We start from the raw sequence: 57,671 nt of genomic DNA, 5'->3' as shown, positions 1-57,671 counted from the left end.
TGAGCTTTTTGTTTCGCTACCGCATTGACGAACATCTCGAGGCCAGGACTACTCCGGGATTGGTTTTTGCAGACAGGTCAGCTTATTATACTTTTACGGATGCATCTCAGGATGTGACCAAGCCCGTTCAGGCGACAATGGTGGAGTTCCCGGTGTCGATTAAATTAAAATCAGACAGGGTTGACAATTACCGGGCTTATATCATGGCCGGAGTAAAGTATTCGGAAGGTATTGGTGTTAAAAGAAATCAACCTAATATCGATCCTGTTTCTGCCTTGCTGACCAACAAAAGCGGCTTCGGATCATACGAAGTAGGTCTTGGAATGGATATTTATTTCGAATATTTTAAAATGACACCTGAGATAAAACTATCCAACTCAATGGGTAATTTGCTGAACCGTGAAAACACCCCTTACGCTAACCCGATCGACAAACTTTCGCTACACATCGTGACTTTTAGTTTGTGTTTTGAATAATCTGATAATCAGGTGTTAGTATCTCTAAATTAATCCAAATTTTAACAATTTTCCGACGTTTCCGTCAGCCTGATTTTCCCACTTTTTAAAATATTTAGCTACCTTAGTCAACGATTTACTTACCTATGTCAAAAATCACATTAATAACCGGTGCCACCGCAGGGATCGGTGAGGCCTGTGCTCATGTTTTTGCCCGCGAACGATACGATGTAATCATTACCGGCCGTCGTGCGGACCGTCTTGAAAAGTTAGCCCAGCAGCTTAAAAAGGAATACAATGTGAAAGTATTTACATTGGAATTTGATGTGCGCGACCGCGAAGAAGTGATCACTAAACTGGAAGCCTTGCCGGAAGAATGGAAAAAGATAAACGTGCTGGTGAACAATGCAGGTTTGAGCCAGGGACTTGATCCGATACAGGACGGCAGTTACGAGGATTGGGAAACCATGATCGATACCAATATCAAAGGATTGTTGTATGTAACCAAAGTCGTATCAAACTGGATGATCAGCAATGCCTTTGGACACATTGTTAATCTTGGGTCGATAGCGGGTAAGGAAGTTTATCCAAACGGAAACGTGTATTGCGCCAGCAAGCACGCTGTTGATGCTTTAAATAAAGGTATGCGGATTGATCTTTTACCTTACGGAATAAAAGTTACCGCGGTGCACCCGGGCGCTGTAGAAACAGAATTTTCAGAAGTCCGCTTTAAAGGCGATAAAGCCAGAGCGAAAAAGGTATATGATGGTTTTGAACCACTCGTAGCAAAAGACATTGCCGAAACGATCTGGTTTGTGGTATCACGCCCGCCACATGTCAATATCAACGAACTGACCATTATGCCTACTGCCCAGGCAAATGCGGTGAATATTTACAGGAAGTAGTGGATGTGCAGATGAGTGGATGTGCGAATGTGCAAATGAGTAGATGTGCAAATGTGCCGATAGTAAAAACATATCACGCCAAGTTTGGAACACGTATATACAAAATCAAAAATCATCTGCACATCTACTCATTTGCACATCTGCACATTGTTAGCTGCCTGTAAAAATATCTTAAAAAGATTTAACCAATCTTAAAAATCAAGTGTCATAAACGCCCTGTTATTACATTTGCTGCGTGTATTTTAATTAAAAATACTAAAATCAATTTTGGTTTTTGGGCTAATCCTAACACGCAACTATTGGAAAATAAGTTTTTTATTTACTAATATTGGGGGAATTCAATAGTGGTTGGAAAGGTTGTAGCAGTTGTATTGGTTAGAATGGGGAAAGTTAACCAGGCCAATCAACAATTTAACAACTCACTCAATCACTAATTCACTCATTCACTAATTATAAACAGAGATGTCGCTTACAACTCAAATAGACCAGGAAATAAAGCAGGCCATGCTGGGCAAACAGGAAGCCAGGCTGCGTGGATTACGTGCTATTAAATCAGCATTGCTGCTGGCGCGTACAGAAAAAGGAGCTTCTGAGGAGATATCGCAGGAAACTGAGATCAAAGTGTTGCAAAAGCTGATCAAGCAACGTAAAGAATCAGCAGATATCTATAAGGCGCAGAACCGCGAAGATCTTTATAAAATAGAGGCTGAAGAGATGGAAGTGATCGAGGGATTTTTGCCTAAACAAATGGATCGTGGCGAGATAGAAACTTATTTGAGGGATCTGATCAACCGTGTAGGTGCTACGTCCGTAAAAGATATGGGTAAAGTGATGGGCACGGCCAATAAGGAATTGGCAGGAAAGGCGGATGGCAAAACGATATCGGAAGTTGTAAAACAATTATTGGGATAATTTAATCTGTATAATTGTTGCAACTCAATTTCAATAAGCTATTTTTATAGCGAATAAAAGCCCTGATGATTTAGGGTATTGTTTAAAAACTAACTTTTATACACATATATGGATTTCGTGCTTAAAGAGGAACATGGCTTTAGTTACATCGATGAGGGCGAAGGGGAAGTATTGCTGTTGCTGCACGGCCTGATGGGGGCATTGAGCAACTGGGATGCTGTGATAAGAGATTTTAGCAAGGAATACCGTGTTGTAATACCTATACTGCCAATTTACGATCTGCCGTTGCTTACCACAGGGGTAAAAACACTGGCCAAGCATGTGCACCGTTTTGTCACGCACATGGGCCTTACCGATGTTACTTTGCTGGGCAACTCGCTGGGCGGCCACGTTGGACTGATCTATTGTATCAATCATCCGGAAGTGGTGAAAGCACTGGTGCTTACCGGTAGCTCGGGCTTATATGAGAATGCTTTCGGGGGATCTTTTCCACGCCGCGAGAGCTATGACTTTGTAAAAGAAAAAGTAGAGTACACTTTTTATGACCCCAAGGTAGCAACCAAAGAACTGGTCGACGACGTATTTCAAACAATCAATGACCGCAACCGTGTGATCAGGATTTTGGCGATGGCGAAATCGGCCATCCGTCATAATATGGCAAAAGATTTGCACAAGATTAATATCCCTGTAGCGCTGATATGGGGTAAAAATGATAAAATAACACCTCCGGAAGTAGCAACAGAGTTTAATCAGCTGTTGCCAAATTCGGAGCTGTACTGGATAGACCACTGCGGGCACGCACCAATGATGGAGCACCCCGAAGAGTTTAACAGGCTGTTAAAAACGTTTTTAGAGAAACATAAAATAAAGGTTTAACCATTATGCTTGCAATTGAGCTGATATCCGATAGCATTCCGCCGGCGCATACTTCTGATCCCATTCAGAAGGTGATGGAACGGATGCTGGAATTCCGCATCAGGCATCTGCCGATTGTAAATGAGCAGCAGTTTCTCGGTCTTATTTCCGATTCTGATCTGATAGAAGAAGGCGATTACCAGGCATCGATAGGTTCGCTGGCATTATCGCTGATTAACCCTTACGTGCTGGAAGATCAGCACATTTACGATGTGATCCGCCTGTTTTATGAGCAGCAATTAACGATTGTGCCGGTACTGGATGCCAAAAAGAATTACCTGGGACTAATCTCTATCAACACCCTGACAGAATATTTTGCCAAGCTGACTTCTGTTTCAGACCCCGGTGGTATCATCGTGCTCGAGATCAGCAATAAAAATAACTCGCTGGCCCATATGGCGCAGATCGTTGAGTCGGACAATGCACAGATCCTGAGTTCTTATGTGCGTACATTCCCCGATTCGACCCGCATGGAGGTAACGCTCAAAGTAAATAAAGTGGATATTTCGGCAATTGTTGCCACATTTATGCGCTACGAATACGAGATCAAAGCCACCTTCAACCACATCGACGATAACGATAATTCAAAAGATCGCTACGATTCATTGATGAATTACCTTAATTTGTAAATTATTAGATAATGGTTCATAGATCATGGATCATAGTAATACTATAAATCGTTGCTATGAACAATGAACCATCAACTATGAACAAAAATGAAAATAGCAATCTACGGCAGGCCATTTAATGATATTTCGGTACTACCTTACATTCAGCAGGTATTTGATGTGCTTAATCAATACCAGGTTGAAATCTACCTTCATAAACAGCTTGCCGATTTCCTGGAGGGAAAAATAAAAGAAGTCAAATATGAGGTTTTAAAGGATCAGAAGTTTTTACGCAAGAACATCGACGTGCTCATCACTTTGGGCGGTGATGGTACCTTGCTGGATATGGTAACCCTGATACACGATTCAGGTACGCCGGTTATCGGTATCAACTTCGGGCGTTTGGGCTTCCTGGCCAGTGTCAATAAAAATGATATTGCTGCCGCTATTTATGCCGTAGTAAATAAAGACTTTACCCTGGATAGCCGCGAACTGCTCGAGATCGACTGCGAAGGAAAGGAAAATATATTCGGCTGCGACAATTTTGCGTTGAATGATATCACCATTCACAAACGTGACGATTCGGCGATGATCACTACGCACGCTTTCCTGGATGATGAGTTCCTGAACACTTACTGGGGCGATGGTATTATCATATCAACTTCAACCGGGTCGACAGCTTATTCGCTGAGCTGTGGCGGCCCTATCATTTTCCCGCAATCCAATAGTATTGTTGTAACTCCTATATCACCTCATAACCTAAATGTAAGGCCCATCGTATTACCCGACAGCAGCGTACTTGCGTTTGATGTAGAGTGCCGCAGCGCCAATTATTTGGTATCATGCGACTCGAGAACTATCATCATTGATAAATCAATGAAGTTCTATCTCCGCAAGGCTGGTTTTAAATTAAATCTGATCAGGCTAAGTAATGAAAGTTATTTATCCACGTTAAGGAACAAATTGTTGTGGGGATTGGATGCCCGCAATTATTAATTTTGATGGATGCCCAAATTTGTAAGCTTTTTACTCCTTTTATTTATATCCATTAATCTCAGCGCCCAGCAAACCTGGGAGGTGGGCATTTTTGGTGGAGGTGCAGCTTATATGGGCGACCTTAACCCAAATAATCCTTTAAAAATAAGTGGCGGTTCCATAGGTGTTTTTGTGCAACGAAATTTTGACGGTTATTTATCTGCCAAGTTAAATTATACTTTTGGTCAGATCAGCGGAGCCGATAGTGAATCACCTAACGCACAGCAGCGATTGCGCAATCTTAGCTTCACAACCCAATTAAATGAACTGAGCCTGATGGGGGAGTTCAATTTCTTCAAGTATGTCCCCGAAGTTGGACAAAACCGGTGGACGCCTTTTGTTTTCCTGGGTGTTGGGGTAGTGGGCTACAATCCGCAGGCAGTATACCAGGGGGAAAAATATGACCTGCGCCCGCTGAGAACGGAAGGCGAATCAAAACCTTATCCAAATTTAGCGCCCACATTCCCTTATGGAGTAGGATTTAAATACAATTTCTCCGGTAAACTGAACCTGATTCTCGATCTAGGCTACCGCAATCCATCTACCGACTATCTGGACGATGTTTCCGGAAATTATCCCAATCCGGCCAATTTGCCAAACAATACATCAAGAGCCCTTTCTGACCGTTCAGGAGAAGTAAACGGAGGTGTCAACATCGGTACGCCCGGCACCCAGCGTGGCGACCTGCGCCCTAAGGATACCTATATGTTCTTTGGAATAGGTATTTCTTATACGTTTATTTCTTCTAAGTGCTATTATTAGGAAGTACCCTTCTGAATTTACAAATTTTGTCATTTCGAACGAACAGGCAGGACAAGAGCGGTCGTGTGAGGAGAAATCTTATACAAGCGGCTCTCAGACTTTGCAAGGTGTATAAGATTTCTTACCCGTACCCATCAATGGCCTATCCAGCGGGGTCGAAATGACATTTGGATTTTTTGGATTATTTTAAATTTTTAGATAATTATTCCTTTAAATTTCTTTTTAACAAAATTATATTTTGTATATTTGATTATATCAAAACAAAATATTTTGATATACCAATTAACCGAATATTTACCTACAAACTTAAAGTAATGGCCGAATTAACCACCTCCGGAAAATCGGGCAGAAGAGGAAGCAGCCGCATGCCGGCTCCCCGCATCGATCTTACTGCCATGGTTGATCTTGCATTCCTGCTGATCACCTTTTTTATCATGACCACCACGCTGGCCAAACCCAAGGCTATGGATTTAGCCATGCCTGTGAAGGGCGGCCCTCCTGGTGCAGTATCTGAGCTAAATACAATGAGTGTTTGTCTTGGAAAAGACAACAAAGTGATGTGGTATATAGGCATGCCTGAAAAACCAATAACTGCTCCGCAATTAGTCAATTTTAGTAAAACAGGACTGCGTGCAGCCCTTATTGCCAAAAGCAAGGAAATAATGCAAACAATACATAAACCAATATTCGTGATTTTAAAACCAAGTGATCACTCCGATTATGCAAACTTCATTGCAGCCTTAGATGAGTTCAATATCACAGGTGTCCAATCATACGCTGTTGCAGATATCACCCCTAAAGATATAGATATGCTCAAACAGCAAGGGGCTTTCTAACCTGACCTTGTCGCAACCGCACTGCCGCCGGCTTTCTATCTGATTGTCCGGCGGTTTGCTTTTATAAAGTACGTTTCCAGGTTCATTAAGCGTAATTTTTCTGTCAATTTTTCTTTTTTGAGGGATACTAAAAAAGTACAAAGTAAGTTTTACCTTTGTACCCTGAAAAAAATGGCATAAGTTGTTGAAAGCTTGCTGAAACACGGATTAAATGGGATATAAGGATCAGATTGATTTATTAAGATTACCTCAGCATATAGCTATCATTATGGATGGCAATGGGCGTTGGGCTAAAGGGAAAGGCAAACTAAGGGTATTTGGCCACCGCAACGGCGTGCAGTCTGTTCGCGATGTGGTTGAAGGCGCTGCTGAGTTGGGTATCAAATACATCACCTTATATACTTTCTCTTCTGAGAACTGGAACCGTCCCAAACTCGAGGTTTCGGCTATCATGGAGTTGATGATCGCCACCATTCATAAAGAGATCAACAACTTTATGAAGAATGGCATCCGCTTAAATGCTATCGGTGATCTGAAGATGCTTCCTGAAAAAGCGTATGCTGAGCTTACCGGTGCCATTAAAAAGACATCTGAAAATACCGGTATCACATTAACACTGGCATTGAGCTATAGTTCGCGCCGGGAGATTGTACAGGCAGCAAAGAATATTGCAGAGAAGGTGCAGAGGGGTGAGTTGAACGTAGCCGACATTGACGAAGAAACATTTGAGAATAATTTATATACTAAGGATATGCCCGACCCTGAACTGATGATCAGGACAAGCGGGGAATACCGGATAAGTAACTATTTATTATGGCAAATAGCATATGCTGAACTGTATTTTACACCAAAACTGTGGCCTGATTTCAGGCGCGAAGACCTGTTTGAGGCCATTATTGATTTTCAAAAACGGGAGCGCCGTTTTGGTATGATCAGCGAGCAGCTTAACTAAATTTTTACTTTTAACACTTTTTAACAACTGTATAAATTATTTTTAGCCCACTAAAATATTCGGATGAATAAACTTCTTTTTACTATTCTTTTTGCCATAATAAGCACTGTTACACTTGCCCAGGTTAACCAACAACGACCGTCTCTGCAAAAGTCAATACCCGCAGACAGTTTGAGTTACCTGAACCCAAGAGATTATATAATAGGGGGCATCACGGTTAGCGGTACCAAATACCTGGATAAGGATGTATTGGTGCAGATATCAAAATTAAGCAAAGGCGACAGGATCAATTTACCGGGCGAGCAAAATGCTGCCGTGGTTAAAAGAATGTATGACCAGGGGCTTTTTGACGACGTACAGTTATACATCACTAAAATCAATCTCGATACTGTTTACCTTGAGATAGCAGTTACCGAGCGTCCGCGTTTATCACGTTTGCATATTACCGGTATCCGGAAAGGTGAGGTTGAGGACCTGCAAAAGAAATTAAGCGATAAGAACTCGAAGATCGTAAACGAAAACCTGTTAAGTACCACAACTGCTATCATTAAAAAACACTTTAATGAGAAAGGCTTTCTGAATACTACTGTTACTATTAAACAGCGTAAAGACCCGGGAGATGCCAATAGTGTGATATTGGATGTTGCCGTGGATAAGAAGCAAAAGGTCAGGATCAACAAAGTAACATTTGAAGGAAACACTGCCTTCTCAAGCAAAAAACTGAGAAAATACCTGAAGAAAACCCGCGAACGCAGATGGTATAACCTGTTTGGTTCGAGGAAATTCCTGCAGGAAAAATACGATGACGATAAGCAGAACCTGATAGAAAAAATGCAGGACAAAGGCTATCGTGATGCGGAGATAGTAAAGGACTCTGTGTGGAAGAATGATGACAAAACAGTAAACGTTAAAATAAAGGTATTTGAAGGTCACAAATATTACTTCGGTAATATTAAATGGTCAGGCAATGCGCGTTATCCGGATGAATTGCTGAATAAGTTGCTCCGTATTAAAAAGGGTGATGTATTTAGCGAAGAAGAACTGAATAAGCGTTTGCAGGGCCCTACACCTAATAATGATGACGTTTCTACACTGTATCTTGACGGTGGCTACCTTACTTATAACGCTGACCCGGTTCAGACAAAAATCTATAATGATACTGTCGATCTGGATATCAGGATATATGAAGGCCCGCAATATACCATCAACCGTGTAGATGTAAAGGGTAACGATGTAACCAACGATAAAGTGGTTCGACGTGAGATCAGGGTGAAACCGGGTCAGAAGTTCAATAAAGAGTTGTTGATCCGCAGTACACGTGAAATTGGTCAGCTGGGTAACTTTGATGAGCAAAAGACCGAACCGAAGCCGACAAACATTAATCCGGCTGACGGAACAGTGGATATTATCTTCAACGTGGTTGAAAAACCATCAGACCAGATAGAATTATCAGGTGGTTTTGGTGGCGGACAAATAGTAGGTACGCTGGGTTTGACCTTCAACAACTTCTCGCTTAAAAATATTTTCCACTTTAAAGATTATAAACCTCTTCCAAAAGGCGATGGCCAGAAGTTGAGTATCCGTGGCCAGTCGAGTGGTCGTACCTATCAGAACTATTCGTTCACCTTCTCTGAGCCATGGCTGGGTGGTAAAAAACCAATATTCTTTGCATTATCGGCTTATACCCAGTTAAGCTCAACAGGGCAATATTATGCAAAAACCGACCCGAATTATAACAATCTGCGCATTAATGGTATTGGTGTAACGTTGGGTAAAAGGTTGAATTGGCCGGATAACTATTTCCAGATCAACTACTCGTTGAACTTTGACCACTATAACCTGGATAACTATCCCGGCTATATATTTACTAACGGTACTTCCTATAACATTAAATTGACGCAGGAAATTACCCGTAATTCATTGGATGCGCCGATATTCCCGACACAAGGGTCGAATATTAAGTTTACCGTTCAAGGCACGCCACCATATTCATTATGGAACGGTGTAAACTATAAAATAGCTACTCCTGAAGAGATGTACCATTTTGTGGAGTACTACAAAGTAAAATGGGATGCACAATGGTTTCAGAAAATCATTGGTAAACTGGTGCTGATGTCGCAGGTAAGATTTGGTTTCCTGGGCGAATACAATTCATTCGTACCGGCTTCTCCTTTTGAACGTTTCAAATTGGGCGGCGATGGTATGCAGAGCTACCAGTTTTTGCAGGGTAGCGATATCATCGGGTTAAGAGGATATCAAAATTTCTCTATTGTTCCGATAGGCTCCGATATAAAGCAGTATAACGAAAATACCAACCCGGGTAGTACCATTTACAATAAGTATACATTCGAGTTACGTCATCCGGTTATTGCCAGCCAGTCGGCAACTATATTCGTATTGGCATTTGCTGAAGGCGGTAACGTATGGAATAACTTTGATCAATTTAATCCGTTTAACGTAAGACGCTCAGTAGGTATTGGAGCGAGAATATTTTTGCCTATTTTTGGTTTGCTTGGCCTGGATTATGGATATGGATTCGACAAGATCCCCGGGATACCGGATGCAAACAGAGGACAATTCCATTTCTCGATCTCTCAGAGCCTGAGCGGAGGATTTAATTAAAATTATATGAAGAAAATAATTTTATTATTAGTTCTTACGTTTACAGCGTTTACAAGTACATTTGCGCAGCGTTTTGCGTTTGTTGATTCAGATTATATTCTGAAACATGTACCTGAATATGCCGCTGCACAGAAGCAATTGGCTGCATTGTCAGAACAATGGCAAAAGGACGTAGATACACGGTCGCAGGAGATTGATCGTTTATACAAAGCATATGAGGCCGACCAGGTTTTGCTGACGGCTGATATGAAAAAGCGGCGCGAGGCTGAGATATCTGATAAAGAAAAGTCGGTTAAAGAGTTTCAACGTCAGAAATTTGGCCCGGATGGTGAGTTGGCAAAAAAGAGCACTGCCCTGATAAAACCCATCCAGGACAGGATAACAAAAGCCATACAGGAAGTAGCTGAAGGAGAGGATTTGGATATGATATTTGACAAAAACAGCGAAGTGATTATGCTATATGCTAATCCGAGGTATGATAAGAGCGCAGACGTGATAACAAAACTGGGATTAAAGCCCGGTGTGTTTGCGCGATAAATGAATTTTAGAAGATAAAATAAACTATTATTAAACACAGAACAGTAAAAATGAAAAAACTATTAAAGGTTGCTTTAATCGCGGTATGTATTGTATTTGCCGGAAACCTGGCTAAAGCACAAAGTAAAATTGGCTATGTAGCGGTGGACCAGATTGTTGATCAGATGCCAGAAACTAAAGCTGCGATTACAACTATTACAGCATACAATAAGCAGTTTATCGATCAATTGACTACGATGAATAACGAGTTGCAGTCAAAAGGCCAGGCTTACCAGGCACAACGCGCTACCATGACTGATGCTATCCGTACTGCAAAAGAAAGTGAGCTGAACGATTTGCAAAAACGTTTCCAGGATTACCAAAATACAGCACAACAGCAGGTACAAGCTAAACAGGCTGAATTGGGTAAACCGATCATTGAAAAAGTAAGAGCTGCGGTTGCACAGGTAGCTAAAGAAAAAGGCTATACTTATGTTATCAACTCATCACAAACTGACCTGGTTGTATCGCCTCCGGGTGATGACCTGGCTGCAGAAGTGAAAGCTAAATTAGGTTTAAAATAAATTAATTTATAGGTCATTTTACAGAAGCGTCCCGAATTTTCGGGACGCTTTTTTTATTTTAGCGCTGTGTTAAACAAGCAACCTATAGGCATTTTTGATTCCGGGTATGGCGGTCTTACCGTTTTCCGTTCAATTGCCGATCAGCTTCCTGATTATGATTACATCTATTTAGGCGACAATGCGCGCGCGCCATATGGCAATCGGTCATTCAATACCATTCATGAATATACCTGGGAGTGTGTGCAAATGCTGTTTAACATGGGATGCCCGCTGATCATACTCGCTTGCAATACTGCCTCAGCAAAGGCGCTGCGCACTATTCAGCAACGTGACCTGATTAATGAAGATCCTGCTAAAAGGGTTCTTGGCGTTATCCGCCCTACTGCCGAAGTGATCGGAAATTATACTCAAACCAAACAAATTGGAGTATTAGGAACAAAAGGTACCATACAATCAGAGTCCTACCTGATCGAGATTAATAACTTTTTCTCTGATGTAAAAGTGCACCAGCAAGCCTGCCCGCTTTGGGTACCACTAGTTGAGAATGGTGAGCACAATCAGCCAGGCGCAGATTACTTCGTAAAAAAATACCTCGACCAGGTGCTGGCAAAATCAGATCAGATAGATACGCTATTATTGGCCTGTACGCATTACCCTTTGTTACAGGAAAAGATAAGCGCCTATTTGCCTGAACATATCAAAGTAGTTCCCCAAGGTGATATTGTAGCGGCAAGTTTAAAGGATTACCTGAACCGTCATCCCGAAATGGAGCAAAAGTTAACCAAAGGCGGCACAAGACAATTTTTCACTACTTCAGATGACACCGATGATTTTGATCACCATGCTTCCATGTTCTTTTCTGAGCAGGTAAAATCAAAATATATACCATTGAAATAGGTTAGAACGTGTGTGTTCACGCGCACCGTGAACGCTCGTGAACAGTGATTTGATCTTTGGTGACAAATCTGTGTCACCTCCTTTACTTTATATTTTCAATATCTTTAGATATAAATTCTATCAACTTAATAGAACTTATCAAACTTAGTGGACTAAAAATTGCATAGCATTTAGTAAGTTTGCAACCGAAGCCACAGATCATTGAACTTTTATATTAAATACCTTATTATCGCTGTCGGCCTGTTCGCTTTCTCAGGCTTCTTTGCACTTTTCGGCGTTTATGCCGAAAGGAAGGTATCAGCGTTCATACAGGACCGGCTGGGCCCTACCGAAACAGGAAAATTCGGAGTACTCCAAACCGTTGCCGACGTAATTAAGCTATTGATTAAGGAATCCATCATTCCTGCTGCTGCCGATAAGCTATTATTCATGCTGGCCCCGGCAATCATATTTATAGCGGTATACCTGGGTTTTGCCGCTATTCCATGGGCGCCAGGCATTGCGCCATCCAACCTTAATCTTGGCTTATATTATATTTTTGCCATACTTTCCATCGAGACATTAGGTATCCTGATGGCAGGTTGGGGATCAAATAATAAATATTCCATTTTAGGAGCCATGCGCTCAGCAGCGCAGATCATCTCTTACGAGATACCTGCAGGCTTTGCCATCATTGCCGTGATTATGATCGCGCAAACCATGAACCTGCAAACGATATCCGTTCAGCAGGGAATACTGTCATCAGAAAAAGCAACCTTTTTAGGTATCTGGGATGTATCGCATAATGGCGGTATACTGGCCTGGAATATTTTCAGGGCGCCGCATTTGATCATAGCATTTGTGATCTATTTCATCGCCTCATTGGCTGAAAGTAACCGCGCACCTTTTGATATTCCGGAGGCAGAATCGGAACTGGTCGCCGGTTTCCATACCGAATTTACCGGGATGCGTTTTGCTTTTGTTTTTTTGGCAGAGTATTCGATGATGTTCCTGGTATCAATGGTAGCAGTGATCCTGTTTCTCGGAGCCTGGAATACACCTTTGCCAAACATAGGCAGCGTACGCTTAGCCGATTGGACAACAGGAGCAGCCTGGGGGATATTCTGGACGGTACTGAAAGTATTAGCATTAGTCGGCGTACAAATGTGGATACGTTGGACATTACCCAGATTGCGCGTCGATCAGCTGATGAACCTATGCTGGAAGGTATTAACACCCCTTGCATTTGTATGCATGCTGGTATCAGGCATATGGCGCTTGTGGGTAATGTGAGGGTTAGTTAAGTGGTTGGATTAAGTTGATTGAGTTGAATGGTTAAAGAATTAAATCATGATAATCCTTTAATCAAGAGAATCATGGTTCAAACAATTAGAGTTTAAAATTTAGAACTTAGGATTTAAGATTTAGTGTTTAGAAATTTCATCAACGGTTTTAAAACAGCATGGAAAGGTTTAACCCTTACCATCAGGCACCTTTTTGCGTCAAACGCGAAGAGGAAAATAACACCGGTGAGCAATGATAACTATTTCAAAAGCCTTGAAGGAACTAACACCATACAATACCCAAAACAGCAATTACCGGTACCCGAAGTGGGACGTTATCAATTGGAAGTAGAGATTGATGACTGTATCGTATGCGACCTTTGCGCTAAAATATGCCCGGTTGATTGCATCGACATCGAATCGATAAAGGCCACTGAAGCTTACGGACAGACATCCGATGGATCACCCAAACGTATTTACGCAGCTAAGTTCGATATCGACATGGCCAAATGCATGTATTGCGGCTTGTGTACCATTGTATGCCCTACAGAATGCATCATCATGACCAATCAGTACGACAGAACTGTATTTGAACTGAAAGATCTAACCTACGAGTTCTCCGACATGACTCCCGAAGACGCAGCCGAAAAACGCCTGTTACTGGATAAACAAATAGCCGAACGCCAGGCTGCCAAATTGGCCGCCATGAACAAAAAGGAGGGCGAAGCATGACGATGGTAAAAACGCTCTTCTACCTGATGGGCTTTATTACTTTAGCTTCGGCATTGTTTGTCGCGGCAAGTAAGAACCTGGTTCGCAGTGTATTTATGTTTTTCGTTACGCTTTTATCACTGGCAGGTTTATATGTACTGGCATTGGCAGATTTCGTTGCAATAACCCAAATTGTGATCTACGTAGGTGGTATCCTTGTGCTGATCCTGTTTGCCTTTATGTTATCCGGCAAAGAAACATTAGCCAATTTGCAGCAACAGAATGACCGTTTTATCAGTATAAGCAAGCTGTCCGCGCTATTGCTGGCAGTATTGTTCTTTATTGTGCTGATCAATATCCTGTTCAAAACGGATATCAATAATTTACAATGGGTAAATAGGGCCGTGTCCTACAAAATAGATATTAAACCCGATAGCCCGATGACCAGCAATATCGGCATCAACCTGATGACCACCTACCTGCTGCCTTTTGAAGCTATATCCATTTTGTTGATGATGGCTTTGGTAGGCGCGGCACATTTATCGCGAAAGGAGAAAAACGCATGATCGGTTTATCAGATTTTCTCATAGTAAGTGCCGGGTTGTTTTGTGTGGGATTATATATCATACTCACCAAACGTAATGCGATACAGGTGCTCATCGGCATAGAAATGATGCTTAACGCCGCCATATTAAACCTGGTAGCCTTCGGTAAATACGACCGCTTAAACAATGGCGGACAAATGTTTGCCCTGTTTGCAATCGTACTTGCCGCCGCCACAACCGCGGTTGCATTGGCCATTATATTAAACGTTTATAAAAAATATAAAACCATCGATCCGAACGAAATACACGAATTAAAGGACTAAAAATGCGCTCTGATCTAAAATATAAAATGATAGAACTACCCTCATGTCATTGCGAGGCGCAAGGCGGACGGTGCGTGCCGCGCAACGAAGCAATCGCATGCTATACAGAGAGAACATGCATAGTTTGCGATTGCTTCTTCACCCCACAGGCCGTTCATCGCAATGACATGAATTTATTGATATAGATACTAAAAACTAACATTGGAAAACTTTTTACAGTCAATAGATACATTAACCATACGATTTGCACTTGCCGCAGTATTGCTGCCATTGCTTGCCTTTGTGGTGAATATTTGTTTGCCAGGTAAAAAGAATAAAGCAGCAGGTTGGATATCCACGCTGGCTATCCTGATAAGTGCTATACTATCAGTATTTGTATTCTTAAAAGTCTGGAACCAGCACCAGGTACATCAGCAACAACTATGGTTTACAATTGGTGAGACTAAACTATATGCAGGCGTTCTGCTGAACAATCTCTCGGTTTTAATGCTGTTACTGGTTTCGCTCATTGCCTTGCCGGTGCATATCTACTCAACAGCTTACATGAAGCACGATGAGAACGGCAAACGCTACTTTGCTTACCTCAGCTTCTTTTGTTTCAGCATGCTGGCGCTTGTGGTGATCGATAGCCTGATCCTTTTTTATATTTTCTGGGAACTGGTCGGGTTTTCATCTTATCTGCTCATTGGCTTCTGGTATACACGCTCTAAAGCTGTTTTGGCTAACAAAAAGGCTTTTATTATGAACAGGATAGGGGACATCGGGCTGCTGGCTGCCATAGCCATCCTGTTTACCGTTTATCATACTTTTGATATCGATCAACTATTTGGCACTAACGCTTTGGTACGATCGACAGTATTTGAATTGCCAGGAGGATGGCAATACGTAGCTTTCGGAGGGATTGCGTTAGCAGTTGCGGCTAAATCAGCACAATTTCCATTACATACCTGGCTGCCTGACGCGATGGAAGGACCGACGTCGGTATCTGCACTCATTCACGCAGCAACCATGGTGGCTGCAGGGGTATTTTTATTGGGCCGTGTTTATCCGGTATTTACAGAGTTAGAGTTAAACATCCTTGCCATAATCGGTGCATTTACTGCTTTTATGGCAGCAACCATCGCGCTCACTCAAAACGACTTGAAACGGATCCTTGCTTATTCAACCATATCGCAATTGGGTTTTATGGTGATGGCTATGGGTATAGGTGCTTACTCGTCATCGCTGTTTCATTTGGCAACACATGCATTCTTTAAGTGCCTGTTATTCCTGGTAGCAGGTATTGTTATACACGAAATGCAGCATGTAAAAGATGAATATAAGCTCGATATCGATCCGCAAAATATATTGTACATGGGCGGCCTGCGAAAGAAAATGCCGCTTACTTTCATCGCCGCATTGGTAGGAGGACTGGCCCTGATCGGGTTTGTTTTCACATCAGGGTATCTGTCTAAAGATGGTATTTTGATCCAGTCCTTCGAGTGGGCCGAAAGAAAGCCATTGTTATTCCAGTTAATACCCATAAGTGCGATCATCGCCAGCTTCATGACGGCCTTTTATGTAACCCGACTTATCGTAAAAGTATTCTTTGGAGAATTTAAACTGGCAGAGATCAACCCGCACATCAAATTACACGTAAGTGATGGTGGATGGCAGTATAAACTGCCGTTGGTATTTCTGTCGATCTGCTGTTTGTTTCCTGTGTTCTCGTTAAATCCGGTTTTATACGAACATGCCTGGCTGCTCAACGGGTTCCCTAAAATAACCGGGCTCGACAGGGTAAATATTTATCATACCATTATCCCTGTCGGGGTGAATATCCTGAGCTTATTTATCATTTACTGGGCTTATGCAGTATATATAATGGAGAAAGCTTTGCCGTTCCCCGAAGGCGGCTGGCTTTTCAGGTTGTCCTATCGCGAATGGTATATCGATAAGATTTACAGTAAGATAATTGTTGGTCCGGTACTCGCTTTAGGCAATTTAGCACGCTGGTTCGACATCAATATTATCGACGGTTTTATACATTTGCTGGAACGAATTGGCATCGGCTTTTCAAAAATTGCAGACTGGATCGATCGCAATATTATCGATGGCTTTTTGCACCTGGTAGCTTCCATCGTGCTGGGCATCGGCAATTTTGCACGAAGTTTCCAGGGAGGAAGAGTGCAATACTATCTGTTCAGTATGCTGGCAATCATACTGGCTATATTTTTATTTAAAACGCTTTTTTAGAATAGATATGAGACTTGAGATATGAGATGTGAGATTTTAGATATGAGATTCATTGAGAGCTTAAGGCATAAAGCTGAAAGCAAAAAGATATCTATGGAGGTGAAAAACTCACTATTCACTATTCACCATTCACCACTCACTACTCACCACTCACCACTCAACTGATGAACATATTATCACTACTGATCTTTACCCCGCTGCTGTTTGGCCTCATTATCATTCTGATGCCGTCAGACTGGCGTTTCAGTTTTAAATATATCACGCTGCTGGCTACTTTGATTCAGTTAGGTCTAAGCATTGCTATGTACCTGCAATTTAAATCAGGACCAGAACATGCAGGTGTTAACGCTGAGGGTAGTTTCCAGTTTGTTCAAAAAGTACATTGGATCAGCCTCAACCTGGGCTCCTTAGGCAAAATGCAAATCGATTATTTTGTTGGTATCGATGGTATTTCCATTGCTATGGTGGTGATGAGTTCGGTTGTGATGGTAATTGCCGCTTTAGCTTCCTGGGAGATACAAAGTAACCTGAAAGGCTTCTTTAGTTTATTCCTGTTGCTTAATACTGCCGTTATCGGCGTGTTCTGCGCGCTTGATTTCTTCCTGTTCTACATATTTTATGAACTGATGTTGTTGCCGCTTTACTTCCTGATAGGCATGTGGGGCGGCGCACGGCGCGAGTATGCAGCTATCAAATTCTTCTTGTATACGCTCTTCGGTTCGGTGTTTATGCTGCTGGTAATGATCGGGCTTTACTTATCTGTAAAAGATCCGGTAACAGGAGACCATACTTTTAACATCATCCAGATGATGAACCCGGCCAACTACGATTCTGGTTCTGTATTCTCAGTCCTTGCTCACAAAACCCTATTAGGAATGCCTGCGCGCACTGTAGGTTTTGTAGTGCTGTTCGTAGCCTTTGCAATTAAAGTACCGGTGGTGCCATTGCATACCTGGTTGCCCGATGCACACGTAGAAGCGCCTACGCCTGTTTCTATTATACTGGCGGGTATCCTGTTAAAGATCGGCGGATATGGTATCATTCGTATTTGTGTCGGCATTTTTCCTGAGATCGCGGTATCCGGAGCCTATTGGCTTGGGTTGTTAGGCGTGATCTCCATACTTTACGGTGCATTAAACGCTCTTGCTCAACGTGACTTAAAACGACTGATCGCTTATTCTTCAGTCTCCCACATGGGTTTTGTGTTATTGGGTATTGCTTCATTAACATCAGAGGGAATCAGCGGGGCAGTGATGCAGATGGTAAGCCACGGCTTTTTATCAACCATGCTGTTCTTCCTTGTTGGTGTGGTATACAATCGTGTTCACGATAGGGATATTTATCATTTCCGGGGCTTAGGTTCCTTAATGCCGCGATATACGACTTTCGTTATGATTGCCTTCTTTGCGTCATTGGGTCTGCCGGGATTTTCTGCTTTCGTAGGTGAGGCATTCTCACTGATCGGCGCATTTAAGTCGCCATCAGTAAATGGAGCTTTGCCTTACTGGATGGCTGTGTGCGGTTCAGTAGGTATACTATTGGGAGCAGCCTATTTTCTATGGACGCTTCAGCGAATGTTCTTCGGATCGTTAACCCTAAAAGGTGGCGAGATTTGGAAAAGTGCATTGAATGATCTGAATACCCGGGAAATATTTTCACTATTTCCATTAGCACTGCTGGCATTGGTTTTAGGTGTGATGCCTTCACTGGTGTTCGATAAAGTAAATGATTCGGTATTAGCTTTGGTGCACTTTATAGGAATGAAATAAAATGAACGACCTGTTACCATTTTTACCGGGGCTGCTGAAACAAGTTTTTGAAGGCGTCCCTCTTTTCATGCCCGAAATCTACTTGTCGGCCCTGTTCGTGGTACTACTGGTAACAGACCTTATTTTCGGAAAGAATTCTGCATGGATATGCAAAATCATCGCCTGCGGCGGACTGATCATCGTAGCGTTGAAAGACGTAGAGCAATTGAAATTTGTTGTTGATGAAAACCAATTGTTTTTCTATGGTATGCTTTTTTTACACCAAAAGACTGTTGCATTTAAGCTGATGATCGATGTGTTGTCTGCTATATTATTGCTTTATTTTAATTGGGACAACCAACTCGCATCTCACAAAAAAGGATTAACCGACCTGTATTCTATCGTCATAGCTACTGTATTCGGAATGCACTTAATGATAATGGCAACCAACTTGTTGTCTATTTATTTATCAGTCGAAATGGTTTCCATTGCATCCTACCTGATGGTAGCTTACCGTGCCGAAAATGGCATCAGCAGCGAGGCCGGGCTAAAATATGTGCTGTTTGGTGCCACGTCATCTGCCATTATGCTGTACGGCATATCCCTATTGTATGGTTTCGGCGGATCGCTTAATTTTTTTAGAGGTAACTTACTGCCGGGACTAATGCAGGTTAATCCACTAGCGGTTTCGCTGGCTTTATTGTTATTCCTTGTTGGGATAGGATTCAAACTCTCATTTGTACCCGTGCATTTTTGGGTGCCCGATATTTATCAGGGAGCTCCTGCGCCGATCTCGGCATTTTTATCTACTGTAACCAAAATAGCTGCATTCGGACTATTGATCAATTTCCTGACCCCTTTTGTTTTCTTTCCCGGGTTTTCTAAAATTTTTGATTTTGGATTGTTCCTATCGGTAGTCGGTATTCTAACTATGATCGCCGGCAATTTCGCAGCGACATTGCAAAAGAACTTAAAACGCATGCTGGCTTACTCGAGCATTGGGCATACAGGCTTTGCTCTAATGGCACTTGTCAATTTCAATGCCGACAAACAGGGCATCACCGCACTTACTTTCTATTTATTTGCCTATTCATTAGCTAATATTGGTGCATGGATGCTGGCAACTTACTTTTCCAACACAGCAAATGCCGAAAATATGGACGATTTTAAAGGATTAGGCTTTAAATATCCCCTCGCAAGCGTCGCTTTTGTTATTATTTTGATCTCTCTCACCGGAATTCCGGTTACTGCAGGCTTTTATGGTAAGTTTTTGGTGTTTTCTTCGGTATATACCGTCTACCAGGCATCACATAATGTATGGTTTTTGCTATTAATGATCACCGGAGCCGTCACAACTGTCGTTTCTTTGTTCTATTATATCAAAATCCCACTGAATTTATTCCTTAGAAAGACAGAAAGAACCACTGGTTTTGCCTCAACAAGCAATTATTTATTAATATCAATTGCAATTATTTCATTATTGGTAGTTTGTTTGGGTCTTTTCCCGGATTTTTTAGTTAAATAATTGCAATTTTTAAAAATATTAGCTATTTATTGAAATAATTTAAACGATTTCAGAATTTTTTAGAAAAATTAGTAATTTGCGCTCCGCAAAGTGAACCGATTTTTCTAAATTATGAAGCGTTATTTTCCATTTGCCTTAATTGTAGGCATCCTGATCCTGACTTTTATTTTCCCATCAGTTGAACTTCACAATAAAGCGGGCAATCCAAATTTTAACACCGGTGATATCGCCTGGATGCTGATGTCAACTGCCTTGGTTCTTATTATGACACCGGGCCTGGCATTTTTCTACGGCGGTATGGTGAATAAAAAGAATGTGATCTCTACCATGCTGCAAAGCGTTATTTGTATGGTGATCATTACCGTAATGTGGGGAATATTCGGGTTCAGCCTTGCCTTTGGCGATACGCTGGGAGGTGTGATCGGTAACCCATCAACCTATTTTATGATGAGAGGCATGCTGGGTAATGCAACATGGAAACTGGCGCCAACTATTCCTTTGTTGCTGTTTGCTATGTACCAGTTAAAGTTTGCCATCATCACCCCGGCGCTCATCACCGGTGCATTTGCTGAACGTATCCGCTTTAATAGCTATATCATTTTTCTTTGCTTATTTTCTATCTTCATATTTTCACCATTAGCACACGCTACCTGGCATCCGGACGGTATTTTGTATAAACTTGGTGTACTCGATTTTGCAGGAGGAACAGTAGTTCACATGTCGGCCGGATGGGCTGCTTTGGCATCAGCCTTATATTTGAAGCGCCGTAATGAAGCGAACCACGCGCCGGCCCGCGTTACCTACGTGATCATCGGTACAGGACTTTTATGGTTTGGCTGGTTTGGCTTCAACGCAGGTTCAGCTTTTGGAGCAAATCATTTAGCCGTAAATGCGCTGGCTACCAGTACAACCGCGTCTGCAGCAGCAGGCTTAACATGGATATTTTTTGATATGCTGCTTGGTCGTAAGCCATCGGCAATGGGCACTTGTATCGGTGCCGTTGTGGGTTTGGTTGCTATTACCCCCGCAGCAGGTTATGTTTCAGTGCCTCACTCCCTTGCGATAGGTATTATTTCGGCAGTGGTGAGTAACCTGGTAGTTGAATGGCGCACCCGCACTTCAATTGATGATACACTTGACGTATTCCCATGTCATGGTGTAGGCGGTATGGTAGGTATGCTGCTCACCGGCGTATTTGCCCACCAAAATGTTAATTCTGGAAACACTACCGGCGACGGTTTATTCTTCGGGCATACCCATTTGTTTTTTGTGCAATGTATTGCTTTGGTAGCAGCATCAGTATTTTCGTTCTTCGGATCACTGCTGTTATTAAAGATCACTGATATGATATCACCGCTGCGTGTGTCTAAAGAAGAAGAAACCATCGGCCTGGATATCAGCCAGCACGGCGAGAAATTGTAATCACCTATAAATACAGTCCGTAGAGACCCCCGATTGTCGGGGCGTTTTTTTTTATAGCTATTTTATCTCCTTCCTGTCACCTGATTTATCATAAGAAATAATAATATCTTTATGGTATCTTATTAAACCTCGTCTTATGAAAAAATATTTATTAACAGCCATCTTCTCAGGGTTTATTTTCAGCTCATTTGCCCAAAATATTTCACCGGATAGCGGAACATTTTTGCTGCACAAGTTTGCCCAGCATATTGGTAAAGAAACTTACCATATCATCAATAATAAGGACTCAAAAGATTATATATCCGATTTTAAGTTCGTCGACCGCGGATCACCGGTGCCTTTAAAAACAGAGTTGAGGGTAAACCCCGTACTGGAGCCGCTTGGACTTAAAATCAAAGGCAATGTTGCACGCGGCGCGACGATAAATGATACCATCACCATAAAAGGAAATACAGCTCATGTTAAGGTAGATAACGATGTTTCGGACAAAACAGTAAAACCGCTTACTTTTCCTATTGCAGGGTATGCGCCGGTGATTGTGCAACAGGTTTTAATACAATACTGGAAAAAGCATAAGGAACCGGGTAATATCAATACGCTACCGAATGGCTCGGTACAAATTCACCGTGATGGCGCAGATACACTCACTTTTGAAGGAAAACCTTTGATACTGGAAAGATATGCCATAGGTGGATTGATCTGGGGGAATGAATTTGTATGGACCGATCGCCAGGGTCAATTAATAGGCGTAATCACTAACGACGCCGAGTTCGATAAGTTTGAGGCGATGCGCGAAAAATACGAGTCGTTATTACCAATCCTGATAGGTAAAACGGCTACTTATAGCATGCGTTTGTTTACCAAATCAGCATCAATAAAAACAGCTCCTGATAAAGTGATTGCTATTAAGGGCGGTACCGTGCTGGATGTGGTGAATGAAAAGACTATGCCGGATGCAGTAGTTCTGATTGAGAACGGCATCATCAAAAAGATTGGAAAAGCGGGTGAAATAAATATCCCTTCCAATGCAAAAGTGATCGATGCAAAAGGTAAAATGCTGCTGCCCGGCTTATGGGATATGCATGCCCACTTTGAACAAGCCGAATGGGGGCCGGCTTACCTCGCAGCCGGAGTAACGACGGTGCGTGATTGTGGCAACGAGTTTGATTTTATTAATGCGATAAAAGATGCTATAGATAAAGGCAAAGGCGTTGGTCCCGAGATATTGAAAGCCGGTATTATTGATGGCAAAGGCCAATACGCATTAGGCGTAATACAGGCCGATACCAAAGAAGAGGCCATAAAAGAGGTTGATCGTTACAAAAACAACGGCTTTGTGCAGATCAAAATATACAGCTCGGTAAAGCCCGCTATTGTAAAAGCCATCTGCGATGAAGCACATAAACAAGGATTGACTGTTACCGGGCATATTCCGATTGGAATGACCTTACAGCAAGGCGTTGATTCAGGTATGAACATGGTGAACCACGTGCAGTATGTGTATTCCATCATGAAACGGAATAAAGACCGCTCAATTGATTTTAACGATTCGACCAGCGTAGCTGCCATTAAGTTTATTAAAGACCATAATGTGGTGATCGACCCAACCGTAGGCGTTTTTGAAATGAGCTTCCGGAATATAAATGATGATATTACTGTATTAGAGCCGGCGTTTTATACTTTGCCATTGCCACTACAGGCTATGCTGAAAAACACAGGGCAGGATTCTGCCGGCGCCAAAAAATTCAAACCGCTTTATGAAAGCATGGTGAAGATCGTTAAGGTGATGCATGATGCCGGGATAACCATAGTCGCCGGTACGGATCAGGGTTTCCCGGGATTTAGTGTTCCCCGCGAATTGGAGCTGTATGTACAAGCGGGTTTAACCCCGGCTGATGCGATCCAGACGGCTACCATCACACCAGCCAAAGTAATGAACATGGATAAGCGCACCGGCTCAATTGATGAAGGCAAAAAAGCAAACATTATCATTGTAGATGGCGATCCGCTAAAAAATATCCGTGAGATACGCAATGTGACCACTGTTATCCAGGGCGAACATGTTTATGATCCTGGCGCGTTACATAGGCTAGTGGGGTTTAGCAAATAAAAACATCACCATGTCATGCTGAATTTATTTCAGCACCCCATCATAAAGGTATGCGACAGAAAAGTATGCAGTTAGAGACTAGGCGTAGACTAAGCATGCGTAAATGTCCTGTGGGGTGCTGAAATAAATTCAGCATGACGAGTTTAATTTTAATAGCGATGGGTTTCAAACCCATCGCTATTTTTTGAACCCTCTCCTTTGGAGAGGGCAGGGTGAGGCTAAACCCGCCATTCCTTCCTCATCTCCCGGCTTGTCAATTTATTAGCCTCCGCATCATCAAATTCCTCTTTTAAGGGATCCCATTTTAACGGGCGTTTCAATTCGTAAGCAATATTACCCATGTTGCAAACCGTAGCCGTACGGTGACCGATCTCCACATCACAAATCGGCTTGGTGCGGTTGCGCATTGCCTGCAAAAAGTCTTTATAATGATTCTCGCTGTGATAAACATGCTTTTCGTTAGCACCGATCACCTGGTCTTTTAATTCAGGCGGAGTAGTTTCCAGCTTGCCGCGTACTACGTGTACTTCGCCCTTGGTGCCGACAAAGTGTACACCATTATCACCTTGTATTGGTTCATGGGTCATCGTAATTCCGTTCGCATATTCATAAGTCAAAAACTGGTGATCTTTATCAGGTGGTGTTACTTTAATTGGTCCGCTGCCATCCATATCCAATCCCCATTGGGCAATGTCAAACATGTGTGCGCCCCAGTCGGTCACATAGCCGCCTCCGAATTCTTTATAGTCACGCCAATGGGCCCAGAAATCGTCGGTCAGGCTTGGCGCCAGGTTGTGATTATATACCTGCGGTGCATTCGGCCCCAGCCAGAATTCCCAGTTCAAATCAACAGGAATAGGTTCTGCAGGAAGGTTATAAGGCACGGGCGGTCCGCCAACATTTACTTTGATTGTCTTGATGTCACCAATATACCCATTCCGCACCAGCTCCACCGCCTGCCTGAACTCCGGCCACGAGCGTTGCATACTTCCTGTCTGGAATACGCGTTTATGTTTTCTCGATTCATTCACCATCGAACGCCCTTCCTTAATGGTAAGAGACAGCGGCTTCTCACAATAAATATCCTTTCCGGCTCTCGCTGCCAAAATAGCGATCACTGAGTGCCAGTGATCGGGCACAGCAATCACTACCGCATCAATATCTTTTCGCACAAGCAAATCGCGAAAGTCACTATAAGTGGCGCAGCCATCTTGGGTCCCATAAAATTGATTCACTTCACTGGCAAATTGCTTTAGCTTACTGCCATAAACATCTGCTGCGGCAATGATCTTCACCTCTTTTGTATCCTGGAATGATTGTTTGAGGCCAAACGCCTGCTTGCCTGTCCCGATATGGCCTATACTGATTAGGTCACTGGGTGGGATAAAACCTTTTCCACCTAAAACAAAGCGCGGAACGATCATAAAGGAGGAAATAACGGACGCCTGCTTTATAAACGACCGCCTGTTGATGGCATTTTTGCCGTCTTGCTCATTTTTCATAATTGGTTTGATATAAGTTGGTAGGATGGCTAAATATAATTGAAAATAAGGAACATGTGAGTAATAATTTGGAGACAGATATTGTAAATTAGACAACACCAAATAGCCCGTTATGAAACGTTTATTGCCGATGCTTGCCGCTGTACTATGCTGCTTTAATTGTTTTGCTCAAAACAAGGACGCCGAAACACTCAAAAAACTAAATGCTGACTGGATAGCATCCTACGTAACCCGCGATACTGCTAAAATGAGCAGCATATTTGGCAATGACCTGGTGCTTATAAATCCATCCGGAAAGAAATATCATAAGAAAGACATCCTGAAAGGGGTGATGAACCCCGGCAAGAAATTTTTATCTACCCATGTAGACTCTGTCGACGTCCGGTTGTTCGGGAACATCGGGATTATCAACGCAAAAACTTCGGCTACCGTTAAGGCAGAAGGTAAGACAAGCACTTCAAAAGTCTGCTACATGGATGTGTATGAGAAACGCAAGGGCCGGTGGTATGCTGTAGCAGCTCATGTTACTTTATTGAACTGAATCACGAACATAGATCATGCTGGAATAAGTAAATGCCAGCCTCTTTAAAATTTATCGGGCATCAAATCGTTTTTGAAGTATAGGCTGCAATGTTGACGATCCTGTGCAAATATTAATGCAATTTGATGACATTGTTAATTTAAAGTTCCAACATTAAAATTGTACTTTTGCAGCCTCATAACAAATCATGAGCGATCAGATTAAACATGAATGCGGTGTGGCATTTATCCGCTTACTAAAGCCACTCTCTTATTACCAAAAAAAGTACGGCACTGCGCTGTATGGTTTAAACAAGCTTTACCTCTTAATGGAAAAACAGCACAACCGCGGCCAGGATGGCGCAGGTGTTGCTACTATTAAGCTGGATGTTGAGCCCGGCAAACGCTATATCAGCAGGCACAGGTCGATGGCCTCAAATGCTGTAGCCGACATTTTTGAGTATATCCAGAAGAAATTTGCCGATATACAAAAAGAGCAGCCCGAAAAGCTGGCCGATGCAGAATGGCTGAAGGATAATGTGAGCTTTACCGGCGAGGTTTTATTGGGCCACCTGCGTTATGGCACACATGGTAAAAACAGTATCGAAAACTGTCACCCGTTTTTACGTCAGAATAACTGGCAAACCCGTAACCTGGTCATAGCAGGTAACTTCAACATGACCAATGTTGATGAGTTGCTGCAGCAGTTGTACGATCTGGGCCAGCATCCGAAAGAAAAGGCAGATACGATTACCGTATTAGAGAAAATCGGCCACTTTCTGGATACTGAGAATCAGGGTTTGTTCGATCAATATAAAAGAGAAGGATTAAATGATAATGTTGAGATCAGTAAGTTGATAGCTAACGATCTTGATGTTACAAAAATATTGCGCAGATCGGCCAGGAACTGGGACGGTGGTTATACCATTGCCGGTATATTCGGTCATGGTGATGCCTTTGTAATGCGCGACCCGTCGGGTATCCGCCCGGCATTTTACTTCCAGAATGATGAGATCGTTGTAGCTGCTTCGGAGCGTCCCGCTTTGCAAACTGCTTTCAATGTTTCAATAGAAGATATCAAAGAGATTCAGCCAGGTCATGCCCTGGTTGTTAAGAAAAGCGGAAAGGTTAGCGAAGAAATGTTCAGCGAACCGCTGGAGAAAAAATCCTGCTCCTTTGAGCGTATCTACTTCTCTCGCGGCAGCGACTCTTCCATTTATCGCGAACGTAAACAATTGGGCCGTTTACTTTGTCCGCAAATATTGGATGCGGTTAATAACGATATTCAGAATACCGTATTTTCCTACATTCCAAATACTGCCGAAGTAGCTTTCTATGGTATGGTAGAAGGTGTGCACAAGTACATCAAAAACTATCAGAAAGAACGCCTGTTGAACCGCGAGGATAAGATCACTGATGAAGAGCTGAATGAAGTATTATGCCTTGCGCCACGCGTAGAGAAGATCGCCATTAAAGATGTGAAGCTTCGCACCTTTATTACCCAGGATGCCGACCGCAGCGAAATGGTGGCACATGTATATGATACTACTTACGGACTCATTAAAGAAAATGATGATACGCTGGTTGTGCTTGACGACTCTATCGTCCGCGGTACGACTTTGAAACAAAGTATTCTGAAAATATTAGACCGTCTTGGTCCTAAGAAGATCGTGGTGGTTTCATCTGCACCGCAAATTCGTTACCCCGATTGCTATGGTATCGATATGTCGCGCATGGGCGAATTTGTTGCTTTTGAAGCGGCGATCAGTTTACTGAAAGAACAAGGTAAGGACGATATTATCCTTGATGTTTACCAAAAATGCAAGGATAGCGCCTCGTTACCAAAGGAACAAGTGGAAAACTATGTAAAGGCTATTTATGAGCCATTTACAGACCAGGAAATATCCGACCGTATCGCGAAGATCATCACACCAAAAGAGATCAGCGCCGAAGTAAAAGTGATCTATCAGACCTTAGAAAATCTGCATAAAGCATGCCCTGAACATACCGGCGACTGGTATTTCTCAGGTAATTTCCCAACCCCGGGCGGTAACAAAGTAGTGAACCGCGCCTTCGTAAACTGGATGGAAGGAAAGAACCAGAGAGGATATATGTGATTTGGTGAGTAGTGAGTAGTGAGTGGTGAATGGTTAATAGTCAATAGAGGCCTAAAAGCTACCAAATAAAAAATTATGTCATTTCGAACCCGCTGATGGGATGTGTAGTGGCTGCGGGTGAGAAAACTTATACGCCATGCATTGTTCGCCATACATATCGCAGAAGATTTCTCTTCACCCCTTTCGCACTAACCCTTCCCGGCTCATCATCGACATGGATTTTTTTGGAAATGATCGGGTGGCGACTCACCATTCACTACTCACTATTCACCCCTAAGAGGCGAACGGCGCAAACACCCAATGCGTATAAAGCTTATCGAATAAGATCAGCGAAGCGATAATCAAAGCGATCCCGGCAACTTCATTAAGCCGGTGAACAAATTTTACGGATATTCTGTCCCTTAACTTATTGGCGTAAAACGCTTTGGTAGTATCCAGGCCAAATTGAACGATCAGTATCGTTAAAAACATCACCGCAATTTTTAATGACCTGTTGGGGACAGAATTGACGTATAATGTACTGGCTGTACCTACTACAACGGTCCAGTGAAACAATAGAGTAGGGTTGAGGATGCACATCAGGAAACCTTTAAGAAAATAACCTGTTTGTTTTAACTTTGACGGAACGGTGTTGTTATAATTTACTTCTGATTTCTTAAAGATATAATAAATGCCCAGGACAAAGAGAATAGCGCAGCCTATCATGCCTGCGTTCTGCTTGTCATTATTGGAAATATCAAAATACTGTGATCCAAACAGAATAGCGCCAACAAATACCACATCGCTGGTTACTACACCCAATGCCAGGGCGACACCGGCATGGAAGCCTTTTTCGATGCTCGTTTTTATTAATGCAAAAAAGACAGGACCTGTCAAAAACGTAAGCACTAATCCAATCCCAATCCCCCTGATTATAGCTTCTATCATTAATTATTTTAGGCTTTGGAAATGTTGGTTGCCATTAGCCGGGAACGAATATGCAACTTTTAGCAGTAAACAACCAAACCTAAAATTCGGATTTTATTATTAAAAAAACTATGTGTCGATTTCTAAAAAATAATCTTTATGTTAGTGCTTTTATAATAAAATCTAAATTCAACCTAAGATAGTAATGGAACAAAACAAACCTAAAGGTAACTCGTCAGCCTTTTTTACACTCACAATTGTCTTTTTCTTTTGGGGGTTTGTTGCAGCAAGTAACGACATCCTGATCCCGGTATTTAAGGAGAAACTTCATTTGCAGCAATGGCAGTCGCAGATGATTTCGTTTGCCTTCTACGTAGCTTATACAGTAGGTGCAATCATTTATTCATTTGTGTCTAAGTTGATCGGTGGCGACATCTTGAATAAACTCGGATATAAAAACGGTATCGTATTAGGATTGATCATTTCAACCATCGGCGCTTTAATGTTTTATCCGGCTGCACAAAGCGCATCGTTCGCATTGCTTATTACAGGTTTGTTTATAATTGGTTTGGGTTATTCGCTTCAGCAAACTGCCGCAAACCCATTGGCTATTATCATGGGTAATCCTAAAACGGGTTCGCAAAGGCTGAATTTGGCAGGCGGGGTTAATAACTTCGGTACTACTATCGGTCCGGTATTGGTTAGTTTGGCAATCTTTGGTTCAGTAGCAGCTAAAACACAAGTGGCAAGTATCGAATCTGTTAAATATCCATACTTGGTATTAGGTGCACTGTTTATAGTTGTAGCACTGATCTTTAAATTCTCATCAGTACCTAACAAAATAGATCACATTACAGAAGAAGATGCAACGACTACTCCTGAAGCAACAGTTGCAGTACCAGTTGCTGCGCCTCGTAAGAGCGCACTTAAATATCCGCAGTTGGCTTTAGGTATGATCGCCATATTCGTTTATGTGGGTGTGGAAGTTTCTACCGCCAGCAACCTGCCTGAGTTTATGAAAGAAAAACTACACACCGCCACCGGCGATATCGCTCCTTTCGTATCACTTTATTGGGCAAGCTTAATGATCGGTCGCTGGACTGCATCAGTAGGTGCATTCAATTTATCGGGAGGTATGAAAAAGGTATTGAACATCGTGATGCCTTATATCGCATTTATCGTTTTCCTGCTCATCAATTTGTTAGCTCAGCATGATGTCAGGCCATTTTATATTTACCCTGCTATAATTGTTGTAATGATCATTGGTGATATGATGAGTAAAGGCAACCCTGCACGTCAGTTATTGATATCATCTACACTTGCTATTGTATCATTAGCTATTGGCATATTAACAGGAGGCATGATCAGCGTATACGCTTTTATAAGCGTAGGATTATTCTGTTCAACTCTTTGGCCAAGCATTTACGCTTTGGCAATAGCAGGTTTGGGAACACATACCAACGAGGGATCTGGTTACCTGATCATGATGATCATGGGCGGTGGTATCATCAGCTTACTGCAAGGTTATTTGGCGTCTCCAAGTTTATTGGGTATCCAATTGTCATACATTGTAGGTATCGGGTGTTTTGCATACCTGGCATTCTATGCTGTAAGAACCAAAGCCGTTTTGATCAAACAAGGCATCGATTTTGATGCCATAGAAACAGGAGCAGGGCACTAATAAGTTAGAGATTAGAGATTGGTTAATTAGTGATTAGTTAGTATATCCCGAATTAACTAATCTCTAATCACTGATCTCTAATCACTATGAAATTAACTTTCGATCATATCTTCATGAATTTGGCGACCGACCTGGCCCAGCGCTCACACTGCGTTAAGGCACAGGTCGGTGCTGTTTTAGCTAAAGACACAAGGATTATTTCTATAGGCTATAATGGCCCGCCAGCAGGAACTCACAATTGCGACGAGGAATGGCCGGAAACCGGTTGTCCTCGTGATGCCCGCGGAAGCTGCTCACTTGCCCTGCATGCCGAAGAAAATGCCATACTATACGCTGTAAAAAACGGCGCCAACCTGGAAGGCTCGACCTTATATACTACGCTCTCTCCATGCCTGCCTTGTGCAAGATTAATATTCTCAGCCGGAATAAAACATGTTTTCTTCATGAAATCCTACGCCCAATACAAAGGCCTGCCCAGCGACGAAGGCGTTGATTTCCTGAATCGTTTTGGGGTGAAGGCGGAGAAATTTGTTGTTGAGGATTACACCGATTAGTTAGAGATTACACCGATTTTGAAGTGCAATAATCGGTGTAATCATAATTAGTAATCGGTGTAATCATTTAATCTTATCCAACGCAAACTGTAACTGCTCATCCGGCGTCATATTGGTATTATCCAGTATAATAGCATCAGGAGCCCTCACCAGCGGACTTTCAGCTCTGGTAGTATCCTGATAATCCCGGTGCGCGATGTTTTCAAATACTTCTTCGAGTGTAATGTTTGGATTCTTTTCCTGTAGCTCTTTAAATCTTCTTTCTGCCCTGACTTTCGGGTCGGCGGTCATGAAGATTTTTAGCGTAGCGTCGGGGAATACCGTAGTGCCGATATCCCTGCCATCCATCACAATGTTTTTGGAGCGACCCATACGCTGTTGTTGCTTTACCATTTCGTGCCTTACCTCGCGTAATGCGGCTACTGAGCTTACATTGTCAGAAACAGGCATTTGTCGAATCTCCTCAGAAACCTCTTCATCGTTTAGTGTGATATGGGTTTGATAATCGCGAGCGTGAAAGTTGAGATGAATGTCTTTCAGTGCATCTATGATCTGATCATGATTAGTCAGATCAACATTGTGACGCAGAAAATAGAGCGTTACTGCGCGGTACATGGCACCGCTATCGATATAAATAAAATGAAGCTTTTTGGCTAATGCTTTGGCTAAGGTGCTTTTACCACAGGAAGAATAGCCGTCAATAGCTATCACAGTGTTATTACTCATCGGAGGACTAATTTAAGAAATTTTTGTGAGTGGTTGATATTGGTTGTAGAGGTTATAAAGGTTATAAAGGTTGTAGTAGTTATAGAGGTTATAAAGGTTGTAGTAGTTGTAAATGTTCAAATGGGTAGCTGCAAGAATTGACTTAAATACTTACTTTGGCAACAGATTAAATAAATGATAAGGCTAATCGTGCATTACCACTACAACCTTTATAACTTTTATAACCCTTATAACAACTACAACCAAACCAAAAATGAACTTCACTAAAAACGACCTCCAAAAAGAGGTCACCTATAAAACATCACGAAGCGGGGGCAAGGGCGGGCAAAACGTAAATAAAGTATCCAGTAAAGTAGAATTATTGTTTGATATAACTCAGTCGAATTTATTTGACGATGAGCAAAAAGCATTGCTTCTTGCCAAACTGCAAGGCAGATTAAACAGAGACGGCCATCTGCAGGTAATGAGCGAAGAGGAGCGGAGCCAATACCTGAATAAAGAAAGAGCGCTTGAAAAACTTCAGTTGATATTAGCGCATGCACTTCATAAACCTAAAGCACGAAAGGCTACCAAGCCGAGTAAGGCAATGATCGAAGCCAGGCTAGCAAAAAAGAAACTGCAATCGGCTAAGAAAGCAAACCGAAAAGGTGGCTTTGACGATTAATCAAACCGGTATAGTATAGTAACTGAACCCCATTGATCAGCTTGCCGCATTTCTTTTACATCTTTGGTGTGAAGTAAAACCGCCGCATCGATCACAAACCGCTTACCAGAATAACCAAGGCCTATCTCGTTACTGAAAATAAAGCGTTCCGGATCAAGGGTCACTTCTATGCTATTTGCTTTACGCGAATTAAACAAGCTTCCCTGGATAGTAGCATCATAACCAACCACATTTATTTGCGGTTTATAATAAAAGAACAGTTCTCGTTGGTTTAGCGGTTTAAACGACTGTGATTTTATCGCAGTACTCTGTGTGCTTAATGAGTTGAAAAGCTGATTGAAATCACCCAAACGGAACATCGGACCGATACCTGCCCCGGTAAATCCGTTACCCAAATTAGCGTAGCTGGTCAGCGAAACGTCTGCCCAATCAGCCCTTGCCAGCAGGCGATTATATTCTGCAGACAGGTTCAGTTCAAAATCGTTATCGATCTGGTATTCCCATCCGGTCGGCTTATAAAGGCCGAAAGCCCGGTGAACAAATTCTTGTATCGGTCGACCTAAAGCAGCAGGGCCAACTATACCTATTTGCGCTCCCAACTTTAAATTACTTTCATCTTTGTACAGCAAGTTTAAGTTCGACCCAACAAAAAGATAAGCCGCAAAAGGGCGATCGATATATTGCGGGTCGTCGACACCGGTAAAGTTGATGCTGCCACTATGCGGGTTATACAGCTTTTGCCCAAACTCAAATCCTAAGACCTTATTTTTCAGTTTAGCAGTGTCTTTCACATTTAAAGCATGGCGGAAATAAGCAAAGTTTCCGGCAGTGTAATATTTGTCTGCACCTTGTGCCAGGTAAGAATCGTCATCTGTTTGGATACCGATCTCATTGCTGTGGGTTTGGGCAAACACTTTTGTGCATAGGATGAGGCACAAAAAGAAACAAATTGCTTTATAGGTCATTGATCTCATTCAACAAATAAAGGCTAAAATAAAAAAAGCTTCCCGGAATACGGGAAGCTTTTAAAAACTTAATCAACTATTTATTTAAAGGTATATCCTATGCTTATGCCGCCTGCCGGGATGATGCCTTCATCGTACATTATTGGTACGAATTCTACCTTGAAGCTAATTCCCTTTTGCTCAGGCTGGTAACGGTATCCAAAAGAACCTGTGGCAACAAAACCTGTTATCTTATCGAACGACCACGTCTTACCCGTATTGTTACCCGTCGAGTGCAGGAACGTGGCCCCTCCGCCGACCTGTAGCATCGAACTATGTTCTCCTATCAGATAGTTTATCTGGAATGGAATAGTTATCACACTGTTCCCTTCTGACGAGAACCCGCCTATACCCACCGTATAACCCCATCCGTTTCGTTCTGCATTAAAGCGTGCGTCATAGTTGGCCGAGATAGCTAAACCGGCGCCGCCAATTTGCAGGTAGTAGTTTTTAGCCTTTATCTGGCTGTAATCGGTAGTATCCTGCTCTGCAGTCTGACCGCCACCAATCGTATCGCGCTTAGTGATCGTCACCGTATCTTTCTTGATAATAGTTACCGTATCTCTCTGGAAAATAGTAGTCGTATCTTTTTTGATAATCGTAGTCGTATCTTTCTTTAATATGGTCGTTGTGTCGTGTGTCAAAACGGTTGTAGTATCGTGCTTTTCAACAACCTTGCCGTTACCATTCTTTGCATTGCCCGCCGCATTCTGATCTCCAACCTGTATTTCGCCATTGGTTACGTCATCTGAAGCTGGATTAGCTTTACCGGCATTGCCATTGCCCGGCGTATTATCTTGTCCGGGACTCGCATTACCAGGACTTGCATTACCAGCTGCACCAGCACCCGGAACAGGAATCACCGCCGGAACTTTACCTCCCGGTGCAGGTACGGTACTAACCTGCCCCTGGTTTCCGCCGCCTCTCACCTGTATCACACCATCTGTAGGTGGTGCGACAATGGTGGTATTGGTAGGCTGATCACCCGGATTATTTTTTACCTGTATGGTACCTTCTGTTGGTGTGTAGATTGTCCTGATCTTAGAAGCAGGTGCTACCTGGAAGCCTTTTGCAACAGAGTCTGCTTTTGCACCGCCATCCATGTTAATGCCCGGGTCAGGTTTCACATTGGGTGAAGCTTTCGAAATCTTGGTAGGAACACCATTAATAATTAAAATAGTGTCAGCATTCCTCAATATGGTCGATCCTCCCTTTATTACCAGGGTAGTATCATTACTAAGGACCTGTTTATTTGCCTTTTTCTTCGCTGTCGTATCTGTATCACACACCATTCTCATCCTTGTTGATGCAGACGCTGTCAGTCGTAAACCGAACAGGCTCACCAGAAGAAGTAGAATGATAACCCGGCCCTTTGATGTAGAAAGAATATTCATTATAACCAATTTTGCTATTTGTTTAGTTAGCGGGTTTTACGTTACTGTAAATCAAAATGTTTCAGGCGGGTAGCTAAATATAAAAAAGTAAGGCCCTCCGGGTGGGAGAGCCTTACGTAATCTGTTAATAATGAGATTGTTTGCTTGTTAAGTTAGTTCATAACGGGGTTCAAATCCTCTTTTACGGTCAGATCTAAAGCGTTACTTACTTTTTCACTCAAAAGTGCCATATTAATTACCTCTTTCATGTCGGTAACGTAATGAAATTTAAGGTCTTTAATATAATCTTCTTTTATCTCGTGTATATCTTTTTGGTTCGATTTGCTCAGGATGATCTCCTTAATATTGGCGCGTTTGGCTGCCAGTATTTTTTCTTTGATGCCGCCCACCGGTAAAACACGTCCGCGAAGGGTAATCTCACCGGTCATTGCCAGGTGTGGTTTTACTTTTCGCTGAGTAAATGCCGATGTTAAAGCAGTCAACATGGTAATACCTGCTGAAGGCCCATCTTTCGGCGTAGCACCTGCCGGTACGTGCACATGCACATCCCACTGATCGAATATCTTTGGGTTGATATCGAAATCCTTCGCATGCGCTCTTAGATAAGCTAATGCAATGGTAGTCGATTCCTTCATCACATCACCCAGATTACCGGTCAAGGTCAAACGGCCTTTACCCGGACTTAAACTTACTTCGATGAACAAAATATCCCCACCAACCGATGTCCAGGCCAAACCTGTTACCACGCCGGCTACTTCATTGCCTTCGTAAAGGTCTTTGTCAAAAATTGGTGCACCTAATATTTTCTCAATATCTTTTTTAGATACCTGCGGAACGTGTTGCTCTTCCATAGCAATGGTCTTAGCAATGCCACGTACCACAGAACCAATTTTCTTTTCAAGCGAACGGACACCCGACTCACGGGTATAATCTTCTATAACCTTTTCAAGAACATCATTTTTGATAACGACATCCTTGGCTTTCAAGCCATGTGCCTCGCGTTGCTTTGGCACCAGGTGTTGTTTGGCTATCTCGATCTTTTCCTCAATAGTATAACCATTTACATCGATAATCTCCATACGATCCAGCAATGCAGGCTGTATGGTGCTCAGCGAGTTGGCAGTTGCAATGAACATCACATTTGAAAGATCAAAATCAACCTCAACATAATGATCGTAAAATGTACTGTTTTGCTCAGGGTCAAGCACTTCAAGCAAAGCTGATGACGGGTCGCCCCTGAAATCATTGCCCACTTTATCTATCTCGTCTAAAATAAACACAGGATTAGCAGCACCGGCCTTTTTTATAGCCTGGATGATACGGCCCGGCATAGCACCGATATAAGTTTTACGATGTCCCCTGATCTCGGCTTCATCCCTGATGCCGCCCAAAGCCATACGAACATATTTGCGTCCCAATGCTTTAGCAATTGACTTCCCTAGAGAAGTTTTTCCAACTCCCGGAGGGCCAACCAAACAAAGGATTGGTGCCTTCATGTCGTGCTTTAACTTCAGCACAGCCAGGTACTCAATAATACGTTGTTTAACTTTATCCAGGCCGAAGTGATCTTTATCTAATATCTTTTGAGCGCGTTTCAGATCAAAATTATCCTTGGTAAAATCGTTCCATGGCAGGTCGAGCAATAACTCTAAATAATTGATCTGAACCGAGTAATCAGCAGCCGCGGGGTTGGTTCGTGCCAGCTTTTCGAGTTCTTTATGGAAATGATCGTTTACCTCTTTCCCCCATTTCTTTTGTGAGGCCCGCTTGCGCAGGTCTTCAATTTCCAGGTCAGGTGAATTACCGCCAAGCTCTTCCTGTATGGTTTTCAGTTGCTGATTAAGGAAGTAATCACGCTGCTGTTTATCCAGGTCGATGCGTACTTTGCTCTGGATCTGATTCTTCAGCTCCAGCATTTGCAGATCGAGCGTCAAATGCTCTAGTACCAGTTTGGTCCGCTCGCGCAGGTTAGCAACCTCCAGCAAACGCTGTTTGGCCGCCATATCCGCATTCATATTGGACGATATGAAATTGATCAGGAACGAAGTGCTCTCAATATTCTTAATTGCAATCCCCGCCTCGCTCGGAATATTAGGCGAAAGCTGTATAATGCTCATGGACATGTCTTTTATGGACGATACCATGGCTTTAAATTCTTTGTCTTCTTTTGGCTTTACTTCCTTGAAAGGTTCAATAGTGGCCTTTAAATAAGGCTCGCTCTGAACTTCTTCCTTCAGTATAAAGCGTTTTTTGCCCTGCAGTATCACGGTGGTGTTACCGTCAGGCATTTGCAGCATTTTTATAATGAGGGCTATGGTGCCTACTTTGTTAAGCTGGGTAAATGTAGGATCTTCTATTGCAGTATCCTGCTGTGCTACAACACCTATTATTTTTTTGCCTTTGTTTGCGTCGCGTATTAGTTTGATCGATTTATCCCTGCCTACGGTAATCGGTATCACTACTCCCGGAAAAAGTACCGTATTGCGTAACGGCAAAATCGACAGGATATCCGGCACATGTTCATTGTTCATTTCCTCTTCATCTTCCGATGACATTAACGGAAAGAACTCCGACTCCTCATTTATTATAGGCAAAGCATTTTTAAAATCGAATGGATCAAAACTCATCAAATTCCCTTTCTATCTCGTTGGTTGAAAAACGTCATATTGTCAGCTTACAAAGCTATACCAATAATCTTAATGGGCAAAGAATATGTTCATTGCCGCAGTAGTCTTATCAGTCAAGACTTATGCCAAGATGAAATTATTACGAATTGTTGTAGTTAATATTATGTAAACTTATGATTTTTTGCGGTTTATATCAATGTTAGGGGATATATACCAATACGTCAAAAAAGTGTCGGGCAGGTGAAAAAAAGTCAGCATAGTTTTAGGGTCGTTAGAGCCTCTTTGAACGTATATTTTAATAAAATGATACATTTACATAATATTTTTATATAAAATAAGTTAATAGTGCGTAAGGTAAAGCTCACCATTTTTATTTTACAAAGGGATTTTTGATGAAGGCGACCGCTATACTGTCTTTTTTAGTGGTGTCCATGCTTAATACGGCGACCGCACAGAACGCGTATTTTAAGATGGGGCAGCAGGCTTTTTTTGATGGTGATTTCAAATCGGCAGTAACCCACCTCGAAAAATCATGCATCATCGATTCAACCAATGCCAGCGCGCTCTGGATGCTGGGTTACTCTTATTATCACAGCGAAAACTACAAGAAATCTATTCAAGCCTTCAATAAGGTGATCGCCATAAAACCGGCCGATGGCTCCGCTTACTACTACCGTGCAAGGGCAAAAAGCTATTTCGCAAAGGATAGTCACCTGAGCGATCAGGATAAGGAGAAAAACCTGTTGGGCGCTATTTTAGATTATACCAAAGCAATCGCTGTCGATCCGAACAATACGCAGGACAATACCAAATACTACCAGAACAGGGCCATCGCTTACCGAGACTACAGCGATTTTAAACTGCAGCCCGGTTCAAGATTCTACGACAAGAATTTGGCTATAAATTCACTAAAAGCTTCTATACAAGACTTTGAGAAAGTTTTAACCGACAACCCATCCCGCCAGGATATTTCTAACTTAATGGATGCCGCAAAAGCTAAATTGAGCAGCATTAACGTTGTTGCCAAAACAGCACATCATTAATTATTTAACTTTCCGAAAAATTGGCATTGCCGTTCTTTGTAATGGCAACTCGTTAATCTTTGATGGTAATTTCATCGGTCCAAATTTTGTTATAACGCACATAATCTTCAGGAGAAAAAAACCATTCTCTTTCTGTACTATCGGACTTTAATAAACTCATACTTATTCGATATTTTCTGCCGCCTTTTATTGATGAATCGTACGTTATGTTTACATTCCTTTTAAATTCTTTGTGTGGAGGGATCGTTATTATATAAGGTACGTTTTTATCGCAATTCCAACCTGGTATGGTGATAGCTTTGCTATCCGTGTCGAAAAAGTCACCCCATGAACATGACATAGAATAAAACTTAAGTCCTTCATTAGTTTTATTAAGGACTACTATAGGAACAGTAATAACCTTAGCTCTTTTTGTTTTGTTGCCCATCAGTCGGATTACTGTGTCGCGAGGCCTTGAAACTTGATTTTCATCTACTTTCAATATGTACCGTTTCCGGTCTTCGTCTGTTAGTAGATAAATATCTTTATTCAGTAATATACCTTCTCTCTTTTTATCCAGCATTTCGAAATCATTGTAGGGATAATAAATTTGGTGCTGCGCGTTGTAGTGTAATATTGTGGAGTCTGAAAGGCTACTTGCCAACAAGGTCTTTGTATTGACTTGGTTATTTGTCCATTTATATAAATCCATACTTACGACAAGTGAAACATTTCGATCAGGAATTTTATCCATCGTAAGATATAGCTCCATCTTTTGAGACCGATGTGGAGGAACGGTAATTTCTGAATTTTTAGCGTCCTTGCAAATGTCAGTCGCCAGATGAAAGTATGGATTGTGTTTTAACTTAAAAAGTAAGTTATAACAATCCGATCCTTTATAGTAAAGTGTCTCACTGGTATTGTTGTTGAGGAATATAGTGATTGATGTATAGCTTTTTCCATCGAAAGAGGAGAACCCGTCCCTATCAATGATAACGTTGTAAGGGATTTTTTGCTGTTGAGCAATTGAGCTATTTATCAATAAAATGACAAATATGACAGCAATTAAGATTTTCCTTGATTGATTTTCCATAGTTTAGGTAAGGATCATAAATTAAATCATGCATCAGGAATCGATGTTCAAATTACCAATTTTTAAATTAATAAGCAAGCAGAATTAGGTTCAATTCCTACTTTCACATGAACAGAATGAAGTCAGCGGAGTCAATATGAGCTGATATGATTACCTCTGGGGCATAATCTATTCCCAAACTTAGGTTATTTTAGCAACCCACTTATGCGGTAAGTATCCGTGCCCAGTACCCGCACACTTTGTCTTTTTTGGATCAGGTAGAGCGAATCAGGAAAATAGCTCAGTTTCTCCGTATTCTCAAACAATATATTCTTTGTATGATTAATGATCATGATCCATTTCAGCTTATTATTCTCCGTTTTTACAACCACTTTTTGTGTTTTCAGCGAAGGGTCTTTTGCAATATAAACGGTGATGTTTTCTGTATTACTTACATTATAGCTGTTCCGCCATGCGGGCCTGTTAATGTCTGATTGGGTAAACAAGCTCAGTTCGGTCCCCCAATCGGAGATATGTACTTTTTGCGTCTCGGGAATCTGATTGTGTGTTACTGTTTTGGTGACCAGCGGATTTTCTTTCGTCAATCGTGCTGAATCGGCTTCAAAATAGCCTTTGATGTCAAAAAAAGCTTTGGTATCAACTGCGGCATTGCTGTCCCGTTTACAGGAAGCAATGCCCAGCAATAATATAAATGAGGATATTAAAAGAAGGTATCTTTTATACCAGTACATCTCCGGTCATTTCTTTAGGGATCTCCACACCGATCATTTTCAATATAGTAGGAGCAATGTCGCCCAGTTTACCGTCTTTTACAGTTTTTACATCGTTATCGATCACGATACACGGTACCAGGTTGGTAGTATGTGCCGTGTTTGGTGAACCGTCATCATTGATCATATAATCAGCATTTCCGTGGTCGGCGATGATAATGAACGAGTAGCCGTTCTCTATACCGGTTTCTACAACAGCCTGTGTACATCGGTCCGCCGTTTCAGCAGCTTTTACCACAGCTTCAAATACGCCGGTATGGCCCACCATATCAGTATTCGCAAAATTCAGGATCACCACATCGGGCCAGCCACTTTCCAGTTCTGGAATAATGGCGTCTCTGATGCCTTCAGCGCTCATTTCAGGCTGAAGATCGTAAGTAGCTACTTTAGGCGATGGAATCAATAAACGTTTCTCGTTCTCAAACTCTTTCTCCCGTCCGCCTGAAAAGAAGAAGGTTACGTGCGGGTATTTTTCAGTTTCGGCAATACGTATTTGATTTTTACCTGCATCCTGCAATATCTCGCCTAACGTTTTGGTCAGATCATCCTTGGTAAACACTACGCGAACATTTTTAAACGTCTCGTCGTAGGTAGTCATCGTAATATAATGCAGGTTAAGCGGATGCATATTTTGCTCAGGGAATGACTTTTGGGTCAATGCCTGGGTAATTTCCCGGCCACGGTCAGTCCGGAAGTTGATACAGATCACCACATCATCATTCTTGATCACAGCCAAAGGCTCACCATTTTCGTCCACACGAACAATCGGTTCAACAAACTCGTCGGTAACTCCTGCTTCGTATGACTCTTTTATAGCACCCAAAATATTTTGAGTCTGTTTCCCTGTACCATTAACCAGCAGATCATAAGCCTTTTTAACACGTTCCCAGCGGTTATCGCGGTCCATGGCAAAATATCTGCCTATGGCCGAAGCTAGTTTTATCGGCGTATTTTTAATATGATCTTCTAGTTCACCAATAAATTTTACGCCTGAATTCGGGTCAGTATCACGGCCATCCAAAAAGGCATGGATATAAACCTTATTCAGATCGAATTTCCCCGCAGAGTCGCAAAGACCTTCCAAATGTTTTATGTGAGAGTGCACGCCGCCATCAGAAACCAATCCGATGAAGTGTACATCTTTATTATTCTGTTTTGCGTATTCAAAAGCCTCTTTTATTACCGGGTTGCTTGGGAATTCATTGTCATCCACAGCTTTGTGAATGCGGCCCAGTTCCTGGTAAACAATACGGCCTGCGCCCAGGTTCATGTGGCCAACTTCCGAGTTGCCCATTTGTCCGCCGGGTAAACCTACCGCAGTGCCTGAAGCTTCCAGTTTTGAATTCGGGTATTTCTGCAGCATCGAATCAAAGAAAGGTGTATTGGCTGCATGTATCGCGTTCGACTTATCATTCCGGCCGTAACCCCAGCCGTCGAGGATAATTAGTACTACTTTTTTGTTTTTTTCCACAATGCAAATATAATGGCAACGTTTTAATATGAGAATGCGTTTAATAGGATTAATTTTTGGATTGGGCTTATTTCGGATAATTCATTTTAACTGATATGAAGCTGCTATACCCATTTGTTCTCCTCATTCCTTTGCTGTTTACGTTCGCAACTCCCGCGGACGTCATAGACAGGACTGCCGAATTACTAAAGGATGGGAACACCCGCGAACTTGCCGCTACTTTTTCATCAAGCATCGAAATGACTATTCTTGGCGAGGATAACGTCTATTCCAATACCCAGGCCGAGCAGGCATTGGCAGATTTTTTCAAACGTTGCCAGCCGCATTCAGCAAAAGTTTTGCATCGTATTACCTCAAACGCACACTATCAATATGCAGTGATCATTCTCGCTACCTCAAACGGTACTTACCGCACCTGTGTATCGCTGAAAAGTGTGAATGGAAAATTTGAGGTGAATGAATTGCGGATAGAGGCTGAAAAAACAAAATAATCCGCAATTGTTTATACTTTTGGGCAATAAAACTCAAAAGTTTGGATAAAGAATATATACACTCCTTCATAGCCAATGCTTTAGCTGAAGATGTTGGCGATGGCGATCATACTTCACTGGCAACTATTCCAGCCGGAACCCAAGGAAAAGCAAAATTACTGGTAAAAGATACAGGCATACTAGCTGGTGTCGATTTAGCTATCGAAGTATTTAAGCAGGTCGACCCTGACCTGAAAGTAAACATATTGTTACACGACGGTGCCGAAATCAAACCAAAAGATATTGCTTTTGAAGTAGAAGGCGATACACGAAGCATATTGACAGCCGAACGGTTAGTGCTGAATTGCATGCAGCGCATGTCGGGTGTGGCTACAAAAACTCACGAGATAGTTGAGGCATTAAAAGGAACGAATACTAAAGTTTTGGATACCCGCAAAACCACTCCCGGAATGCGTTATTTCGAAAAATGGGCCGTGAAAATAGGGGGAGGGGTTAACCACCGTTTCGGGTTGTTTGACATGATCCTGATCAAAGATAACCACGTAGATTATTCGGGCGGAATTAAACAAGCTATTCAGAACACAAAGGATTACCTTCAGAAAACCGGCAAAAAATTAGCTATTGAAATAGAAGTACGCAACCTGGACGAACTGCAACAGGTATTAGATCTGGGAGGAATTGATCGCATTTTGCTGGACAATTTCAATTTTGATAACCTGCGGAAGGCAGTAAGCATGATTAACGGCAAATATGAAACCGAAGCATCAGGTGGAATCACGATAGATAATATCCGTCAATACGCTGAATGCGGGGTCGATTATATTTCGATGGGGGCTTTAACGCATTCGGTTAGAAGCCTGGATTTGAGTTTAAAAGCAGTATAAAGTTATTGATTGTTGATTGGGAATTCGACAGATATTAACGTGTATGGTAGTTAGTACGTATCATTTTATTAATATTGTGCAACAATGATTAACGAATACACGATTTGGGCGCTCGTATTGGCTTACCTGTTGGGATCGATCCCTACAGCGGTGTGGATTGGCCGGGCGTTTTACGATATCGATGTTCGTGAATATGGCAGCGGTAACGCCGGAGCTACCAATACCTTCCGTGTGTTAGGCAAAAAAGCCGGCATCCCTGTGATGCTTATCGATATACTCAAAGGCTTCACGGCTACCAAACTGGTGGTATTTGTGGGCATATCAACTACAGGCGGGCCACATTCCGTATCTTATATCAACCTCGAACTTGCCCTGGGCATTGCCGCTGTAATGGGCCATTTGTTCCCGGTTTGGGCTGGTTTTCGTGGAGGGAAGGGTATAGCAACCCTGTTCGGAATGGTGCTGGCGGTGCATTTGCAGGCGGCCCTACTTTGCGTGATCGTATTTATTATTGTACTGCTCGTTACCCGGTACGTGTCGCTCAGTTCCATCATTGCAGGCTTTACTTATCTTATTGGCGTTACTTTTATTTATCCCTTATATATCCGTTCGGTCATCATTTATGGCATGTGTATTTGTGCGCTGATACTGGTTACCCATCAGAAAAATATTGAACGATTGCTGAAAGGGAAGGAATCCAAAGTCAATCTCTTCAAGAGAAAGGAGGCTTGATCAACTATGCCGGTACCTAAGCCCGCATTCTTACGCGCAAAGTGGAATAACCTGATCATGTTGAATTATGAAGTTGATCCGGATATCCTGAAACCGCATATGCCACCTTTTACCGAACTCGATCTGTGGGAAGGAAAAACCCTGGTGAGCATGGTTGGTTTTCTTTTCAGAGATACCAGAGTAAAAGGCATTAAATGGCCCATGCATGTCAATTTCGAGGAAGTAAACCTTCGCTTTTATGTAAAGTACTATGATGGTGCTGAATTTAAGCGGGGTGCGGTGTTTATAAGCGAGATCGTTCCTAAAGTGATCATAGCATCAATCGCCAATAATCTGTATAAAGAACATTACAGCGCTATGCCGATGAAGCATAGTATCAACCCTGTTTCTGAAGATAGAACCCAATACCTCTATGAGTGGAAGCTGAATGGCCGATGGAACCACCTGGGCGGAACAGTAAATAATAAACTTTCACCAATTGTTGCCGGTAGTCAGGAAGAATTTATACTGGAACATTATTGGGGATATAACAAAATAGGCAAAGAGCTGACGATGGAGTATCAGGTTGAACACGTCAGCTGGAACGCGGGAACTGTAACCAATCCGGTGTTTGATGCTGATATTAGTCGTTTGTATGGAACGGAATTTGAGCCATTTTTAAGCAAGCAGCCTTACTCGGCTTTCTTTGCTGATGGTTCGGATATAATCGTTAGGGGCGGGACGAAAATCCGCTTTGCTCCAAAACTTCCAGAATTGCCTGTGCTTTAAGCAAACACTCTTCATATTCTTTTTCCGGCTCTGCATGATAGGTAATGGCGCTGCCCACCTGGAAGGATAAATACCTGTTTGTTGCATTATAAAGCAGCGTGCGGATCACCACATTAAAATCAAAATCCCCATCTGGACTAAAATATCCCACCGCCCCAGAATATACCCCACGTTTGCTGCGCTCATACTGCTCCATCAATTGCATCGCGCTGATCTTTGGCGCGCCCGTCATACTACCCATTGGGAAAGTATTTTTGATGGCTTCTACTGTTGAAACACCATCGCTCAACTCACACACCACCGTAGATATCATTTGATGAACCTGACTGAAGCTATAAATACCGAATAGCTCCTCAGTAGCAACAGTGCCTGCTTTGGCAGATTTAGTCAGATCGTTCCTCACCAAATCTACGATCATTACATTTTCCTGCAATTCTTTTGGGTGACCCTTGAGGCTTTCTTTGGATTTCTCGTCCAATTGCGGGTCATCATATTTCTTTGATGTCCCTTTGATGGGTTGTGAGATCAATTTGTTTCCTCGCTTTGCAAGGAAACGCTCAGGCGAAGCAGACAGAATATATTTATCCCTCAGCCTTATAAAAGCAGCAAACGGATTAGGCGAAATTTGATTTAGTTTGATAAATGCCTGTAAGGGATCAATCACCGTATCCTCTGCAAAAAACTCCTGGCAAAAATTAGTTACATAAATATCCCCGCGACTGATATGCTCTTTTATTTTGATGACGGTATCGATGTATTCCTGCTTATCAAAGCGGGAGTCTAACGCTATCGGATGATTTGTCTTATCATCTGAAATAGATTGGTTATTGATCTCATTTAATAATCGCTCCGGATCATCAGAAATAATTTCAAGCTGGCCATCTTTAATGATCAGCAAATACTCTGGAGCAAAGAAATATAGATCAGGGAATTTCAGATGATCAGGATTATGAGATTCCAGTTTTTCGATCTCATTCTTCAAATCATAAGTCAAGAGTCCCGTAAGCCATCCCGGATTTTTGGTGTGAAAATCTTCAAGAGCTTCAAAAGAGGAACCGCGTGTTGTGATCAATTCGTCCTTAACCCCAACCGCCAGTAGCAGATCAAATTTTGAATACTGATCATTAAAATTATTAGAATCCAGGTAACAAAACACATCAAAGGATGATGCCCATTGCAAGGCTTTTTGTTTGAAGAGTTCGGGGTCGGATACCGGGATAATCACGCTGCAAAGCTATCAAGTAAAATCAAATACCGCATAAGCAATTCTACTTCTTTCACACTGGCTTCAGTCTGTGACTGAATGCCTTTGATATTCGGCAGTTTAAAACTGCCATGATCCGGGATTTCAGTTATAAACTGAAACCAGTATTATTTTAAAATGAAAAGGCTCCCTGCATTGCAAAGAGCCTTGGTATGATTTTCGTAAAATTGATCTTAGTGTAACTGCAAAGTCTGCTTGCGATCTGGTCCTACTGATAAGAATTTCACCGGAACACCTAATTCAGCTTCCAGGTAATCAATATATGATTTCAGTTTTGCAGGAATTTGTGAAAGTTCAGTAATACCTGTCAGATCCTCGTTCCAACCATCTATTTCTTTAAAAACGGGTTCTGGCTTTATCGAGCAGATATCATAAGGCATATAGTCAATGATCTCGCCATTATAATTGTAATGTGTGCAGGCGTAAATTTTTTCAAAACCACTTAATACGTCAGCTTTGGTCATTACCAGTTGGGTAACACCGCTCAGCATAATGGCGTATTTCAAAGCAGGAAGATCGATCCAGCCGGTACGACGCGGCCTGCCGGTAGTAGCGCCAAATTCATGACCGATACGACGAAGCTCTTCGCCAAGCTCATTATCCAACTCAGTAGGGAAAGGACCGCCACCGACGCGGGTGCAATAAGCTTTAAAAATACCGATCACATCACCAATCTTGCTTGGAGCAACGCCTAAACCTGTGCAAGCGCCTGCCGCAGTGGTATTTGATGATGTTACAAATGGATATGAACCGAAGTCGATATCCAGCATAGCCCCCTGTGCACCTTCAGCTAAAACTTTCTTGCCTTCTTTCAGATAGTTGTTTACTAAATGCTCTGAATCAACCAGCGGGAAGTTGTGGATCAGCTCGATAGCCTCGAAGAATGCTCTTTCGCGCTCGCTGAAATCAGGCACCTCTCCATATAATGATTGCAGCATAGAAGTATGCTTGTCAACCAGCTTCTGATATTTTTCTTTAAAATCAGGCAGAATAGTATCGCCAATACGTAACCCGTTACGGCCTGTTTTGTCCATGTAAGTCGGACCGATACCTTTCAGCGTCGAACCGATCTTACCTTCGCCCATTTTCTTTTCAGAAGCGGCATCCAGTAATTGGTGTGTAGGTAATATCAGGTGCGCTTTTTTAGCAATCACCAGGTTCTTTTTAGCCAGCAGGTCGTGCCCGGCATCTTTTAGCTTTTCTAATTCCTTTTTCAGGGTGATCGGGTCGATCACCACGCCGTTACCGATCAGGTTAAGCGTGTTCTCAAAAAATATCCCTGAAGGAATGGTATTTAAAACGAATTTCTTTCCGTCAAACTCAAGGGTATGTCCGGCGTTTGGTCCGCCCTGGAAACGTGCAATCAGGTCATAGCCCGCACTCAGTACGTCAACAATTTTTCCTTTACCCTCATCGCCCCATTGGAGGCCTAATAATACGTCAACAGCCATTTAAATGATATTGAATTTATCAAAGGTGGCAAAGTTATACTTTTCTCTCACAAAACCCTGCCTTTAGTTTTTCACAATTTCCATAAAGGTTAAGGGAATGATGTTTGATCTCAAATTTGAGTAATCCGCCCATCATACTTTGTATCTGCTGGATGCGTGGGTCGCAAAATTCAACCACTTTTCCGCAGTCGATACAAATGATGTGGTCGTGCTGTTTGTAGCCGTACGACTTCTCAAACTGGGCCATATTTTTGCCAAACTGGTGCTTGGTCACCAGGTCGCATGATACCAATAGCTCAAGTGTGTTATATACCGTAGCGCGGCTCACGCGGTATTTTTTATTTTTCATGTGGATATACAGGGATTCCACATCAAAATGATCAGTACGCGAATAAATTTCTTCCAGTATCGCAAAACGCTCGGGCGTTTTTCTCAGGTTTTTATTTTCGAGATACGCCTCGAAAATCTTCTTAACCATTTCAATGGTTTCGGGTTGAGACATAGTTTTTTATTAAAGAGCCAAAGTTATTTATTTTAGTTAAGAGTTGTTGTATTGGTTGACTGCCAATAGTAACTTAACTACTACAACCATTACAACTACTTCAACCACTCCAACCAATCATCAAGACGCTTTCTCAATAGCTGAATCGAAGCGATTTACGGACGTAACGCCTTTTACCTGTTTTAACCGTTTGATCAGGTTATCGAGATGTTCGGTGTCATTTACATATACCATAATGGTACCTTCGAAAATACCGTTATCACTATCTACAGTGATCGAGCGCATGTTTACCTTAAAATCGGTCGAGATAACCGTAGTCAGTTTGTTGATCAAACCCACATCGTCGATACCGGTAATACGTAAGCCGGTAAGGAAAGCGAGTTCCTGCTGGTTGGTCCAACGTGCTTTTACAATGCGGTAGCCGTAGTTGGCCATCAATTTGGCTGCGTTGGGGCAGTTGGTACGATGTATCTTGATGCCATCACTCACGGTGATGAAACCAAAAACATCATCACCGGGGATCGGATTACAGCAGTTAGCCAGTTTATAGTCTATCTTTTGCATATCCTCGCCAATGAGTAGCATATCGCTGTCTTTGGCTTTGATATTGCGTAGCAGTCCCTGTACCTGGTCCACCTCGATCTTATCCTGTGGTTTGTTTTCAACTACTTTTTCAGATGCCTGGTATTCTTTCAGGTCCTTCATGTCAATGAGGCCCTGGGCAACATTGTAGAACAGGTCTTGGGTAGATTGCAGCTTGAAGAAATAACTGATCTTATGAATATTCTCTGAATTGTAAGTGATCTTAAGTGACTTCAGTTTTCGCTCCAATATCTCTTTACCCTCGTCGGCAACTTTGCGTTTTTCCTCTTTTAAGGCCGATTTGATTTTGGCTTTGGCTTTCGCAGTTACCACAATGTTCAGCCAGTCCTCCTTCGGCGTTTGCTTGCTTGAGGTGATGACTTCAACCTGGTCGCCGTTTTGGAGCTTATAACCTAGCGGAACCAGTTTGTGATTCACTTTGGCGCCGATACAACTTGCGCCTACGTCGGTATGTATTTCAAATGCAAAGTCAAGTGCCGTAGCATTCTGCGGTAACTGTATCAACGCACCTTTTGGCGTAAAAATGAATATTTCATCAGAGAAGAGGTTCATTTTAAAATCATCCAAAAAGTCGAGAGCATTCGATTCAGGATTTTTCAGCATATCGCGAACTTTCTGTACCCATTGGTCGAGACCGCTATCCGTTGATGATTCCTTATACTTCCAATGAGCAGCAAATCCCTTTTCCGCAATCTCGTTCATTCGCTTGGTACGTATCTGCACTTCAACCCATTGCCCGCGGGGACCCATTACTGTAGTGTGTAACGACTCGTAACCATTGGCTTTAGGTGATGATATCCAATCACGCAACCGGTCTGGATTTGGACGATACAGGTCGGTAACTATAGAATAGGCTTTCCAGCATTCGGATTTTTCATTTTCAGGGGCGCTATCCAAAATGATCCTGATGGCAAAAAGGTCATACACCTCCTCAAAAGGTATAGCCTTTTTCTTCATCTTGTTCCAAATGGAATGGATCGATTTTGGCCTGCCAAATACATCAGCATGCAATCCCTGGCCTTCCAGCACCTTTTTCAAAGGTTCGATAAAATCGCGGATGAACTTTTCCCGTTCAGTCTTTTTCTCGTTTAGCTTATTTTTGATGAACTGGTAAGTTTCGCGCTCCATGTATTTCATGGAAAGGTCTTCCAGCTCAGATTTTATTGCATATAAACCTAAACGGTGGGCGAGGGGAGCATACAGATACACCGTTTCCGATGAAAGTTTTAGCTGCTTATCCCGCGGCATAAACTCCATCGTCCGCATATTGTGCAAACGGTCGGCCAGCTTGATCAGGATCACCCTCACATCATCCGCAAGGGTAAGCAGCATCTTACGGAAGTTTTCGGCCTGTAAAGAGCTATTCGTATCAAATACGCCCGATATTTTGGTTAATCCGTCGATGATCTTCGCTACTTTTTTACCAAACTCTCTTTCGATATCGTCCAGCGTTACATCGGTATCTTCTACCACATCGTGCAACAAGGCACATACGATAGAGGTGGTACCAAGTCCGATCTCTTCAGCAGCTATCTGTGCAACGGCGATGGGGTGGTATATATAAGGCTCTCCGGATTTACGGCGCATATCTTTATGGCTCTCCAATGCCATATCGAACGCCTTACGTATCATCCTTTTGTCACCTTTTTGCAGAGTAGATTTACTGGCGCGTAGTAAAGCACGGTATCTTTTCAATATCTCATTCTTCTCGGCTTCTATATCAATCACTAAATCTTTCATGTGCGTTTACCCGTATAAATATTATCTGATTGGCCTGCAATTAAATAGATTAATCGCAGTTGTATTTAAATACCCCAAAATTTAATTTAATTTTGTAATACGTAAAATTATGAAATTTATTGGTTTTCTTCTGGTGTTTTGCTGTTGTGCGGCTTCTATAAAAGCCCAGGACCAGTTGCCCCGTCAATTATCTACGGGCAAAAATGATACCATCAAAACCTACGTTACCAATATTGACGGTGAACTGGTGCCGATGATCGTTACCCCCGAGATCAGGATCGTAGATGTAAGGATATTTAAGAGTAAAGCCGATCGTGACGCTTACAATCGCTTAAGGTATAATGTTTATAAAGTGATGCCTTATGCGAAGCTCGCAGCCGAAAGGTACCAGAAATTACAGCGCAGCCTGGCCACCACAGCCGACAAAAAAGTGCAAAAACGCATGGTTGATACCTGCGAAACAGAAATAAAAGCACTGTTTAAGAAAGAGATTGAAAACCTGACAATAAGTCAGGGTGAGATATTAATTAAATTGATTGACAGACAAACCGGTACTACCAGTTATGAAATGGTAAAGGATTTAAAGGGCGGATTAAAAGCGTTTATGTTTCAGTCTGTTGCCCGGTTCTTTGGCCATAACCTGAAAGAAACCTACGACCCAAGCGAGGAAAGAGATATCGAAGCAATTCTACAACAAGCAGGATACTATTCCTATCAGAATTAAATGAACGAAAATAGCGTTTACCAGTTTAACGTTCAAACGTTAGACGGTGAAGAGATTAGCCTGTCCGATTATAAGGATAAGGTACTTCTGGTTGTCAACACCGCGTCAGAATGTGGATTTACCCCTCAGCTTAAAGACCTGGTTATTTTAAAGGAACAATTCAAGGACAAAGACTTTGAAATCCTTGCATTTCCATCAAATGATTTTGGCGGACAGGAGCCTTTAGAAGGTGCTGAACTGGAAGCCTTTTGTAAAAATGCAGGCGCTAACTATCCTGTTTTTGAGAAGATTAGGGTGCGTGGGCCATATGCACATCCGTTATATAAGTTTTTTGCTGATAAAAAGCTGAACGGAAAAATGACGTCGACCCCGAGATGGAATTTTCACAAATTTTTGATTAGTAAAGCAGGGGTAGTTACCGACTTTTTTTACCCTTTTACAAAACCCACCTCTTCCAAAATACGGAAGAAAATTGCACGTTTGCTCTCGGCTAAAAGTTAATTGCCTTTTATATGAAATTAGATATACTGGTATTGCCGGTCCACCCCGACGACGCTGAATTGGGTTGTTCAGGAACTATCGTTAAGGAAATCGCCCTTGGAAAAAAAGTAGGTATTGTCGACCTGACCCGCGGCGAATTAGGCACAAGAGGCTCTGCGGAAATACGTGATAAAGAATCAGCTGCATCAGCCAAAATATTGGGACTTACCGTGCGTGACAACCTTGGATTACCTGATGGCTTTTTTGAAAATAATAAACCTCACCAGCTAAAAGTGATTGAGGCGATCCGCAGATTCAGGCCCGAGATTGTGATCACCAATGCATATCATGATCGCCACCCGGATCATGGCCGTGCCAGTGATTTAGTGGAAGATTCAGCTTTTTTGTCCGGATTGCGCAAGATCGAAACTTATTATAATGGCGAAAAACAGCAGGAATGGCGTCCAAACCTTGTATTGCACTTTATACAGGATAATTATATCAAACCTGATATTTTAGTAGATGTGACGGATTATTGGGATAAAAAAATAGAAAGCATTCATGCATTTGGCTCTCAGTTCTATAATCCTGAATGGGAGAACGAACCGCAAACGTATATCTCGTCGCCTGAGTTTATACAAGTTATCGAGGCGCGTGCACGGGAATACGGAAAAAGTATCGGGGTGAAATTTGCCGAAGGATTTATATCCAGGAAGATATTAGGTGTGAATGATCTGTTTGATCTGAAATAATATTTCAACATAGAGACGCAATGCATTGCGTCTCTATCTCTATCTGCATCTTTTAGGCTTTAACGTACTCGAAGCGGTTATTATCATTGCTTCTTTCGCGTCTCAGTTTGTTTTCTTTGGCAAGCTTTAATAATATCCCTGAAAGCTCAGATGTTTTAAAGTCTGAGTCATAACTTTCCTTGCAGTAATCCGCAATTTCTGAAATTGAATGACTGGAATTAAAGAAATCAGTCAGCAATAACTGGTTCAGCACTTTTGTAGCTCCCGGTTTTTTACGGCCGTTAATTGCATGGTTTTCATCATCATCATTTGGCCTGGTTCTGCGTACCCTTCTGTTGAAGGCATCGGCTCCTTCCAATTCTCCTTTTTCAGACTCGATCATGGCATCCAGCAGCCGGTCGACTACCTTCACCTGGACAGCCTCAGAACGGAAGGAGTTAACAACTTCAGAAATTTCTAAGAGTTGTTTCTTTAATTTTTCAATATGCTTGCTCATGGTATATGTATACTATCCTCAGGGATATTTAAAATGCAAAATTAATCACCCATAATAACAGCAATATTGCCTATTGGGTTCAAAAAATAGTGTATATTAATATCAGAGTTAGTAATAAACGCAAAAGTGCGTATATAGTATCTATATTAATAAAAAAGGGCTTGTTTTTTATCAAAACAGGCCCTTTGTAGCAAAATTATTACAAGCTTATTATAATATGCCTAATATTTCCTCCAATACAGATAGGCCTTCGTCAATGTGGTCCTTGTCCATAATGAGAGCTGGTCTGAAGCGGATGGTATGATTGCCACAGCCGAGGAACATCACATTTCTCCTCATTCCTTCTTTAATAAAATGATCGCGTTTCGCTTTATCCGGAAAGTCAAAAGCAGTAAGTAAACCGCGCCCTCTTACATTGCTGATCAGTGAATTTTTCCCGGAAATCCTGATCAATTCGCTTTGAAGATACTCACCTACAACAGCAGCATTTTCGCAAAGATTATCTTCTTCAATGATCTCCATTATTTTGGATGACCGTACCATATCCACCAAACTGCCGCCCCAGGTGGAATTGATGCGCGATGGAATACGGAACACATTATCTTCTACTTCATCAACCTTTTTCCCTACAAGGATACCGCATACCTGCATCTTTTTACCAAATGCAATAATATCCGGACGGGCCTTTTCGCCATAATGCTCATGGCACCAGAATTTGCCGGTAAGACCTACGCCGGTTTGCACCTCATCATAGATCAGCATGGCATCGTTCTCATCAGCAATCACTCTTAATTGCTCTAAAAACTCCTGCCGGACATGGTTATCTCCGCCTTCCGATTGGATAGGCTCAATTATGATGGCACAAATATCATCCTTATTTACTTCAAAAGCTTTTTTGATCTGTTTGATAGATAAAGCCTCCCGTCTCAGCAAATCTTCGTGTTTAGCGTCCGAGTAAGGGAAATACATGGTTGGATGCGATACTCTTGGCCAGTCAAACTTGGCAAACCATTTGGTTTTTACAGGTAGGGTGTTCGTCAAGCTCAAAGTATAACCACTACGGCCGTGAAAAGCATGCTCAAAATGCAATACTTTAAAACCTTTCTCTTTGGTATAGCCTTTTGCAAAGTTTTTCTGTACCTTCCAATCCATAGCTACTTTAAGGGCATTCTCAATAGCTAAAGCACCGCCTGAAATAAAGAAGGCGTGAGGCAAATAATCAGGTATGCCAACACGTGCAAACGTCTCAAGGAATTGCGCGTATTGTGTGGTGTAAATGTCAGAGTTAGATGGATTAGTCAGAGCCGCCAGCATCAGGTTCTTTTTGAACTCCTCGTCATTCACCATTTTCTCATGATTATAACCCAATGGTACCGAAGCAAAGCAGGTAAAAAAGTCGAGATAAGTGCGTTTGTACTTAGCATCATAAATATAAACGCCTTTACTTTTTTCCATGTCAAAAGTAAGGTCGAAGCCATCGGCAAGGATGTGCTTCTTTAATGAATCCTGCACATTTTCGGGAGCAACTAGTAGGTTATACATAAGCAATCGGTTTGTTTCAAATTTACGAAAAGGTGCTCAAAAACAATAGTTTAGGCCGTTTTTGAACCGATAAGCCAAAAAGTAACTTTAAATTGTTTAAACCTATATTTTGGACTGATTGCTAAAGTAGTTCTTGGAATTTTGAAAGAATTCTTCTTTCAGGAATTGAAAATTTCGGCGTAAAATCTCAGATTTTGAACTTGTCTTTCATCCCCAGCAGGCCCCAGATGCCGCCGGTATGGATGGCCAATATCCTGCTTCCGGGAGAGAAGTAGTTTTTTGCCGCAAGATCATACAAAGCATATAACATTTTGCCGGTGTAGATTGGTTCAATAAGGATTCCCGTTGAGGCAACAAATTGTTTAACAAAACCGATCAGCTCATCATTTACCTTACCGTATCCACCAAAATGATAACCAGTATGAAGATGATAAGCAGAAGGCTGGTCTAAGAAGGTATCAATATCTTTTCTTAGAAGCTCACCGTTTTTCAAAACAGGCACGCCATGAAATTGAGTAGAAAGTTTATGTTGGGTTATTCCATTAATAACACCCGCAGCTGTTGTTCCGGTACCGCAGGCACAGATAATATGGTCATATGTTTCACATAGCTCATTGATCAATTCACTACATCCTTTTGCTCCTAAGGCCGATGAGCCACCTTCATCGACAAAAACAGCATCATGGTCATCAGCAAAATGCCTGTCAAACAATGCCTGTTTATCCCGATAACTCTCCCGGTCGGTAAATATCAGGTTCATGCCGTGCAATCTGCATAAGAATAAAGTATCGTTATTCACTTCCTCACCCCGAACAAAGCCAGTCGATCTAAAACCAAATTTTGCAGCCGCAGCAGAAGTGGCCAGTAAGTGATTGGAATAGGCACCCCCAAATGTTACCAGGTGTGTTTTGTTTTGGGCTTGAGCTTCTTTTAATAGATATTTCAGCTTACGCCATTTATTGCCAGAGATTATGGGATGGATCAGGTCATCGCGCTTAATGAAAGCCTTTAAACCCTGCTCATCAAATAGTTTATCATGAACTTGCTGGACAGGGCTGTAGATTTCAAAATCAATGCTCATTCAACAAAGGTAGAACAAGTATTCGCCTATCACCAATAGTCTGAAAAAACGAGTACTTTTGCTGCAATGATTACTGAAAACGAGCTGCCGGAGCAGGAAGAACAGGACCTTTATGAACATCTGCGCATCATAGTTGACAAGGGGCAATCCTTGCTGCGGATCGATAAGTTTTTGATGCACCGAATCGAGAATGCTTCGCGTAACCGTATTCAGAATGCCATCGAACAGGGCAATGTACTGGTAAACGATAAACCCATAAAAGCCAGCTACAAAGTAAAACCACTGGATGTAATTTCCGTTGTCCTGCCTCATCCGCCACGTGATACTGAAGTTTACCCTGAAGAACTGCCATTAAACATCGTTTATGAAGATGATGATGTGCTGGTAGTAAATAAGGAAGCAGGCATGGTGGTGCATCCGGGTTATAATAATTATACCGGTACACTGGTTAACGGTCTTGTTTTCCATTTTCAGCAGTTGCCTACTTTACCGGGTAACGATGGCAGGCCGGGTTTGGTTCACCGGATCGATAAGGATACTTCAGGGCTGCTACTTATCAGTAAAAACGAACGCTCGATGACTTACTTGGCTCGACAGTTTTTCGAGCATACCATCACCCGTAAATATATTGCCCTGGCTTGGGGTGACTTGGAAAAAGACGGAACTGTTGATGGCTATATTGGCCGCAGTGTGAGCGACAGGCGCGTAATGGCTATTTATGATGATCCGGAGAAAGGAAAATGGTCGGTTACCCATTATAAAGTTTTAGAGCGATTGAACTATGTTACCTTGATCGAATGCCAATTAGAAACAGGCCGCACACACCAGATCAGGGCGCATATGAAGCATATCGGTCACCCGCTGTTCAGTGATGCCACTTATGGTGGCGACAAGATAATTAAGGGAATAGTCTTCAGCAAATACAAGCAGTTTGTTGAGAATTGCTTTGAGTTAATGCCCCGCCAGGCCTTGCATGCACAAACACTTGGCTTTACCCATCCCTCCACAAAAAAACAGATGCACTTTGAAGCGCCTTTACCACAGGACTTTGTAGCTGTGTTGGAAAAGTGGCGTAAGTACTCTGGAATAGATGTGAGAACTTAGATGTGAGATATGAGAAACAAAAAACAATAAAAAGACTTAACTTAAAGCGATGGAAAATTCTCACATCTCATATCTCAAATCTCACATCTAATAGAATGACTCCTTTATTCATTAACTTCAATGGCGAATTGCTCCCCGGCGATAGTCGCTTGCTGACGACGGCCAATCGTGCTTTCAGGTACGGCGATGGCTTGTTTGAAAGCATGAGGTTGATGAAAGGTCATCTAAAATTTGCCGATCAGCATGCCGACCGCCTTCAGCGCGGAATGAAAGCCCTCAAAATTGACGGCTACTCCCAAATGGATAGCTGGTTTTTAAAGGAAAAGGTTGAGCAACTGGCTACCCGAAACAAGATAAAACATGGACGTTTGCGACTGACTGTTTATCGTGATTCCGAGGGTTTGTATACACCTACCCAAAATAAAATGGCCTACTGCCTGGAGCTGCAGCCAATGGACGAGCCCCGATATTTTCTGAACGATAAAGGCCTGATCATGGATATTTTCACCGAAGTAACCAAGCCCACCAATTTTCTGTCAAATATCAAAACGTGTAACTCACTGATCTATGTACTGGCAGGGATATTTAGAACGCAAAACCGGTTAGATGACACTTTTCTACTTAATCAAAATGGATCGTTATGTGAGGCAAGTAGCTCGAACATTTTTGTTTGGTACAAGAGTCATTTATACACGCCGGCACTAAGCGAGGGCTGCGTAGAGGGAGTAATGCGGCAGATCGTGATCAAGCTGGCTAAACAAAGCAATATCCCATTCACCGAAGCACAGATCAACCCTGATATTTTATACGAAGCAGATGAAGTATTCTTAACCAATGCTGTCAAAGGCATACAATGGGTGATGGGTTTTGGGGTAAAGCGATATTTCAACCAGTTAAGCAAAGGGTTGATAGGGGAGTTGAATAAATTGTAAAAGGAATAACCATTGAAATTTTTGCAAAGCACGATGAAGAGGGGTAGCCCCTATGGGCAATGTCATTAAGTTAAGAAAATAGCAAAGGTTACAGAATTTATAGTTTTGAGGTATCGAATCTTAAAACCAAAATCTGTAACCCAATGCTGTCTGTAAATGTAAAAATCATTGAAGAATTAAAGAACTTTTTGTTGT

At 42.2% G+C, this 57,671-nt stretch carries 53 protein-coding genes (1 of these 53 running past the window's edge); 37 read left to right on the top strand and 16 right to left on the bottom strand.

Annotation, left to right across the window (positions count from 1 at the left end; genetic code table 11):
* The 22 genes from porT to VIM89_RS07700 form a co-directional block, all read left to right on the top strand.
* Positions 1-476 carry the 3' portion of a type IX secretion/gliding motility protein PorT/SprT gene (gene porT / locus VIM89_RS07805; protein ID WP_488155586.1) on the top strand. It extends 259 nt beyond the left edge of the window, so 476 of the gene's 735 nt are visible here — the last part of the coding sequence; the start codon falls outside the window, past its left edge; its stop codon occupies positions 474-476.
* 125 nt (positions 477-601) lie between these two features.
* Complete coding sequence (locus VIM89_RS07800) at positions 602-1,360, top strand: SDR family oxidoreductase (RefSeq protein WP_488155585.1); 759 nt, start codon at positions 602-604, stop codon at positions 1,358-1,360.
* Between the two features lie 462 nt (positions 1,361-1,822).
* Complete coding sequence (locus tag VIM89_RS07795) at positions 1,823-2,272, top strand: GatB/YqeY domain-containing protein (protein ID WP_488155584.1); 450 nt, start codon at positions 1,823-1,825, stop codon at positions 2,270-2,272.
* Between the two features lie 108 nt (positions 2,273-2,380).
* Positions 2,381-3,148: an alpha/beta fold hydrolase gene (locus VIM89_RS07790; RefSeq protein ID WP_488155583.1), complete on the top strand. Its 768-nt coding sequence runs from the start codon at positions 2,381-2,383 to the stop codon at positions 3,146-3,148.
* A 5-nt stretch (positions 3,149-3,153) separates the two neighbouring features.
* The gene (locus tag VIM89_RS07785; protein ID WP_488155582.1) at positions 3,154-3,816 is read left to right on the top strand and encodes a CBS domain-containing protein; all 663 of its coding nucleotides are present in this window, start codon (positions 3,154-3,156) and stop codon (positions 3,814-3,816) included.
* Between the two features lie 87 nt (positions 3,817-3,903).
* The gene (locus VIM89_RS07780) at positions 3,904-4,791 is read left to right on the top strand and encodes an NAD kinase (protein ID WP_488155581.1); all 888 of its coding nucleotides are present in this window, start codon (positions 3,904-3,906) and stop codon (positions 4,789-4,791) included.
* Between the two features lie 9 nt (positions 4,792-4,800).
* A complete protein-coding gene (gene porG / locus VIM89_RS07775; RefSeq protein WP_488155580.1) occupies positions 4,801-5,592 on the top strand; it encodes a type IX secretion system protein PorG in 792 nt (263 codons plus the stop codon).
* Positions 5,593-5,906: 314 nt separating this feature from the next.
* Entirely contained in the window at positions 5,907-6,428 is a 522-nt protein-coding gene (locus VIM89_RS07770; RefSeq protein ID WP_488155579.1) for an ExbD/TolR family protein, read from the top strand.
* Between the two features lie 211 nt (positions 6,429-6,639).
* Complete coding sequence (uppS, locus tag VIM89_RS07765) at positions 6,640-7,380, top strand: undecaprenyl pyrophosphate synthase (RefSeq protein WP_488155578.1); 741 nt, start codon at positions 6,640-6,642, stop codon at positions 7,378-7,380.
* Between the two features lie 63 nt (positions 7,381-7,443).
* Complete coding sequence (gene bamA / locus VIM89_RS07760; RefSeq protein WP_488155577.1) at positions 7,444-10,002, top strand: outer membrane protein assembly factor BamA; 2,559 nt, start codon at positions 7,444-7,446, stop codon at positions 10,000-10,002.
* 6 nt (positions 10,003-10,008) lie between these two features.
* Entirely contained in the window at positions 10,009-10,539 is a 531-nt protein-coding gene (locus VIM89_RS07755) for an OmpH/Skp family outer membrane protein (RefSeq protein ID WP_488155576.1), read from the top strand.
* 50 nt (positions 10,540-10,589) lie between these two features.
* Entirely contained in the window at positions 10,590-11,102 is a 513-nt protein-coding gene (locus tag VIM89_RS07750; protein ID WP_488155575.1) for an OmpH/Skp family outer membrane protein, read from the top strand.
* A gap of 66 nt (positions 11,103-11,168) precedes the next feature.
* On the top strand, positions 11,169-11,999 hold the full coding sequence (gene murI / locus VIM89_RS07745) for a glutamate racemase (RefSeq protein WP_488155574.1): 831 nt from the start codon (positions 11,169-11,171) through the stop codon (positions 11,997-11,999).
* A gap of 201 nt (positions 12,000-12,200) precedes the next feature.
* On the top strand, positions 12,201-13,271 hold the full coding sequence (nuoH, locus tag VIM89_RS07740; protein ID WP_488155573.1) for an NADH-quinone oxidoreductase subunit NuoH: 1,071 nt from the start codon (positions 12,201-12,203) through the stop codon (positions 13,269-13,271).
* 134 nt (positions 13,272-13,405) lie between these two features.
* The gene (locus tag VIM89_RS07735) at positions 13,406-13,993 is read left to right on the top strand and encodes a 4Fe-4S dicluster domain-containing protein (RefSeq protein WP_488155572.1); all 588 of its coding nucleotides are present in this window, start codon (positions 13,406-13,408) and stop codon (positions 13,991-13,993) included.
* A complete protein-coding gene (locus VIM89_RS07730) occupies positions 13,990-14,538 on the top strand; it encodes an NADH-quinone oxidoreductase subunit J family protein (RefSeq protein WP_488155571.1) in 549 nt (182 codons plus the stop codon). Before VIM89_RS07735 ends, VIM89_RS07730 begins: the two co-directional genes overlap by 4 nt.
* Complete coding sequence (nuoK, locus tag VIM89_RS07725) at positions 14,535-14,840, top strand: NADH-quinone oxidoreductase subunit NuoK (protein ID WP_488155570.1); 306 nt, start codon at positions 14,535-14,537, stop codon at positions 14,838-14,840. The genes VIM89_RS07730 and nuoK overlap by 4 nt, the downstream gene beginning before the upstream one ends.
* 201 nt (positions 14,841-15,041) lie before the next feature.
* The gene (locus tag VIM89_RS07720) at positions 15,042-17,075 is read left to right on the top strand and encodes an NADH-quinone oxidoreductase subunit 5 family protein (RefSeq protein WP_488155569.1); all 2,034 of its coding nucleotides are present in this window, start codon (positions 15,042-15,044) and stop codon (positions 17,073-17,075) included.
* A 164-nt stretch (positions 17,076-17,239) separates the two neighbouring features.
* A complete protein-coding gene (locus VIM89_RS07715) occupies positions 17,240-18,844 on the top strand; it encodes a complex I subunit 4 family protein (protein WP_488155568.1) in 1,605 nt (534 codons plus the stop codon).
* Between the two features lies 1 nt (position 18,845).
* Positions 18,846-20,348, top strand: a complete 1,503-nt coding sequence (locus VIM89_RS07710; RefSeq protein WP_488155567.1) for an NADH-quinone oxidoreductase subunit N — start codon at positions 18,846-18,848, stop codon at positions 20,346-20,348.
* Between the two features lie 111 nt (positions 20,349-20,459).
* Positions 20,460-21,770: an ammonium transporter gene (locus VIM89_RS07705; protein WP_488155566.1), complete on the top strand. Its 1,311-nt coding sequence runs from the start codon at positions 20,460-20,462 to the stop codon at positions 21,768-21,770.
* 136 nt (positions 21,771-21,906) lie between these two features.
* Positions 21,907-23,880, top strand: a complete 1,974-nt coding sequence (locus tag VIM89_RS07700) for an amidohydrolase family protein (RefSeq protein WP_488155565.1) — start codon at positions 21,907-21,909, stop codon at positions 23,878-23,880.
* A gap of 218 nt (positions 23,881-24,098) precedes the next feature.
* On the opposite strand, the gene VIM89_RS07695 is transcribed toward VIM89_RS07700, so the two are convergent.
* Positions 24,099-25,382, bottom strand: coding sequence for a Gfo/Idh/MocA family protein (locus VIM89_RS07695; protein ID WP_488155564.1), 1,284 nt, complete (start codon positions 25,380-25,382; stop codon positions 24,099-24,101).
* 112 nt (positions 25,383-25,494) lie between these two features.
* Here VIM89_RS07695 and VIM89_RS07690 point away from each other — a divergent pair, with 112 nt between their 5' ends.
* Positions 25,495-25,923 (top strand): nuclear transport factor 2 family protein, encoded by a 429-nt coding sequence (locus tag VIM89_RS07690; RefSeq protein WP_488155563.1) that lies wholly within the window; start codon positions 25,495-25,497, stop codon positions 25,921-25,923.
* A gap of 187 nt (positions 25,924-26,110) precedes the next feature.
* A complete protein-coding gene (locus tag VIM89_RS07685) occupies positions 26,111-28,018 on the top strand; it encodes a class II glutamine amidotransferase (RefSeq protein ID WP_488155562.1) in 1,908 nt (635 codons plus the stop codon).
* Positions 28,019-28,291: 273 nt separating this feature from the next.
* Here the strand turns inward: VIM89_RS07685 and VIM89_RS07680 are convergent, their stop codons facing one another.
* Positions 28,292-28,945 carry a LysE family translocator gene (locus VIM89_RS07680; RefSeq protein WP_488155561.1) on the bottom strand — a complete coding sequence of 218 codons (654 nt, stop codon included), beginning with the start codon at positions 28,943-28,945 and terminating at the stop codon, positions 28,292-28,294.
* Positions 28,946-29,129: 184 nt separating this feature from the next.
* On the opposite strand from VIM89_RS07680, the gene VIM89_RS07675 reads away from it, so the two are divergent.
* Positions 29,130-30,605 carry an MFS transporter gene (locus VIM89_RS07675; RefSeq protein ID WP_488155560.1) on the top strand — a complete coding sequence of 492 codons (1,476 nt, stop codon included), beginning with the start codon at positions 29,130-29,132 and terminating at the stop codon, positions 30,603-30,605.
* A gap of 86 nt (positions 30,606-30,691) precedes the next feature.
* On the top strand, positions 30,692-31,159 hold the full coding sequence (locus VIM89_RS07670) for a deoxycytidylate deaminase (RefSeq protein WP_488155559.1): 468 nt from the start codon (positions 30,692-30,694) through the stop codon (positions 31,157-31,159).
* A 63-nt stretch (positions 31,160-31,222) separates the two neighbouring features.
* On the opposite strand, the gene cmk is transcribed toward VIM89_RS07670, so the two are convergent.
* A complete protein-coding gene (gene cmk / locus VIM89_RS07665; RefSeq protein ID WP_488155558.1) occupies positions 31,223-31,885 on the bottom strand; it encodes a (d)CMP kinase in 663 nt (220 codons plus the stop codon).
* Positions 31,886-32,138: 253 nt separating this feature from the next.
* On the opposite strand from cmk, the gene arfB reads away from it, so the two are divergent.
* The gene (gene arfB, locus VIM89_RS07660) at positions 32,139-32,549 is read left to right on the top strand and encodes an alternative ribosome rescue aminoacyl-tRNA hydrolase ArfB (protein WP_488155557.1); all 411 of its coding nucleotides are present in this window, start codon (positions 32,139-32,141) and stop codon (positions 32,547-32,549) included.
* Here the strand turns inward: arfB and VIM89_RS07655 are convergent.
* From VIM89_RS07655 to lon, 3 genes are all read right to left on the bottom strand, one after another.
* Entirely contained in the window at positions 32,546-33,514 is a 969-nt protein-coding gene (locus VIM89_RS07655; protein WP_488155556.1) for a lipid A deacylase LpxR family protein, read from the bottom strand. The genes arfB and VIM89_RS07655 overlap by 4 nt on opposite strands.
* 80 nt (positions 33,515-33,594) lie before the next feature.
* Entirely contained in the window at positions 33,595-34,947 is a 1,353-nt protein-coding gene (locus VIM89_RS07650) for a hypothetical protein (RefSeq protein ID WP_488155555.1), read from the bottom strand.
* Positions 34,948-35,099: 152 nt separating this feature from the next.
* The gene (lon, locus tag VIM89_RS07645) at positions 35,100-37,574 is read right to left on the bottom strand and encodes an endopeptidase La (RefSeq protein WP_488155554.1); all 2,475 of its coding nucleotides are present in this window, start codon (positions 37,572-37,574) and stop codon (positions 35,100-35,102) included.
* A 392-nt stretch (positions 37,575-37,966) separates the two neighbouring features.
* Here lon and VIM89_RS07640 point away from each other — a divergent pair, with 392 nt between their 5' ends.
* Positions 37,967-38,617, top strand: coding sequence for a tetratricopeptide repeat protein (locus VIM89_RS07640; RefSeq protein WP_488155553.1), 651 nt, complete (start codon positions 37,967-37,969; stop codon positions 38,615-38,617).
* Positions 38,618-38,669: 52 nt separating this feature from the next.
* On the opposite strand, the gene VIM89_RS07635 is transcribed toward VIM89_RS07640, so the two are convergent.
* The 3 genes from VIM89_RS07635 to gpmI form a co-directional block, all read right to left on the bottom strand.
* Positions 38,670-39,689, bottom strand: a complete 1,020-nt coding sequence (locus tag VIM89_RS07635) for a hypothetical protein (protein ID WP_488155552.1) — start codon at positions 39,687-39,689, stop codon at positions 38,670-38,672.
* A gap of 185 nt (positions 39,690-39,874) precedes the next feature.
* Positions 39,875-40,420 (bottom strand): hypothetical protein, encoded by a 546-nt coding sequence (locus VIM89_RS07630; RefSeq protein WP_488155551.1) that lies wholly within the window; start codon positions 40,418-40,420, stop codon positions 39,875-39,877.
* Complete coding sequence (gene gpmI / locus VIM89_RS07625; RefSeq protein ID WP_488155617.1) at positions 40,407-41,933, bottom strand: 2,3-bisphosphoglycerate-independent phosphoglycerate mutase; 1,527 nt, start codon at positions 41,931-41,933, stop codon at positions 40,407-40,409. Before gpmI ends, VIM89_RS07630 begins: the two co-directional genes overlap by 14 nt.
* A gap of 92 nt (positions 41,934-42,025) precedes the next feature.
* Here gpmI and VIM89_RS07620 point away from each other — a divergent pair, with 92 nt between their 5' ends.
* From VIM89_RS07620 to VIM89_RS07605, 4 genes are all read left to right on the top strand, one after another.
* Positions 42,026-42,421: a DUF4783 domain-containing protein gene (locus tag VIM89_RS07620; protein WP_488155550.1), complete on the top strand. Its 396-nt coding sequence runs from the start codon at positions 42,026-42,028 to the stop codon at positions 42,419-42,421.
* 41 nt (positions 42,422-42,462) lie between these two features.
* Positions 42,463-43,305, top strand: coding sequence for a carboxylating nicotinate-nucleotide diphosphorylase (gene nadC, locus VIM89_RS07615; RefSeq protein WP_488155549.1), 843 nt, complete (start codon positions 42,463-42,465; stop codon positions 43,303-43,305).
* An 84-nt stretch (positions 43,306-43,389) separates the two neighbouring features.
* Positions 43,390-44,037, top strand: coding sequence for a glycerol-3-phosphate 1-O-acyltransferase PlsY (gene plsY / locus VIM89_RS07610; protein ID WP_488155548.1), 648 nt, complete (start codon positions 43,390-43,392; stop codon positions 44,035-44,037).
* Positions 44,038-44,043: 6 nt separating this feature from the next.
* Complete coding sequence (locus VIM89_RS07605; protein ID WP_488155547.1) at positions 44,044-44,805, top strand: YqjF family protein; 762 nt, start codon at positions 44,044-44,046, stop codon at positions 44,803-44,805.
* Here the strand turns inward: VIM89_RS07605 and VIM89_RS07600 are convergent.
* The 4 genes from VIM89_RS07600 to VIM89_RS07585 all read right to left on the bottom strand — a co-directional run bounded on the left by VIM89_RS07600 (position 44,747) and on the right by VIM89_RS07585 (position 50,365).
* Positions 44,747-46,030 (bottom strand): anthranilate synthase component I family protein, encoded by a 1,284-nt coding sequence (locus VIM89_RS07600; protein ID WP_488155546.1) that lies wholly within the window; start codon positions 46,028-46,030, stop codon positions 44,747-44,749. The two genes, VIM89_RS07605 and VIM89_RS07600, sit on opposite strands and share 59 nt — an antisense overlap.
* A 212-nt stretch (positions 46,031-46,242) precedes the next feature.
* The gene (locus VIM89_RS07595; protein ID WP_488155545.1) at positions 46,243-47,520 is read right to left on the bottom strand and encodes an adenylosuccinate synthase; all 1,278 of its coding nucleotides are present in this window, start codon (positions 47,518-47,520) and stop codon (positions 46,243-46,245) included.
* Positions 47,521-47,554: 34 nt separating this feature from the next.
* The gene (locus tag VIM89_RS07590; protein WP_488155544.1) at positions 47,555-48,022 is read right to left on the bottom strand and encodes a Fur family transcriptional regulator; all 468 of its coding nucleotides are present in this window, start codon (positions 48,020-48,022) and stop codon (positions 47,555-47,557) included.
* Positions 48,023-48,142: 120 nt separating this feature from the next.
* Positions 48,143-50,365: a RelA/SpoT family protein gene (locus tag VIM89_RS07585; protein WP_488155543.1), complete on the bottom strand. Its 2,223-nt coding sequence runs from the start codon at positions 50,363-50,365 to the stop codon at positions 48,143-48,145.
* A gap of 109 nt (positions 50,366-50,474) precedes the next feature.
* Here VIM89_RS07585 and VIM89_RS07580 point away from each other — a divergent pair, with 109 nt between their 5' ends.
* The 3 genes from VIM89_RS07580 to bshB1 are packed head-to-tail and all read left to right on the top strand — an operon-like array spanning position 50,475 to position 52,321.
* Positions 50,475-51,089, top strand: a complete 615-nt coding sequence (locus tag VIM89_RS07580) for a DUF4294 domain-containing protein (protein ID WP_488155542.1) — start codon at positions 50,475-50,477, stop codon at positions 51,087-51,089.
* Complete coding sequence (locus tag VIM89_RS07575; protein WP_488155541.1) at positions 51,090-51,590, top strand: glutathione peroxidase; 501 nt, start codon at positions 51,090-51,092, stop codon at positions 51,588-51,590.
* A gap of 11 nt (positions 51,591-51,601) precedes the next feature.
* Positions 51,602-52,321: a bacillithiol biosynthesis deacetylase BshB1 gene (bshB1, locus tag VIM89_RS07570; protein ID WP_488155540.1), complete on the top strand. Its 720-nt coding sequence runs from the start codon at positions 51,602-51,604 to the stop codon at positions 52,319-52,321.
* A 52-nt stretch (positions 52,322-52,373) separates the two neighbouring features.
* Here bshB1 and VIM89_RS07565 read toward each other — a convergent pair whose 3' ends face one another.
* The 3 genes from VIM89_RS07565 to VIM89_RS07555 form a co-directional block, all read right to left on the bottom strand.
* Entirely contained in the window at positions 52,374-52,817 is a 444-nt protein-coding gene (locus tag VIM89_RS07565) for a hypothetical protein (protein WP_488155539.1), read from the bottom strand.
* Positions 52,818-53,027: 210 nt separating this feature from the next.
* A complete protein-coding gene (lat, locus tag VIM89_RS07560) occupies positions 53,028-54,359 on the bottom strand; it encodes an L-lysine 6-transaminase (protein WP_488155538.1) in 1,332 nt (443 codons plus the stop codon).
* 187 nt (positions 54,360-54,546) lie between these two features.
* Positions 54,547-55,440, bottom strand: a complete 894-nt coding sequence (locus VIM89_RS07555; protein WP_488155537.1) for a 1-aminocyclopropane-1-carboxylate deaminase/D-cysteine desulfhydrase — start codon at positions 55,438-55,440, stop codon at positions 54,547-54,549.
* Positions 55,441-55,506: 66 nt separating this feature from the next.
* On the opposite strand from VIM89_RS07555, the gene VIM89_RS07550 reads away from it, so the two are divergent.
* Both VIM89_RS07550 and VIM89_RS07545 read left to right on the top strand, forming a co-directional pair.
* Positions 55,507-56,544: an RluA family pseudouridine synthase gene (locus VIM89_RS07550; RefSeq protein WP_488155536.1), complete on the top strand. Its 1,038-nt coding sequence runs from the start codon at positions 55,507-55,509 to the stop codon at positions 56,542-56,544.
* 95 nt (positions 56,545-56,639) lie between these two features.
* Positions 56,640-57,476 (top strand): aminotransferase class IV, encoded by an 837-nt coding sequence (locus VIM89_RS07545; protein WP_488155535.1) that lies wholly within the window; start codon positions 56,640-56,642, stop codon positions 57,474-57,476.
* Positions 57,477-57,671: the final 195 nt, after the last annotated feature.

Source organism: Mucilaginibacter sp. (genome assembly GCF_036568825.1).
GTDB lineage: Bacteria > Bacteroidota > Bacteroidia > Sphingobacteriales > Sphingobacteriaceae > Mucilaginibacter.
This window is presented reverse-complemented; position numbering and strand designations above follow the sequence as displayed.

Excerpts from the sequence above, each read along its gene's own strand:
- VIM89_RS07545 (WP_488155535.1), top strand. The coding sequence starts at position 56,640 with ATGACTCCTTTATTCATTAACTTCAATGGCGAATTGCTCCCCGGCGAT.
- arfB (WP_488155557.1), top strand. The coding sequence starts at position 32,139 with ATGAACTTCACTAAAAACGACCTCCAAAAAGAGGTCACCTATAAAACA.
- VIM89_RS07705 (WP_488155566.1), top strand. The coding sequence starts at position 20,460 with ATGAAGCGTTATTTTCCATTTGCCTTAATTGTAGGCATCCTGATCCTG.
- nuoK (WP_488155570.1), top strand. The coding sequence starts at position 14,535 with ATGATCGGTTTATCAGATTTTCTCATAGTAAGTGCCGGGTTGTTTTGT.
- VIM89_RS07580 (WP_488155542.1), top strand. The coding sequence starts at position 50,475 with ATGAAATTTATTGGTTTTCTTCTGGTGTTTTGCTGTTGTGCGGCTTCT.
- VIM89_RS07555 (WP_488155537.1), bottom strand. The coding sequence starts at position 55,440 with ATGAGCATTGATTTTGAAATCTACAGCCCTGTCCAGCAAGTTCATGAT.
- VIM89_RS07790 (WP_488155583.1), top strand. The coding sequence starts at position 2,381 with ATGGATTTCGTGCTTAAAGAGGAACATGGCTTTAGTTACATCGATGAG.
- VIM89_RS07640 (WP_488155553.1), top strand. The coding sequence starts at position 37,967 with ATGAAGGCGACCGCTATACTGTCTTTTTTAGTGGTGTCCATGCTTAAT.
- lon (WP_488155554.1), bottom strand. The coding sequence starts at position 37,574 with ATGAGTTTTGATCCATTCGATTTTAAAAATGCTTTGCCTATAATAAAT.
- VIM89_RS07795 (WP_488155584.1), top strand. The coding sequence starts at position 1,823 with ATGTCGCTTACAACTCAAATAGACCAGGAAATAAAGCAGGCCATGCTG.
- VIM89_RS07550 (WP_488155536.1), top strand. The coding sequence starts at position 55,507 with ATGATTACTGAAAACGAGCTGCCGGAGCAGGAAGAACAGGACCTTTAT.
- plsY (WP_488155548.1), top strand. The coding sequence starts at position 43,390 with ATGATTAACGAATACACGATTTGGGCGCTCGTATTGGCTTACCTGTTG.
- VIM89_RS07620 (WP_488155550.1), top strand. The coding sequence starts at position 42,026 with ATGAAGCTGCTATACCCATTTGTTCTCCTCATTCCTTTGCTGTTTACG.
- uppS (WP_488155578.1), top strand. The coding sequence starts at position 6,640 with ATGGGATATAAGGATCAGATTGATTTATTAAGATTACCTCAGCATATA.
- VIM89_RS07635 (WP_488155552.1), bottom strand. The coding sequence starts at position 39,689 with ATGGAAAATCAATCAAGGAAAATCTTAATTGCTGTCATATTTGTCATT.
- VIM89_RS07800 (WP_488155585.1), top strand. The coding sequence starts at position 602 with ATGTCAAAAATCACATTAATAACCGGTGCCACCGCAGGGATCGGTGAG.
- cmk (WP_488155558.1), bottom strand. The coding sequence starts at position 31,885 with ATGAGTAATAACACTGTGATAGCTATTGACGGCTATTCTTCCTGTGGT.
- VIM89_RS07670 (WP_488155559.1), top strand. The coding sequence starts at position 30,692 with ATGAAATTAACTTTCGATCATATCTTCATGAATTTGGCGACCGACCTG.
- VIM89_RS07595 (WP_488155545.1), bottom strand. The coding sequence starts at position 47,520 with ATGGCTGTTGACGTATTATTAGGCCTCCAATGGGGCGATGAGGGTAAA.
- bshB1 (WP_488155540.1), top strand. The coding sequence starts at position 51,602 with ATGAAATTAGATATACTGGTATTGCCGGTCCACCCCGACGACGCTGAA.
- VIM89_RS07565 (WP_488155539.1), bottom strand. The coding sequence starts at position 52,817 with ATGAGCAAGCATATTGAAAAATTAAAGAAACAACTCTTAGAAATTTCT.
- VIM89_RS07630 (WP_488155551.1), bottom strand. The coding sequence starts at position 40,420 with ATGTACTGGTATAAAAGATACCTTCTTTTAATATCCTCATTTATATTA.
- bamA (WP_488155577.1), top strand. The coding sequence starts at position 7,444 with ATGAATAAACTTCTTTTTACTATTCTTTTTGCCATAATAAGCACTGTT.
- VIM89_RS07700 (WP_488155565.1), top strand. The coding sequence starts at position 21,907 with ATGAAAAAATATTTATTAACAGCCATCTTCTCAGGGTTTATTTTCAGC.
- VIM89_RS07650 (WP_488155555.1), bottom strand. The coding sequence starts at position 34,947 with ATGAATATTCTTTCTACATCAAAGGGCCGGGTTATCATTCTACTTCTT.
- VIM89_RS07750 (WP_488155575.1), top strand. The coding sequence starts at position 10,590 with ATGAAAAAACTATTAAAGGTTGCTTTAATCGCGGTATGTATTGTATTT.
- VIM89_RS07690 (WP_488155563.1), top strand. The coding sequence starts at position 25,495 with ATGAAACGTTTATTGCCGATGCTTGCCGCTGTACTATGCTGCTTTAAT.
- VIM89_RS07675 (WP_488155560.1), top strand. The coding sequence starts at position 29,130 with ATGGAACAAAACAAACCTAAAGGTAACTCGTCAGCCTTTTTTACACTC.
- VIM89_RS07770 (WP_488155579.1), top strand. The coding sequence starts at position 5,907 with ATGGCCGAATTAACCACCTCCGGAAAATCGGGCAGAAGAGGAAGCAGC.
- VIM89_RS07685 (WP_488155562.1), top strand. The coding sequence starts at position 26,111 with ATGAGCGATCAGATTAAACATGAATGCGGTGTGGCATTTATCCGCTTA.
- VIM89_RS07755 (WP_488155576.1), top strand. The coding sequence starts at position 10,009 with ATGAAGAAAATAATTTTATTATTAGTTCTTACGTTTACAGCGTTTACA.
- VIM89_RS07605 (WP_488155547.1), top strand. The coding sequence starts at position 44,044 with ATGCCGGTACCTAAGCCCGCATTCTTACGCGCAAAGTGGAATAACCTG.
- VIM89_RS07585 (WP_488155543.1), bottom strand. The coding sequence starts at position 50,365 with ATGAAAGATTTAGTGATTGATATAGAAGCCGAGAAGAATGAGATATTG.
- lat (WP_488155538.1), bottom strand. The coding sequence starts at position 54,359 with ATGTATAACCTACTAGTTGCTCCCGAAAATGTGCAGGATTCATTAAAG.
- VIM89_RS07575 (WP_488155541.1), top strand. The coding sequence starts at position 51,090 with ATGAACGAAAATAGCGTTTACCAGTTTAACGTTCAAACGTTAGACGGT.
- VIM89_RS07680 (WP_488155561.1), bottom strand. The coding sequence starts at position 28,945 with ATGATAGAAGCTATAATCAGGGGGATTGGGATTGGATTAGTGCTTACG.
- VIM89_RS07715 (WP_488155568.1), top strand. The coding sequence starts at position 17,240 with ATGAACATATTATCACTACTGATCTTTACCCCGCTGCTGTTTGGCCTC.
- VIM89_RS07590 (WP_488155544.1), bottom strand. The coding sequence starts at position 48,022 with ATGTCTCAACCCGAAACCATTGAAATGGTTAAGAAGATTTTCGAGGCG.
- VIM89_RS07780 (WP_488155581.1), top strand. The coding sequence starts at position 3,904 with ATGAAAATAGCAATCTACGGCAGGCCATTTAATGATATTTCGGTACTA.
- VIM89_RS07655 (WP_488155556.1), bottom strand. The coding sequence starts at position 33,514 with ATGACCTATAAAGCAATTTGTTTCTTTTTGTGCCTCATCCTATGCACA.
- VIM89_RS07730 (WP_488155571.1), top strand. The coding sequence starts at position 13,990 with ATGACGATGGTAAAAACGCTCTTCTACCTGATGGGCTTTATTACTTTA.
- porG (WP_488155580.1), top strand. The coding sequence starts at position 4,801 with ATGCCCAAATTTGTAAGCTTTTTACTCCTTTTATTTATATCCATTAAT.
- VIM89_RS07710 (WP_488155567.1), top strand. The coding sequence starts at position 18,846 with ATGAACGACCTGTTACCATTTTTACCGGGGCTGCTGAAACAAGTTTTT.
- VIM89_RS07785 (WP_488155582.1), top strand. The coding sequence starts at position 3,154 with ATGCTTGCAATTGAGCTGATATCCGATAGCATTCCGCCGGCGCATACT.
- VIM89_RS07695 (WP_488155564.1), bottom strand. The coding sequence starts at position 25,382 with ATGAAAAATGAGCAAGACGGCAAAAATGCCATCAACAGGCGGTCGTTT.